This window comes from Mycobacterium sp. MUNTM1 (genome assembly GCF_054660795.1).
On record NZ_BAAGDE010000050.1, the window covers coordinates 1 to 45,145 of the forward strand.

42 protein-coding genes and 1 pseudogene are annotated in these 45,145 nt (G+C 61.4%); 31 read left to right on the forward strand and 12 right to left on the reverse strand.

Annotated elements, in window-relative coordinates; translation table 11 throughout:
- The 6 genes from ACYQ8K_RS23225 to ACYQ8K_RS23250 form a co-directional block, all read left to right on the forward strand.
- On the forward strand, positions 1–791 hold a 791-nt coding region (locus tag ACYQ8K_RS23225; protein ID WP_459972685.1), incomplete at its 5' end, for a DUF6545 domain-containing protein.
- Between the two features lies 1 nt (position 792).
- Positions 793–2,211, forward strand: coding sequence for a cytochrome P450 (locus ACYQ8K_RS23230; RefSeq protein ID WP_459972687.1), 1,419 nt, complete (start codon positions 793–795; stop codon positions 2,209–2,211).
- A 117-nt stretch (positions 2,212–2,328) separates the two neighbouring features.
- Complete coding sequence (locus tag ACYQ8K_RS23235; RefSeq protein WP_459972688.1) at positions 2,329–3,441, forward strand: hypothetical protein; 1,113 nt, start codon at positions 2,329–2,331, stop codon at positions 3,439–3,441.
- A 53-nt stretch (positions 3,442–3,494) separates the two neighbouring features.
- Positions 3,495–3,890, forward strand: coding sequence for a Gfo/Idh/MocA family protein (locus tag ACYQ8K_RS23240; protein ID WP_459972690.1), 396 nt, complete (start codon positions 3,495–3,497; stop codon positions 3,888–3,890).
- A gap of 68 nt (positions 3,891–3,958) precedes the next feature.
- Complete coding sequence (locus tag ACYQ8K_RS23245) at positions 3,959–4,555, forward strand: Gfo/Idh/MocA family protein (protein WP_459972691.1); 597 nt, start codon at positions 3,959–3,961, stop codon at positions 4,553–4,555.
- 198 nt (positions 4,556–4,753) lie between these two features.
- Positions 4,754–5,398: a transposase gene (locus tag ACYQ8K_RS23250; protein WP_459972692.1), complete on the forward strand. Its 645-nt coding sequence runs from the start codon at positions 4,754–4,756 to the stop codon at positions 5,396–5,398.
- 421 nt (positions 5,399–5,819) lie between these two features.
- Here the strand turns inward: ACYQ8K_RS23250 and ACYQ8K_RS23255 are convergent, their stop codons facing one another.
- From ACYQ8K_RS23255 to ACYQ8K_RS23275, 5 genes are all read right to left on the reverse strand, one after another.
- The gene (locus ACYQ8K_RS23255; RefSeq protein ID WP_459972745.1) at positions 5,820–6,968 is read right to left on the reverse strand and encodes a branched-chain amino acid aminotransferase; all 1,149 of its coding nucleotides are present in this window, start codon (positions 6,966–6,968) and stop codon (positions 5,820–5,822) included.
- Between the two features lie 77 nt (positions 6,969–7,045).
- Complete coding sequence (locus tag ACYQ8K_RS23260; protein ID WP_459972694.1) at positions 7,046–8,692, reverse strand: long-chain-fatty-acid--CoA ligase; 1,647 nt, start codon at positions 8,690–8,692, stop codon at positions 7,046–7,048.
- Positions 8,693–8,753: 61 nt separating this feature from the next.
- Positions 8,754–8,996: an acyl carrier protein gene (locus ACYQ8K_RS23265; RefSeq protein ID WP_459972695.1), complete on the reverse strand. Its 243-nt coding sequence runs from the start codon at positions 8,994–8,996 to the stop codon at positions 8,754–8,756.
- A gap of 47 nt (positions 8,997–9,043) precedes the next feature.
- Positions 9,044–10,267 carry a cytochrome P450 gene (locus ACYQ8K_RS23270; RefSeq protein ID WP_459972696.1) on the reverse strand — a complete coding sequence of 408 codons (1,224 nt, stop codon included), beginning with the start codon at positions 10,265–10,267 and terminating at the stop codon, positions 9,044–9,046.
- A gap of 377 nt (positions 10,268–10,644) precedes the next feature.
- Complete coding sequence (locus ACYQ8K_RS23275; RefSeq protein ID WP_459972698.1) at positions 10,645–11,814, reverse strand: LLM class flavin-dependent oxidoreductase; 1,170 nt, start codon at positions 11,812–11,814, stop codon at positions 10,645–10,647.
- A 495-nt stretch (positions 11,815–12,309) separates the two neighbouring features.
- Here ACYQ8K_RS23275 and ACYQ8K_RS23280 point away from each other — a divergent pair, with 495 nt between their 5' ends.
- On the forward strand, positions 12,310–13,413 hold the full coding sequence (locus ACYQ8K_RS23280) for a cytochrome P450 (RefSeq protein ID WP_459972699.1): 1,104 nt from the start codon (positions 12,310–12,312) through the stop codon (positions 13,411–13,413).
- A gap of 37 nt (positions 13,414–13,450) precedes the next feature.
- Here the strand turns inward: ACYQ8K_RS23280 and ACYQ8K_RS23285 are convergent, their stop codons facing one another.
- Positions 13,451–14,113, reverse strand: a complete 663-nt coding sequence (locus ACYQ8K_RS23285) for an LmbU family transcriptional regulator (RefSeq protein ID WP_459972700.1) — start codon at positions 14,111–14,113, stop codon at positions 13,451–13,453.
- An 879-nt stretch (positions 14,114–14,992) separates the two neighbouring features.
- Between ACYQ8K_RS23285 and ACYQ8K_RS23290 the strand changes: the two genes are divergently transcribed.
- From ACYQ8K_RS23290 to ACYQ8K_RS23315, 6 genes are all read left to right on the forward strand, one after another.
- Entirely contained in the window at positions 14,993–16,036 is a 1,044-nt protein-coding gene (locus ACYQ8K_RS23290) for a PAS domain-containing protein (protein ID WP_459972702.1), read from the forward strand.
- Positions 16,037–16,405: 369 nt separating this feature from the next.
- The gene (locus tag ACYQ8K_RS23295; protein WP_459972704.1) at positions 16,406–17,614 is read left to right on the forward strand and encodes a LeuA family protein; all 1,209 of its coding nucleotides are present in this window, start codon (positions 16,406–16,408) and stop codon (positions 17,612–17,614) included.
- Positions 17,614–19,029, forward strand: a complete 1,416-nt coding sequence (leuC, locus tag ACYQ8K_RS23300) for a 3-isopropylmalate dehydratase large subunit (protein WP_459972706.1) — start codon at positions 17,614–17,616, stop codon at positions 19,027–19,029. The genes ACYQ8K_RS23295 and leuC overlap by 1 nt, the downstream gene beginning before the upstream one ends.
- On the forward strand, positions 19,030–19,692 hold the full coding sequence (leuD, locus tag ACYQ8K_RS23305; protein WP_459972707.1) for a 3-isopropylmalate dehydratase small subunit: 663 nt from the start codon (positions 19,030–19,032) through the stop codon (positions 19,690–19,692). It abuts the gene before it with no gap.
- Positions 19,685–20,659: an SAM-dependent methyltransferase gene (locus ACYQ8K_RS23310; protein WP_459972708.1), complete on the forward strand. Its 975-nt coding sequence runs from the start codon at positions 19,685–19,687 to the stop codon at positions 20,657–20,659. Before leuD ends, ACYQ8K_RS23310 begins: the two co-directional genes overlap by 8 nt.
- A gap of 13 nt (positions 20,660–20,672) precedes the next feature.
- Positions 20,673–21,047: a nuclear transport factor 2 family protein gene (locus ACYQ8K_RS23315; RefSeq protein WP_459972710.1), complete on the forward strand. Its 375-nt coding sequence runs from the start codon at positions 20,673–20,675 to the stop codon at positions 21,045–21,047.
- A gap of 127 nt (positions 21,048–21,174) precedes the next feature.
- Here ACYQ8K_RS23315 and ACYQ8K_RS23320 read toward each other — a convergent pair whose 3' ends face one another.
- Positions 21,175–21,441, reverse strand: a complete 267-nt coding sequence (locus ACYQ8K_RS23320; RefSeq protein WP_459972712.1) for an acyl carrier protein — start codon at positions 21,439–21,441, stop codon at positions 21,175–21,177.
- A gap of 74 nt (positions 21,442–21,515) precedes the next feature.
- Positions 21,516–22,790 carry a hypothetical protein gene (locus ACYQ8K_RS23325; protein WP_459972713.1) on the reverse strand — a complete coding sequence of 425 codons (1,275 nt, stop codon included), beginning with the start codon at positions 22,788–22,790 and terminating at the stop codon, positions 21,516–21,518.
- Positions 22,791–23,209: 419 nt separating this feature from the next.
- Here ACYQ8K_RS23325 and ACYQ8K_RS23330 point away from each other — a divergent pair, with 419 nt between their 5' ends.
- The 6 genes from ACYQ8K_RS23330 to ACYQ8K_RS23355 all read left to right on the forward strand — a co-directional run bounded on the left by ACYQ8K_RS23330 (position 23,210) and on the right by ACYQ8K_RS23355 (position 31,748).
- Positions 23,210–24,346 carry a cytochrome P450 gene (locus ACYQ8K_RS23330; RefSeq protein WP_459972714.1) on the forward strand — a complete coding sequence of 379 codons (1,137 nt, stop codon included), beginning with the start codon at positions 23,210–23,212 and terminating at the stop codon, positions 24,344–24,346.
- Positions 24,330–26,369 carry an amino acid adenylation domain-containing protein gene (locus ACYQ8K_RS23335; RefSeq protein WP_459972716.1) on the forward strand — a complete coding sequence of 680 codons (2,040 nt, stop codon included), beginning with the start codon at positions 24,330–24,332 and terminating at the stop codon, positions 26,367–26,369. The genes ACYQ8K_RS23330 and ACYQ8K_RS23335 overlap by 17 nt, the downstream gene beginning before the upstream one ends.
- Before the next feature lie 313 nt (positions 26,370–26,682).
- A complete protein-coding gene (gene rho / locus ACYQ8K_RS23340) occupies positions 26,683–28,473 on the forward strand; it encodes a transcription termination factor Rho (RefSeq protein ID WP_459972717.1) in 1,791 nt (596 codons plus the stop codon).
- A gap of 133 nt (positions 28,474–28,606) precedes the next feature.
- Complete coding sequence (locus tag ACYQ8K_RS23345; RefSeq protein ID WP_459972718.1) at positions 28,607–29,935, forward strand: MFS transporter; 1,329 nt, start codon at positions 28,607–28,609, stop codon at positions 29,933–29,935.
- A 364-nt stretch (positions 29,936–30,299) separates the two neighbouring features.
- Positions 30,300–30,722, forward strand: a complete 423-nt coding sequence (locus ACYQ8K_RS23350) for a hypothetical protein (protein WP_459972720.1) — start codon at positions 30,300–30,302, stop codon at positions 30,720–30,722.
- Between the two features lie 438 nt (positions 30,723–31,160).
- Positions 31,161–31,748: a Gfo/Idh/MocA family protein gene (locus tag ACYQ8K_RS23355; RefSeq protein ID WP_459972747.1), complete on the forward strand. Its 588-nt coding sequence runs from the start codon at positions 31,161–31,163 to the stop codon at positions 31,746–31,748.
- Positions 31,749–31,848: 100 nt separating this feature from the next.
- On the opposite strand, the gene ACYQ8K_RS23360 is transcribed toward ACYQ8K_RS23355, so the two are convergent.
- Positions 31,849–32,559, reverse strand: coding sequence for a class I SAM-dependent methyltransferase (locus ACYQ8K_RS23360; RefSeq protein WP_459972722.1), 711 nt, complete (start codon positions 32,557–32,559; stop codon positions 31,849–31,851).
- 92 nt (positions 32,560–32,651) lie between these two features.
- Here ACYQ8K_RS23360 and ACYQ8K_RS23365 point away from each other — a divergent pair, with 92 nt between their 5' ends.
- On the forward strand, positions 32,652–33,449 hold the full coding sequence (locus ACYQ8K_RS23365) for a hypothetical protein (RefSeq protein WP_459972723.1): 798 nt from the start codon (positions 32,652–32,654) through the stop codon (positions 33,447–33,449).
- Between the two features lie 195 nt (positions 33,450–33,644).
- Here the strand turns inward: ACYQ8K_RS23365 and ACYQ8K_RS23370 are convergent, their stop codons facing one another.
- From ACYQ8K_RS23370 to ACYQ8K_RS23380, 3 genes are all read right to left on the reverse strand, one after another.
- Positions 33,645–34,010, reverse strand: a complete 366-nt coding sequence (locus ACYQ8K_RS23370) for a nuclear transport factor 2 family protein (protein WP_459972725.1) — start codon at positions 34,008–34,010, stop codon at positions 33,645–33,647.
- Positions 34,007–34,786, reverse strand: coding sequence for a hypothetical protein (locus tag ACYQ8K_RS23375; protein WP_459972727.1), 780 nt, complete (start codon positions 34,784–34,786; stop codon positions 34,007–34,009). Before ACYQ8K_RS23375 ends, ACYQ8K_RS23370 begins: the two co-directional genes overlap by 4 nt.
- Positions 34,787–35,319: 533 nt before the next feature.
- Entirely contained in the window at positions 35,320–35,805 is a 486-nt protein-coding gene (locus ACYQ8K_RS23380; protein ID WP_459972729.1) for a helix-turn-helix domain-containing protein, read from the reverse strand.
- Between the two features lie 102 nt (positions 35,806–35,907).
- On the opposite strand from ACYQ8K_RS23380, the gene ACYQ8K_RS23385 reads away from it, so the two are divergent.
- The 11 genes and pseudogenes from ACYQ8K_RS23385 to ACYQ8K_RS23435 all read left to right on the forward strand — a co-directional run.
- A complete protein-coding gene (locus tag ACYQ8K_RS23385; RefSeq protein ID WP_459972730.1) occupies positions 35,908–36,042 on the forward strand; it encodes a hypothetical protein in 135 nt (44 codons plus the stop codon).
- Between the two features lie 616 nt (positions 36,043–36,658).
- Positions 36,659–37,102: a hypothetical protein gene (locus tag ACYQ8K_RS23390; RefSeq protein WP_459972732.1), complete on the forward strand. Its 444-nt coding sequence runs from the start codon at positions 36,659–36,661 to the stop codon at positions 37,100–37,102.
- Positions 37,099–37,422, forward strand: coding sequence for a WhiB family transcriptional regulator (locus ACYQ8K_RS23395; protein ID WP_459972733.1), 324 nt, complete (start codon positions 37,099–37,101; stop codon positions 37,420–37,422). The genes ACYQ8K_RS23390 and ACYQ8K_RS23395 overlap by 4 nt, the downstream gene beginning before the upstream one ends.
- A complete protein-coding gene (locus ACYQ8K_RS23400; protein ID WP_459972735.1) occupies positions 37,419–38,042 on the forward strand; it encodes a hypothetical protein in 624 nt (207 codons plus the stop codon). Before ACYQ8K_RS23395 ends, ACYQ8K_RS23400 begins: the two co-directional genes overlap by 4 nt.
- Before the next feature lie 160 nt (positions 38,043–38,202).
- Positions 38,203–38,646, forward strand: coding sequence for a hypothetical protein (locus ACYQ8K_RS23405; protein WP_459972737.1), 444 nt, complete (start codon positions 38,203–38,205; stop codon positions 38,644–38,646).
- Between the two features lie 448 nt (positions 38,647–39,094).
- Positions 39,095–39,619: a hypothetical protein gene (locus tag ACYQ8K_RS23410; RefSeq protein ID WP_459972738.1), complete on the forward strand. Its 525-nt coding sequence runs from the start codon at positions 39,095–39,097 to the stop codon at positions 39,617–39,619.
- A 75-nt stretch (positions 39,620–39,694) separates the two neighbouring features.
- On the forward strand, positions 39,695–40,501 hold the full coding sequence (locus ACYQ8K_RS23415; protein WP_459972740.1) for a hypothetical protein: 807 nt from the start codon (positions 39,695–39,697) through the stop codon (positions 40,499–40,501).
- Between the two features lie 175 nt (positions 40,502–40,676).
- On the forward strand, positions 40,677–41,744 hold the full coding sequence (locus tag ACYQ8K_RS23420; protein ID WP_459972741.1) for an alpha/beta fold hydrolase: 1,068 nt from the start codon (positions 40,677–40,679) through the stop codon (positions 41,742–41,744).
- Complete coding sequence (locus ACYQ8K_RS23425; RefSeq protein ID WP_459972742.1) at positions 41,722–42,120, forward strand: hypothetical protein; 399 nt, start codon at positions 41,722–41,724, stop codon at positions 42,118–42,120. The genes ACYQ8K_RS23420 and ACYQ8K_RS23425 overlap by 23 nt, the downstream gene beginning before the upstream one ends.
- A gap of 62 nt (positions 42,121–42,182) precedes the next feature.
- Positions 42,183–43,853 carry an SNF2-related protein gene (locus tag ACYQ8K_RS23430; protein ID WP_459972744.1) on the forward strand — a complete coding sequence of 557 codons (1,671 nt, stop codon included), beginning with the start codon at positions 42,183–42,185 and terminating at the stop codon, positions 43,851–43,853.
- Positions 43,854–44,685: 832 nt separating this feature from the next.
- Positions 44,686–45,145 (forward strand): annotated as a pseudogene (locus ACYQ8K_RS23435) (hypothetical protein); the annotation flags it as partial.

Here is a 45,145-nt window from a genome sequence, read left to right on the forward strand (position 1 = left end):
GGTGGGATGGGGTGCTGGCCTGGGTACTGCTGGTGAGTCTGTTGCTGGTGTTGGCTGTCCAGTTCCTGCGGATGGCCTACACGGAGAGCGTGCGCCCCGAGGCCAGGCGTCCGGAACGTCTGCTTGCGGCTGGTGCCGCGGTCCTCGGGGTCGCTATCGCAGCCACCAGCATCAGCGCTGTCGCACTGGCAGTCCTCGAGCAGCTGGGCTGGATGCACAGCATCGACTACCGCCTGCATGTCCATGGCGTGAACTTCTTCTATGAGGCAGTCGCGGCCTGCATGATGGCCTCGGTGCCCTGGCTGCGCACCTTGACCGCCCGGGCCGGCCTGGACCCCACGAGCCGCCGGTGGCGTCGCTTGCAGCCGCTGTGCGCCGACATGACCGCCGCGGTCCCCGAGAGCGCTTTTGAGCTCAAAGTGCACAACACGGCTCGCCGCAAGACAACGCTGGATTTACACCAGACCACTGTGCAGATCCGCGATGCCCTGCTTCGGTTGCGTCCTTACTTCCACGATCTGCAAGCCGCCGAGATCACGGCGTTCCTCGACCGCCACTGCGTATCCCCGCGTCGACGAGACGCCGCCGTACATGCGTTGCAGCTGGCCCATGCCGTGTCGGCGCGCGCTGCCGGCGTCGGCGTGTCTGCACCACAAGCCGATGTGGTCGTGCATTCGCGTTCGACCACGCTCGACCAGGAAGCCGCTGAACTGCTGAGATTGGCACACTGGTGGCCACGCGCCCAAACCTTTGACGACAACTGGACTCAACAACCAGAGATGAGCACCTAAAATGACCCCGACCGTATCGCCTGCCGCCACAATGCCCCACCCGCGATACCGGCTCCCCATCATCGGTGATCTACTCACCATCGATCTGACCAAACCCACTCAGGGCCTCACCAAAGACATCGCCGGCCACGGCGGCATCGTCGAACAACGGATCTTCAACGTGCCTGTCGTCGTGGTCGCCAACACCGACCTGGTCAACGAAATAAACGACGAAGCAACCTGGGAAAAGCACGTCGGACACTCGATCCGCAAGCTACGCCCGGTCGCTGGGGACGGCCTGTTCACCGCCTACAACCATGAACCGAACTGGCGAAAGGCTCACAACATCCTGATGCCGGCGTTCACCAAATCGGCGATGGCCAGCTATCACCCCAGCATGGTCGCGACAGTGCGCGAGTTCATCGAAGCATGGAGTGCACGCGCCGATGGCTGCTTTTGGATCGACGTTCCCGCCGACGCCAACCGGTTGACTACCGAAGTCGTTGCACGTGCCGGTTTCGGCCATTCATTCAACAAGCTGGGCGAGGACACCGAAGACCCGTTTATCACTACCGTGCTCCGTGAGCTCAAGTACGCCAACCGCCGCACCGACGCAATCCCGTTCTACGAGAGATTCTTTGGCGGCGCCCAACGCCAACAACACCAGGCTGACAAGAAGTACCTGCGCAACGAAATCAGCAAGCTCATCGACCGACGCCGCGATGTCGACAAGGACGCAGGCCCTCGCGACATGCTCGACATCATGTTGTCTGCCCAAGATCCAGAAACCGGCGAACAGCTCGACGACGCTAACATCATCAACCAGATCCTGACTCTGCTGGTCGCTGGCAGCGAAACATCCGCCAATACAATCGCATTCGCCCTTCACTACCTAGCGCAAAACCCGCACATAGCCCAAAATGCGCGCGCCGAGATCGATGCCCGTTGGCCAGACCGCGAGTTCCCCAACAGCACCTTCGATGACGTCGCCAAACTGCGTTACCTACGCCGAATCGTCGACGAAACCCTACGACTGTGGCCGGTCGCGCCAGGATATTTCCGACAAGCCAAGCGCGACACCACCATTGGAGAAGGACAATACAGATTCAAAACGGGTGACTGGGTGTTTGTGCTCCTGCTCGCCGCACACCGCGATCCCGCATGGGGGCCCGATGCCGACCAGTTCAACCCCGACCGCTTCGCGCCCGAGAAAATCCGCACCCTGGGGGCCCATATCTATAAGCCGTTTGGAACCGGGATTCGCGCCTGCCTCGGACGCCAGTTCGCGCTCCACGAAATCATCCTGACGCTGGCCACGATCCTGCACCAATTCGACCTCGAACCACAGCCTGACTACCAATTGACAGTTACCGAAACCCTCACCCTCAAGCCCGAAGGCTTACAACTACGCCTGCACCCACGACCGATCGGCCGACCGTAGGCCCGCACCACCCGAAGCGATCAGACACCGCAAACACCCGATGATCCGTGCTGTTCCGACTAAGCGGTGGTTCGAACTAAGCGCCAAGATAGGGCGACATCCGCGCGCAATGCGCGTATGTTGGTGGGTATGGAGCTGTGGAGCGCTGACCAGGCCGCCCAGCATTGGGGTGTGACCCGGGCCCGGGCACGAGGGATTCTCTCGAACCGCCAGATCAGACGCGTTTCGGGATATCCGGCCGACGCAGTTCGCGCTGTCCACCGTCAGCAGGGCGCGCGCACCGACCTTGCCGTACCGCAGAACGCATTGACCCTGGCGCAGGCTGCCGAAGCGATCACCAACAGCCGCGATGAGGCGACCCGGCTGCGTGTGTTCTTCGAATTCGCCCGCGGGGCCGACGAAGCCGGCCGTGCAGCATTGCCACTAATCACTACCGAACCAGCTCTAGTTGGCGACCCCCGCTTCGATGCGCTGCTCGCCGGCGCCGCCGAGCACCTCGCCGCCCGGCATGGTCTGCCCGGACCTTTGTGGACGCTCACCGTGGATCGCTTCTTGTACCGCGCCTGGTGGATCTCAGCGTTGCCCTCCGCGCGGGTGCAGGCCGTGTTGTGGACCCCCACCGCGTTCCGCCGTCGCGGCATCTACCTTGACCGCCACGACCTCACTCACGATGGAGTCACCCCGATGCCCGAACCGCTATTTGATCTCACCGACATCCGCCGTGCATTCGAGGCGCTGGCGGCCAAACTCGAACGCCGCCGAGTCATCGGGCATGTGCATGTCTACGGCGGCGCGGCGATGATCCTGGCCTATGACCCGCACCGCACGGCCACTCGGGACATCGACGCCCAATTCGGCCCCGATGGGCCGATGATCGCAGCGATCCGTGAAATCGCGAAAGAAAATGGTTGGCCCACAACGTGGCTCAACAATCAAGCCGCCAGCTACGTCGCCCGCCGCCCCGGCGAAGGAGACCGAGTATTCGACCATCCACACCTGCAAGTCAGCGTCACGCCAGCAGATCACCTGCTGGCGATGAAAGTCCTCGCAGGTCGCGCAACCCGTGATGCCGAAGATCTGCGAGTTCTGCTGCGCCACCTAGGAATCACCACCAGCGCAGAGGTGTGGGCAATCGTCGAACGATTCTTTCCCGGTACTGCCATCCCGGCCCGATCCCAGGCAATGGTCCAAGACCTACTCAGCGACATGCAGAAAAGGGACCAGCGGTGATCCAGCAAAATCCGCCACGCAGCGCAATCATCGGCGCTGGCATGGTGGGCTCAGTGCACGCCCACGCCGTCCACCGGGCTGGCGGGCAACTCGCCGCAATCTGCGCCAGCACACCACAGAGAAGCGACGACTCCGCGCAGCGGCTCGGGGCCGAACGCGGGGCCACCGCCGAAGAAATCTTCGCCGCCGATGACATCGACGTCGTGCACATCTGCACGCCCAACAACGCCCACTTCGAGCAGAGCATTGCCGCGCTGGCGGTAGGCAAGCACGTGATCTGTGAAAAGCCCTTGGCGACAACGGTTGCCGATGCTGCAGCACTTGTCGCAGCCGCCGAGAAGGCGGGCACGGTCGCAGCCGTATCCTTCATCTACCGCTTCTACCCGATGGTGCGCGAAGCTCGCTGCCGGATCGCCGACGCGGAGGTCTGGCTGATGCACGGCGGATAGCTGCAAGACCATATGGCCGAAGCCGACCCGACCGGCTGGCGATCCGACCCCACCAAAGCGGTACCTCGATGACCTTCGCCGATATCGGCTCGCACTGGTGCGACTTGGCGGAGTTCGTCTCCGGGCACCGGATCAGCAGCGTCTTTGCAGCAGAAGCCGCCGCGCCACGCGACAGTATCCGCCAAGACGACGGCGCGGCGGTCGCATTCCGAACCGACCGCGGCGCCATCGGAAGCCTGGTGGTTAGCCAGTCCTCACCTGGCCGAAAAAACGAGTTGGCCTTCTCTTTCGACGGCCGTGAAACGGCGGTGCAATTCAACCAGGAACGCCCCGATGAACTCATCATCGAGGCACTCGCATCCAAGACGGTGCTGGTACGCGACGGGGGAGCCCTCGACCCGCGCAGCGCGCGCTACTCGCTGCTGCCCCCCGGCCATCCCCAGGGGTACCAGGACTGCTTCAACCTGTTCGTCGCCGACGTCTACGAAGCTATCCGCACCGGAACCACACCCGAAGGGCTGCCCTCATTCTCAGATGGCCTGCGGACGGCGGCGATTCACGCTGCCGTGGCCGCCTCGATTTCCAGCGGCGCCTGGACAGATACAGCTGACTACCCGCCAACAATAGCCGCCGCGTGCCATGCGGCGTCCGCGGTACGCCGATGAACACCGCCCCGGTGCGGCTCGCCCTCATTGGCCTGGGCAACATGGGCAGCGCACATCTGGAAATCTTCACCGGCCTAGCCCGGATTTTTCGTGGATTGTTGTGAGTGTTGGGGTGTAGATACGCGAAAGTGCCTGTCCTGCAAGGGATAATTGGACTTCTCTACGGTTCAAAGATCCTGGCGGGAAGGCACTTCGCAGGTGAAGAATATCGCGGCGGCATCGCGGGTGAAAGTCTCTGCCGACGGCCATGGTGTCGTGTCGCATGCCGGGATGGCCATGGTGCGTGAGCTCGCCGACTGTACCGGGTTATCGGCGCAGGTCACCGCCGCGTTGGCAGACACCTACCGCGGCCCGTGGATGTATGCGCTCGGGGAGGTGTTCGCTGATCTGGCGGCTGCGGTCGCCGACGGGGCGGACTGCATCGACGCCGACGGCATGCGGGTCACCGCGTTCATCACCGACACCGAACCCGCTCTGGTGCCCGGGCAAGTCGCCGGTCTGGAGCTACGGCACCGCCAGCACGCTCGCATCGAGGACCGCATCCGCGAACTCAAAGCCACCGGCCTGCGTAACCTGCCGTGTCACGCGTTTGACGCCAACGCCGCCTGGCTCGAAATCATTCTGACCGCCGCCGATCTGGTCACCTGGGCCCGGCTCATCGGCTTCACCAGCCATCCCGGCCTGGCCCGCGCCGAAACCACTACGTTTCGCTACCGGGTCCTGCACGTCGCCGCCCGCATCACCCGCGGCGCCCGCCAGCTACGGCTGCGTATCGACGCCACCTGGCTGTGGGCATCGGCGATCGCGACCGCCTGGCAACACCTGCGCACCGCCTTCGGATGATCACCCCCATCAACCCGACCCAGTGAGCAGGAAAGAGCTACCGGCCCCAGGAAAGCCCGCCCACCCGGCGACACGGGACAGCTCCACCACGCCGCCACACCAAAATCGCTACCCCACCACACTACTCGGCATCAAACCGAGCCCGCACCAATTCCTATGCAAAATCGAGGCTAGGCTCCGGGTATTTGGTGAACACTTGTGCGTCGATATTGCCAGGTTCAGCATCTAATCATGTTGTAGAACTGCTTATTTCGGACCATAGGTAGATTCCAGTACACATTCGTGTACCGTTGGGTGCACGGCCGACCGCGGCGTGCACCCTCGAGTTCCACGCGGATGCCGGCTGTTCCTTAGGGCAGTGAGGCAACTGTTCAGCCCGTTGCGGTAGCCAATGCGCGGAATCTTGTTGACACGCGGTGGTTCACCCCAGCCTGAGCATCCACTGATTCTTGTCTGCACACTTTCCCTGCTGAATGCCTGTCAGCCGCTTGCGCATCTGTCGGGTAATCTCGCCGGGTCGTCCATCGGCTATCGGAAACTCGCCCCCGTGGTGTTTGACTCGTGAAACAGGTGTGACGACCGCGGCAGTCCCGCATGCGAAGACCTCAGTGATCTCACCCGCAGCCACCTCCTTTCGCCATTCCGCGACGTCGATGCGCCGCTCCTCAATGGCGAGGCCGCAATCAGCGGCTATTTTGAGAAGGGAGTCGCGGGTCACTCCGGGCAAAATTGATCCGGTCAATTCCGGCGTCACTAGCCGCGCGGTGGACCCGCGGCCAAAGACAAAAAAGATGTTCATTCCGCCCATCTCTTCGATGTATCGGCGTTCGACGGCGTCGAGCCACACGACCTGATCGCAGCCATTGTCGACTGCTTGGGCCTGTGCCGCCAGCGACGCCGCATAATTGCCGGCGACCTTGAACGCGCCGGTCCCTCCGGGAAATGCTCGGGCGTAACCCTCGGCCAGCCACACGGTGACGGGTTTGAGCCCGTGTGTAATGCCGGCCTTGGTGGGTGATGCGATCAGCAGGTATCGGTACTGCTTAGCGGGGCGTAACGCCAGCGTGGGTTCAGTGGCGACGACAAACGGTCTCAGATATAGGGAGAATCCCTCGTGCGCCGCCGGAATCCATTGGGCGTCAACGGTGATGAGATGGCGCAGGGATTCAAGAAAAAGATGATCGGGCAATTCAGGCATTGCGAGGCGTCGACACGAGGCCCGCAATCGGGCGGCGTGGGCATCGGGGCGAAACGACATGATCGAGCCGTCGGTCCACCGGTAGGCCTTGAGCCCTTCGATGACTTCTTGGCCGTAGTGCAGACCAAGAGCCGACGGTGCCAATTCGATGGGGCCGTACGCGGTGACTTTTGCGTCGTGCCAACCTTGTCCCTCGGTGTAGTTGATCGACACCATGTGGTCGGTCTGATGCTGACCGAACTCGCGGGCGGACATGATTGTAGAACGCCGCTCGCTGTCGGCGGGTGTGTGGTTTGGTTCGATGGCGAACTCGACGATGGTCACGGAAGCTCCTGTCGTCGCCGTATCCGTCAGCGGAGTCGTGAACGGCATGGTGTTGCGCCCTCGGTGAGGGTCGCCGCGCGCTGCTCGCCGCTCCGGCGTCTTCTGCCCGCGGTGCGTCATTGTTCTCAGTCTGTTACCGCGAGCGCGGCAGCGGCATGGCGCCGCAGTTTTCCCGAAGGTGTCTTCGGCAGCGTTCCAGGGGGTATGACCGCGACGAGCGCGGGTCCATGGCCGACGCGGCCTGTGACCATGTGAACGATGTCGCGGCGGATTCGGGCGACGACGTCTGGCTTGTCGTGGTAAACCGATTCGGCGAGGACGGCGAAGCCTTCCGAGGCGGTCGACGCGGCAAGGGCCACCGCCGCGACGTTGCCGTTGCGCACTCCGTCTACGAGCTGGGCAGCGTGCTCAATGTCCGTCGGGTAGAGATTGCGTCCGCCGACAATGATGACGTCTTTCTTTCGCCCGCACACGAATAACGCCCCATCCTCGTTGAGATAACCCACGTCGCCGGTGTCAAACCAGCCGTCGGCATCGGCCAGAGGGAGTGCGCCGCCCACGGTGACGTACTGTTCGGCCACGCTGTCCCCGCGGATCTCGATGGCGCCGACCTGCCGGGGACCGCATGCTCCGCGGGCAGATCGGATTCGGATATCGATGCCGTGTACCGCGTGGCCGAGTTCCGCGAGCTCAACCACGCTGCCTCCGTCGTTGCGGGCGTCAACGGGCACTGCGCGATGGTGGTGTGTTAAATCGTCTAACAGGATCCGATCGGAGGTGGGAACGTCGTCGGCCGCGGATACCGATACGATCAGGGTCGCTTCGGCCAGGCCGTAACCGGGTGTCATCGCCTCCGGGCGCAGACCGAAACGCCGGCCCGATTCGGCGAGTCTGGCCAGATCGGTGGAGTTGATCGGCTCGCTGCCGTTGATCGCCAACCTCAACGACGACAGGTCGAAGGCGCCGTCTGCGGATCGGTCGAGCACCCTGCTGAGAATGACGTATGAGAAGTGCGGACCAGCGGTGATGGTGCCGCTAAACTCCGTGATCATCTGGGGCCATACGGCGGGGTTGCGGATGAATTGGTCGGCTGTGATCGCGATGAGCTCAGCGCCTGTCTGCATCGGCCATGACATGTACATGATCATCGCGAGGTCATGCGCCAGGGGCAGCCAGTTCACGAGCACGTCCGATGACGTATCGAGCCCGAAAGATGTGTGACAGACGTTGGTGGCCGCCCATAGGTTTCGGTGACTGATTTCGACGGCTTTGGGGGTGCCTGTCGAGCCGGAAGTGAGCTGGCGCAGTGCCGCGGCCCCTTCGGGGATATCCACAGGTGTGAAGTGCGGCTGCGGCTCGAACGCGTCAGCGAAGACGGTCATGAATCCCTGCTGTTGCAAAGCGTCCACGGCCCAGCGAAACGATTCCCCGACGACGATCGTGTGGGCGTTGAGCATGGCGAGAATCTGCGTTGTGCTTCCAATCCACGCGGGACGGCTCATGCGTGCGGTGGGTTGCTGGAGCATTGTGACGGCCGCTCCGCACAGCCACGCTGACTGCGCGGCGGTGGCCACTTCGATCGGCTGGCTGGTCAAGATGGGCACTGTCGCGCCGGGCCTGACGCCGGCGTCGACGAGGATTCGGGCGCCGCACCGGGCCCGCAATCCGATCTCGTGCCAGGTCGCTTTTCGGGGGTCGTGCGGGTAGTCGACCGTTATTCCTTTTTTGCTGCCGGTTCCAGCCTGCAACACATCCGCGAGAAATCGGCTCAATGAGCTGCCTTTCGATAGATTCGAAGCGCGGGCGTATGTCGTTTCTAAACGTATGTGGTTTCTAAAGCGCCGCGGTTTTAGCCCCTACGAGTGCAACGATGTCGTGGACTGTATGCACCTCTGGCGTTTCTGAACTCAAGATCGACCGGCCGAAATAGTCTTCGCAACGGAAAAAGACTTCCATGACGCTCAACGAGTCCAGCCCTAACGTGGAGAGTTTAGCGCTGGGAGCGACGTCGGCGGGATTCATGTTTGCAACTGCGGCGACTATTTCACGCACCACAGAATCATAATCTTCGGGCACTGGAGATCTCCTCTGGGGTCTTTTCAGCGAACGTCCGATGTGAGCGTCTAGCGACTACCGGCGCGTCGCCGGACTGTCACGAGGTATTCTGCCGGTGCGCGCAGAATGAATTGATGATCTGGTACGGGATCAGTCAGGTCGACTGCATCAAAGTGGAAGCGCCGGCCAATCGTTGAAAGTATTACCCGCGCTTCATGCTGCGCCATCAGCGATCCGATGCAGAACCGTGGCCCCGCGCCGAATGGGAGGTAGGCATAGTTGTGTGACACTGCGTTGCTGAGCTTCCTGAATCGGTCCGGTCGGAATTTGTCAGGTTGTTCCCAGTAGTGCGCGTGCCGATGCAATAAGTACGGGCTGATCGCGACTACCGCTTGCGCCGGCACGGTCACATCACCGATCCGATCATCGCGCAGAGCGCGGCGGCCGATCATCCAGGCTGGCGGGTAGAGGCGAAGGGCCTCCTTGAATGCGGCATCGGTGTCTGGCGTGTCGGGGTCGTCATCGAGTGCGCGCTGCCAGCGAAAATACTCGTCTGGGTGCCGGGTCAGCTCAATCCAGGTCCAGGACAGTGAATTTGCGGTTGTTTCGTAGCCGGCCAACAGCAGCGTCGTCACCTGATCGATCGCCGCCTGCCCGCTCGCGCCACCGGATCGCTCGAGCGCATGCCAGACCAGTCCGGGGTAGCCGTCGTGGGGGGGTTCCCTCCGTAACCGACAAATCGTGTCAGCTAATGCTTCACGGTAAGGACGCATCGTGCCGTCCGATTCAGGACTCGCGAAATTCGCGTTGACCAGGCGGGCGGTAATATTTTCGCATTGTTGGAAAAAGGGCCGGTGATCGAAACCGAACAGAAGTCGGGTGGTCACCGCGAGCGTGAGATCCGACATTGCGGCAGAAATGTTGACCTGTTCGCCGGTATTGGCTATGCGGTCAAAACTGTCGATCAGAACTTCTACACAACGGCCAGTAACCGCCCGCACTTGTGCGACGTCTTTGAGAGCTGGGTTGAGCATCCGTCGCTGCATAGCCCAGTGATGACCTTCGGCGGTGAGAATCCCGTCGGCGACTTCAGTTTTGATGAATCGATTAGCCAGCGTGTCCTTAGAATATCCGGATTTCTGGTTCAAGACGTGTTTAGCTCCATCGGGAGTATTCACCAGAAAGTGTGGTTCACCGTTCATTTTGAACGCGACAACATCTCGTCCAGTTTTCGCCAGCCGCACCAGGGCGGACACACCGGTCGGAGCCGAGACCATCGACGAATTCAGCATAGCGGGCGTCGTTTCCTCTGAAGTCTGCGCTCAATAATCATTAGACGATGATGACGTTATGCGAACGGACGGGGACGGTCAATGTGCCGGGATTAATCTGGGCCGGCCGCCGATTGCGTCGCAAGCAAATCCGGCTCGAAGGCGGATATTCTGGCGTGTCATTAAATGACTGCCTCGCGATGGGTGATGCGTTTGCCGATGGCGTCGGTAGCCGAATTGCCACGACATCTGACAATTGCCGTTTTGAGGTGCGGCTGCCGAGGCGGCCTGTATGTCCTGTCGACAGGACACACGGATCGGGCGAATAGGTTCACGCCGACGACGGCGGAGGCCGGTCGACTGGCCAGCCCTCGGCTGCGAGGCCGTGGTCGGTTGCGTCATGTTGCTGCGCGCGCCTGTTCAGTAGGCCGAATGGCTGGGTCTTTCGCAATCAGCGCGTCTCGGCGCCTGATCTGTCGGCCGGCTTCAGACGATACGAGGCGTCGCGACTCCGCGGTCCCGCTGAGGTGTCCGCGCAACGCCGGCACGACTTCGTGAGCTAGCGCGGTGAGTTGGTTGCGTGCCGAGCTGTGATCTAGCCAGCCCGGTACGAAAAACATCAACGATGCAGTGGAACCTAGACGACGCCCCAAGTCGGTTAACTGACGGCTACACGATTCGGGGTCGCCGACGATGAACGCGCCGGCGTTGATCAGACTCTCAAGGGCACGGCGGTTTGTCGTCGCCGATTCCGGAATGGGCATTCCCAGAATCTTCCGGTAGAGATCGAGGCGTTGTGCAGTCCATCCGGGCAGCAGCTCGTCAATTCCGGCGCTCACGGAGTCGGCGACATGGACGAACACATTGCATCTGACCGGCTGTTCTTGTCCTGTTGCCGCGCAGTATTTTTCGATCCGCTCAACGACTGCATCGACCGAGTCGGCATTTGTACCTGGGCGGATCACGCCCCACGGCTGAGTCAAATTGACACTCGGGCTCACCGAGAGTTCGGTCAACATTGCGATGGCGTCATCGGTCAACGACGACGCAACCACGACCTCGATGCGGTCCTTCACCGGTCGTAGCTGTAGTACCGCCTTATGCGCGATGAACCATGGAGTGCTGACGTCCACGGTCTTTCCGTCGAGCAGCAGCTGGATGATGGTCAGCGCGGCCCGGAAGTGGGCGCGGATCGATTCAGGGTCCACCCCGATCATTTCCATGTCGTGGACGTACGAACCCGTCCCGCAACCCAGGATCGTGCGGCCCTCGGTTAAATGATCTAAGAGCAAGATTCTCTCGGCGGTGTGTACGGGGTGGTGATAGGGGAGCGGTATCACGCCCGTAGCGAACCGGATCCGGCGCGTTTCGCGGGCCACGGCAGCGATCAATAGGTCGGGCGCGCTCAGTGTCGTCCAGGCCCCAGAGTGATGCTCACCCAGCCAGATCTCATCAAAACCCAATTCATCTGCTAAACAGCAGATCTCGATGTCTTGCTTTAGCGCTACGTGCGGACTTTTGGTCGGACTGTGGGACGGGGGCAAAAAGCATCCGAACCTTTGCCTCATGCTGATCGTCCTCTCTCCTTCGACATCTGCGCTGGAAGTGACGGTGCCTCAACGCCAGACAGACAGCGCGAGCGCTCGCGCACGCCTCGAGGCGTGTTTGCCGTCGACGCCGGTAATTCCTTGCCTCGCTGCGTCAAATCCTGTCATCGGCAGGGTGATTGGAGGCGGCTCGTAGGTATCGCCCAACTCTGCGGCCGACCGCTCAAGGGTATGCGCGACGGCAAGTGGATGTCACTACGTGAGGCTTCGGAAAACTGTCGACTGTCGAATCTCGGGGCTAGGCCGCGTTTTGCGGGCCGTCCTGTCGACAGGACACCGCACGAAATCTTGCAGAGGCGACGAATCAGGCGAACGCCGAATGTGTTCAAACGTGTTGTCCTGCAGCGCTCTTTACCGGATTGACCGAGCCATCGTGGCGAAATTAATCTCGACGCGAATCCACGTACCGATCACACCGCCGGTGATGATGCGCTCAACCCAGATCAGGAATAAAGCATGCACACACCTCAGATCGATGACCAACTGGACTTCACGTCGGATGCGTTTCTTCGCAATCCCTGGCCGACCTACCGACTTTTGCGTCGGACCGCGCCGGTGTCGTGGTCGGAGCGGTCGAGCGCATTCTTTGTGTCGAAGCACGAGGATGTCACAGCAGCCTTGGCTGGCAAGCAATTCGTCTCCGGATTTCCGTTGCGCGCCAGTCGACGTCTGTTCGGGCGGACCGGTGTCGACTCTGATGGTCCCGATCATCGGGAATTTCGGAAATTGTTCGCACCGATCTTCGGCCCCGGCGCGGTGCGCCGCTTGCAGTCGGAAATCCTTGTTCCCGCCGTCGATGACGCGCTACACGAGGCCTCATCATTCCTCGGAGCAAGAACGTGGCCGTCAGCGGATGTCATTGACTGCTTGGCAGTCAGAGTGCCCTACGGCGTCATTACCCGTCTGATGGGTTGCCCGGTTGATGACGCTGCCTGGCTACGGTCGCACATCGTTCCCTTGTCCGGGGCAATCGAATTTCCTTCGGCTTCACTGGAAGCCGCACTCATCGCGAAATCGGAGCTGACAGCATATCTCGGGCGCCTGATTTCCGATCGCGGACGGGCTGATGGGCCGTTGTCCATTCTCGACGTGGCAGTTCCCCGCGATTCGCCGGCGGATCTGGCGCAGGTTGGCAGGGCAATCCTATTCTTCGCGGCCGGCACTGAGACCAGCGTTACCGCGATCCGCCACATCTTTCGAGCCCTACATGAGCACGATGTCGACCTAGGATCACTCGTCGACGACGCGTTACGGCGTCGAGTGATTCGCGAGACGTTGCGTTGGGATCCGCCGAGCCACACTGTAGTGCGATACGCGGCCACGGACTTGAGCCTTCGAGGCGTGCAGATCCCGCGGCGGTCAGCAGTTCTGCTATCGCTCGCAAGCGCCAATCGCGATGACGAAGTATATGCCGACCCTGACGTATGGTGGCCGAATCGCACCGAAAGTAGGACCCTGTCATTTTCGGCGGGATCTCACAGTTGCATCGGAATGGCCTTAGCTCTAGCAGAATTCGATCTGCTCTTCCAGCGTCTTGCGAGGCTCTTCCTCAGGGCCTGATTTATGCCGATCCGGCAATCTGCGCGCAAAGGTCGACTTACGTGCCGACGACTCGGTACTCAACGACCTGAGTGCCGAGCTGCGCGACCTGTTGTGCGGCGACGTCGAGGGTCCTGACAATCCAGTGCTCGAGCTCGATCCCGACGTGCTGGGCTGCCTTGTGCCACCCCGCCAGCCGTGAATCCTCGACTGCAATAAGCGGTATCGCAGTTCGCGGAGAGTCGTTGGCGTCATCGCGGATCTGCCCAAGCAGGTCTCGGACCCGCCGTCGCAGCTGCTTGGTCGTCCACTTGCCCAGCTCTGCTTCGTTGAGTAGGCACTCTTGAGCATCGTCGGGAAGAGACGCAACTTCTGCATGGTGCTGAAAAGTCAGCGCGCCTCGTCGCCGATCCTGCGGGAAGCGCCGGGCAATCCATGCATAGTTTCTGAGAGTTTGGTATCTAAGGCCTGCAGTTCCGATGGCGCGCTCGTACCTGTCTGGGAAATAACGTTTTCCGTAGATCAGCCAATCGCCGAGGCACCACGACGAAGAATCGATCACCTCTGCTAGCCGGGTGCCGGCCCGCGTCCACGAATCGAAGGGCAAATTCTCCGGCAGTCGTAGACCCACCCGCGTGACCATCACGCCGGAATCGCCTCGAGGCACACCGGCGCTCACGCGCGTCACGTCCTCGGCTTCATTTGTCGTCAAGTGTCCCATTGCTCTCCTTCGGGATGCGCCACGGTTTGCAACGATGCGGCCACATGCTCTGAGCCACGTGCATATTCGACGATCCACCGCGCGTGCCTGACCACGAGGTATCTCGCCGCGTACATCGAGCGAGAAGGCGAAGCTGCGGTCCCTGCACGAATCGCCTCGTCAGAGACGACACGCACCCGGCTAGCAGAACCGTTGTTACACAGCCGGATACAGACATCCACAAGTTGCCAGAATGGACACCGGCCGGCGTCGCGGGCTCCCCGGCCGGACGAGTCGTCACACGCCGACCGAGGGCTAGATATCATTGGGGCTCTTGCGGCCAGCAACTGTGCTTACCGGCCTCAAGCGTCATGGGCCGCGGCGATTGACGACGTAAGCGGATCGCACGTTACGTGTCTCATAACGCCGCTGGATCGGGCTCCGCGCAGTTCATGAAGCCGTTCCGGCGGTCGTGTTGGTGAGCTAACCATATGACCAGAGCGGGACGCAACATCGCGAGAGTGTGACCGAGATCACTACAGGCGGCGGACATTTGCGCATTAGGATAATCGCCGAGACGAGGTAATTCTTACAGCGCTTTTGAGCCCAGACGGTTCCACACTCACGGAACTTCACCCCGTCGCACGGTGAGTGCGGCGCTCGCGCTGCGTCCCGGCTGAACTCTGCCGATCGGCACGCGATAACGCCACCGCCCATCTCATACACGTCGCCCCTCTGTCCGGGCCTCCTGGAACGCGACTTCCCGCTGTTGAGCGTGGGATTCACAAGCGACGCCTGGGCATCAAATTAGCTGCACCTTCATTTACTCGACGCTTCGTCGTCAAGCATCCGTTGCCACAGAAATATTTCAGCGGCGACTAAGAGGGAGGTTTGCCCAAATTGGCTGAGCATCAGTGGTTACTTGTCGACACCATCGAATCTGGGCCCACCGTCGTAGCCCACGGTGAACAACCGCGAAACTTTGTGCCGCTGCAGAAAATCCTGCGCCGCAATCCCCACCGTGAGCAACTCACGCAGGCAGTCTTAGAGGCATCCTCGTCGGCGGTGGGGTCTGCACTCGTGTCGAGGGACGGTGACCGCCTCATCATCACCGAGCCGGTGGTGATGACAGACAACACGGTTCATGGGGTACAGGTCTGGACGGGTCCTCGCCATGCGCGGCGACCGCAAAGGCCGGCGATCGGCGCCGTGGTATGGGACCTCACTGAAGGCACGGCCGCCGACACGCCTCAAGCACTACTGAATCGCGGCATGGACCCTCGTGTGGAACGCACCCACGGCCGGAGTATCGCCGAAGATCTCACGGTCAGTGATCCGACGCCCGATGAGAACACCGTGTTGGCACTCGCGATCAACGCTCGCGAGGGGCAGACGTATTGCAGCACATGGGACGTCAGAACACGAGACGGGACCATGATCACGGTGAGCTTCGCAGCACGCACCATCGAGGAGCAGTGGCCTGATGGCACGGTCCACCTCATTGCCCGGGCAATGAACTGGCGGTCCAGGAGAAGGGTCGAGTCCGGGACGTCTGCGGATCTCGCATCTCGAATACTGCGCGGTACAGCTGAACGCGGAGTCCATCGAGCCCTTGTTGATCTCTCGAACTGGCGTCTGCTGAAATGGATCGACCCCCCTAGCCCCGTGTTCGATTGGCGTGGGCAACAGAAGGGTCGGCCGCTGGTTCATCCTGATGATGAGCCGCTATTGCATTCCATGACAGCCGAATTCGCGGACGGTCCCGCGTCGGCGGTCTTGCGCATGAGAGCACGCGATCCGCAATGGGTGCACGTTCATGTCACCGTGTACCGAATCGAGCTCGACGACAACGTGCACGCGGGACTGATCTCGACACGTCTACCGACCCCGAGCGAAATCGCGCTCCACATCCATCGCAGTGGCGCGACGCGGTGCCGACGTTGATGTCCGCGCGACGCGCGTCACGCTAGTACGCCCAAGTTGGGGGTGTGGTCGTCGAAATATGTTGGCTTGGATCGCGTATCCGATAGGCCCGATGCGCCATCCGACGGCCGCGTGCGTCGCAGGGTCGCGGTGGTTGCCGCAATCGATCCCGCGGACAGGACCGGGGATGTGTCCTGTCGACGGGACACAGTAATCCGGGATCTTGGCGGGTGAACGGGCAGCGAGCTGTGGGGCCGCTTATTGACACCGCTCTGCCTCGCGTTGAAGCTAAAAACAGTTGGTGGTGAGCCTATTCGGCCACCGTGCTCGGCTTGAAGGCAAGTCTCTCGTTCGGATCCGTAATGTCCTTTGGCGATTGGAAAATCCACAATGGCAAATGCAATTGAGTCAGAGTCGCCGGCCAGTGAGACCGGCGCAACCCGCCGAATCCTGCTTTTCGACACCACCTTGCGCGACGGTGAGCAGGCACCCGGCAACGGGATGGATCCTCACCAGAAGGTCGACTTTGCGCTGGCGCTCGAGGACGTCGGTGTCGACGTGATCGAAGCAGGATTCCCTGCATCATCACCCAGTGACCGGGAGTCAGTGAAAAAGGTTGTTGAGGCTCTTAGATCGGCGCACGTCGCAACGCTGAATCGACCGGTCCACGACGACATCAAGATCTCGATCGACGTGGCGGGCACCGAGAACCACCACCTCCAGATCATGGCTACGGGCAGCGACATCCACCTCGACCACAAACGTGGGATATCGCGCGCCGCGGCGCAAACCGAAGTCGTCGATGCGATCGCGCTGTCGAAGTCGCTAGGTGTGCGACACGTGATAGCCGCGATCGAAGACGCATCACGCGGTCCAGATGACCTGCTCCGTCCACTAATCCAGGAATGTACTGCGGCTGGAGCCGACGGGATCACCGTGGCCGACACAACCGGCTGCATGCTACCCGCTGAGTACGGCGCGCTAGTGTCCCGGATCCGGGGATGGGTACCCGCTCACATCACAGTTGCGACCCACTGCCACGAAGACATGGGACTCGCGCTGGCCAATGCGTTAGCGGGAATTGCAGCGGGCGCCAACGAGGTTCAGGCCACCTTGGCCGGTATCGGAGAGCGCGCCGGCAACACTGCGATCGAAGAACTCATTGCAGTGCTGATCTACCGCGGAGCGTACATGGGGTGCGCAACCAGCGCCAAATCGGAGAATCTGGCGGCTGCATTCGAGATCCTGCGACGCCACATCAACCTGCCGGTTCCTCGCAATAAAGCGATATTCGGCAGTAACGCGTTCTCGACGCAAGCAGGAATTCACCAGGCGGGCGTTCTGCGGGCACCGGTGACATACGAATTCGTCGAACCGCAACGCTTCGGCAGGGAACGCGGCATCCTCGTCGGCAGACATTCGGGTCGGGCCGTCGTTCGGCACGTGTTGCGTGACCTGACCGACGATCTGGACGACGAACTTGTCGAGCGCGTGTATTCGGAGCATGTCGTCACCCGCCGCGGATACGACTTCCTGGAGCTGGGGGAGTTGAGCCAGGCGATCCGCGAAAGCGGCCTACTCGAACGCACTTTGATCTGATGACCGCCCCTCGTACCGTGGCCGAAAAGATCTGGGAGGCGCACGCGTTGACCAGGGCGATGGATCGCGATTCGTTGATCTACGTCGACATGCACCTGGTGCACGAGGCAAGCTCGGCGCAGGCGTTCGACGGCCTGGTGCGGGCTGGCCGACAGGTCCGCCGACCACACCTCACTTTGGCCGTCGAGGACCACAACGTGCCCACCGACACGATCCAGATCACCGATCCGGTCAGTGAACTGCAGCTCGAGACGCTACGAGCGAACTGCCGCGCGCACAACATCGAACTGTACGGTCTCGGCAATCCCCGGCAGGGAATCGTCCATGTCACTGCACCCGAGCAAGGGTGCGTCCTCCCGGGAATGACGGTCGTCTGCGGTGACAGCCACACCTCGACGTTGGGCGCGCTGGGAGCATTGGCGTTTGGCATCGGCACCACTGACGTCGAGCAAGTACTCGCCACCCAAACAGCGTCCTTCGACCGGCCCCGGACGATGGCGATCGAATTTCTGGGCACGCCGTCGACATGGGTCACGGCCAAAGATTTGGCGCTGGCGGCGCTCGCCAACATCGGCGCCAACGGAGCACGCGGATACGCCGTCGAATTCCGCGGCCCGGCTGTCACGGAAATGTCCGTTGAGGCTCGAATGACTCTGTGCAACATGAGTATCGAGATGGGTGCGCGCGCCGGTATCGTCGCCCCCGACGAGGTGACCTACCAATATCTCGAAGGCAGAGCGCATGCGCCCGCTGGGCAGCAATGGAAGCACGCTATGCGCTACTGGCAGACACTCACGTCCGACCCCGGTGCCACGTTCGAGCGCGTCGTCACGATCGACACAACCACCCTACAACCGCACGTCACGTGGGGCACGAATCCAGGACAAGCGCTGCCGATCGGCGCGACGGTACCGAACCCATCGCAGTTGGAGACCCTCGAGCAGCGATCCGCGGCAGAGCGAGCACTGAAATATATGGGGCTTGAACCCGATACGGCCCTCAACTCGATTCCAATCGACACGGTCTTCATCGGGTCGTGCACCAATGGCCGACTCACAGATCTTCAGACCGCGGCTGCCGTGCTGCGCGGGCGCGTCGTCGCACCCGGTGTGCGAATGCTGGTCGTGCCAGGGTCGATGGAGGTACGCGCACAAGCAGAAGCCCTCGGTCTTGACCAGGTGTTTATCCAAGCAGGAGCGCAATGGCGTCTGCCGGGGTGTTCGATGTGCCCCGGCATGAACCCGGACCGCATTGCCGCACCACACCGGTGCGTGTCGACCTCCAACCGCAACTACGAAAACCGCCAGGGCCCAGGAGCCCGCACACACCTCGCCTCGCCGGCCACTGCGGCCGCATCCGCGGTCTTGGGTCGCATCGGCGCCGCTAGTGAGCTCTTAGCAGCGAAAGTCTGCTAGATGGTTGACGAGTACAGAGGAACCGCGTTGGTGTTGCGCCGCGACGAGATCGACACCGACCAGATTGTCTCCGCCGAGCATTGCAAACGCATTACCCGTGATGGGTATGCCGACGTGTTGTTCTCCCAGTGGCGCCAAGATCCTGATTTCGCGCTGAACCAGCAGGATGCAGCTGCGGCGGCCGTGTTGATTGCCGGGCACAATTTCGGCACCGGTAGCTCGCGCGAGCATGCCGTGTGGGCTTTGCGAGACTGGGGTTTTAGCGTCGTGATCGCTTCGAGTTTCGGAGACATTTTTCGGCGCAATGCGATTCGGAACGGGCTAGTGCCGGTGCAATTGTTGCCGCGCCCGCTCAGTCAGCTTGCCGACCTCGTCGACGCTAAACCAGGAATGTCCTTGCGGGTCAGTGTGATCGAACGCAAAGTACGGGCTGGCGACCTGGAATGGCCGTTCGGGCTTGACGATCGATCTCGACGCCTGCTTCTGGACGAACGCGATGAGATCACCGCCGCCGAGGCATCTGAGCCGGCTATCGCCGCCTTCGAAAAAGCCAGATCCTGCTGGCTTCCTGATCTGGCAAAGCCGACCAAGCCTTGCCGAACCCCGACCCATGCAGCGGCCCGCTGGGGGCAAACACATAAAAGGATGGATATCAATGAGTGACACGCGAACCCGAACGTCGGTATTCGACTACATGCAGGGTTACACCCTATGCACCGTTATCTCGGAGCTCGAATCACTGGGTGTGCTCGACCAGCTCGCCAGCCGAGGCCTACGGCCCGACGAGTGCGGTGCCAACAGCTTCCTGTCAGAGGCGACACTGAGATACCTCGCTGAGCGCGATGTCGTCGAACGGGACGGCGGGCTATACCGGCTCACCGATTTTGGCCGATCTGTGTATGACGACCGTGGATATCTCGTCTGGCTGTCAGGAGGCTACGGCGAAGCCATGAACATCTTCGGCGACTTGCTCACCGGCACGCGGCAATTCGGGGAAGACGTTGATCGTGATCTGCGCTGGGTGGCGGTAGGTTCAGCCATCGTCGGTCAAAAGGATCTCTGGCCACACGTCGTCGAACTAGCCCGCGAATTCCAGTTCAAACGCATCGCCGACCTCGGTTGCGGTAATGCGCACTACCTGATCTCACTGTGCCAGGCCGTCGGCGCTGACGGGATCGGCGTCGACATCAGCGCGGCATCCTGCAAAGAGGCCAGAGGTGAAGTCGCCAAAGCTGGTCTCGCGGACCGTATCACCATCATTGAGGCCGATGCGGGTGACCTGCAATCGGTGCCCGGTATCACCGACGTCGACTTGGTTTTCACATTCTTCTTTCTCCACGAGATCCTCGAACACGGCTACGACGTCCTCGTTTCCTATCTCGCCCAGATTCACAGGAACCTGCCCAGTGGCGCGCACATCCTCACAGCCGAGGTCGCCCCACCAGGCAGCGAGGATAATGGTACTGAGCTGTTCACGCCTGAATACGCCCTCACGCAGGCACTGATGAATCAACGCCTACTCGACGAGAACGGCTGGTCTCAGGCATTCAGTGATGCCGGCTTCGACGTCATTCGTGTTGTCAAGCCTGATCTGCCCGAGGGACGCATCATCTTGGCCCGCAAACGATAGGAATGTCATCGTCATGTCAACACCAGTGTCCACCCAAGTACACGCCGTGCAAACGTTCTACACCAAGATCGACGCTCAGGACATAACGGGCGCCTTGGCGTGCTTTGCCGAGACTGCAGTCTATCGTCGGCCCGGCTTCGGTGAATTCGCAGGACTCACCGCCATCGAGGAGTTCTACCGGAAGGCACGCGATGTCGGCGAGGGGCAGCACCTCGTCGACGCCGTAATCGACGATGGCAACGAGATCGCGATACGCGGCCGGTTTGAAGGCTTCTACCGAGACAGGACGCCGCTGCAGATCCAGTTCGCTGATTTCTGGAAGTTTCTCGACGGTCACGTTGTCGAAAGGAACAGCTACCTCTTTCAGAACAACGGACGGCTCATCTAAACGTCTAGCCTAGCCGGACACCGCCCGCCTCCCTTCGGAAGGCAGGCGGTGTCCTTTAAGTGACCCGGCGGGTATGTGCCGCTTCGCGAGTGGGCGGCGACCCGCACCGGTCGGGGCGTGGCTGGGCCTATCTGGTGGCCTGGCTTCGATCGCTGAGCAGCTCGACGAATTTGTCGATGCTGGTCAGCGACCAATCCGACTCAAGGTCGATTACGACGTCGAATTTGTTCTCGACCCTGTCGATGAACTCGAGGTATTCAACCGAGTTCATACCGGTTTCGGCGAAATCTGTATCGCCACTGATTATTTCGCCAGTGAGGTTGCCGTCGGTGATCTCGGAGATCAGATTCGTCAGCTCATGCTGCAAGGTCTCACGCTCGGACACGTCACTCATGTTGCAGTTCCTTTCATTCTGACACGGCGATTAGTATGCGGGCAAACATCGGTCGTTGTGGAGGCCGCAAAAGCTCAGGGGTAATCGCCTGGATTGCGCGCGGCAGTCAACAAATCGTTCCGTACATCAGCATAATTCGGAAATACCTGCACGAGCTCTTCGAACGAGTCGAAGACCGACATGCTCAAATGGTCTGTGCGCAGCGCAACCGTAAACGATAGTTTGTGCGCATCTGCGCTGGTGTAGACGCAGTATGCGCCCAAATAGATTGCGGCTTCGGCTTCTTCGGCCTCAACGTAGTGGCCGGCCACGGTCAATGGGCGCTCCGGCTCGCTGTGATCGATGGCCATGTAGGGCAGCATCTGGTCCGCCGGCTTGAACTTCGACGATATACGGTGTGGGGCAAGCGCGGCCACCACGCGGCTCATTGGCGGTGTTGCCGCGCTCGGCTTGCCGGCGGCAAGGATGCGGTGGTAGATCACGGCAGCCGTGTCGAGAAGATCGGGGCCCACGCTCGGCAGGCCGATCATCGTGTAACCAAGAAATCGGCCAAAGGCGTCATAAGTCGAGGGGCGCCGATTGGGGAGCGTCACCAACGTTGGAATTTCGTCGACCGGTTCGGCCGCGGCACGCGCGACTGCTGCCGCGCCGATCGCGGGTCCGATCCCCGCCAAAACTGTACGCCGCCTCTCCGGGATGCGATCCAGCGGCATGGTGAATTTACGAATTGCGGTGGCGCACAGTGTCGTGTTTGCCGGGACACGGCTGCGAGGAATCGGCTCGTATGGGGTGATGGTGTTCCCCATCTTCAGCGGTCCGCTGGTTTGGCTTGTCGCGCCATGTATCTTGCAGAATTCGAAGAAACGGCCGTCACGACCGCCGGATGATTCAGCACCCGACAGGTACTTTCCGAAATCGTGAATGACTCGACGAAATGAGTAACCGTCAATCGGCACGTGGTCTACGACAAAAGTCACAGTGGTGGATGCCTCGCGCGAGTCAACGACCAGCGTGTGGATGCGGTCCTGGAATGGGCCCGTCTGGCTCATGATCAGACCGAGAGTTGCGGCATCGCAATAGGGAACCTCGACGACGAATTCACTTAAATCCGCGGTCGGCCGAGGCGACTGATACCAAAATCCGTCTTTGGCCAAGCTGTACTCGACGGTCAGTGCAGGGTTGTCGATCAAAAGATTGACCCAGGCCCGCCGGATCACATCGGGGTCGATCGCCGGCGTGATGTGCCAGGTGCGGGCGACTGGCCCATGACCGCGATTCCCGTTGAATTCCCAACTGAGGGCGGCATTTTGGTCCCAGGTGCACGGAAAGTGCTGGCGCTCGATCCCCATAGATTTGGAAACTAAGGGCCAACGCTGCACCTGGTCAAGGCCTGATAAAGCGCCGGAACGATCGGTGCCGATGTCGCCTGTCCTGTCGACAGGACAGCTTGCGTTCACTGTCGAGGTTCCCACCGCCGCCACCCATTTGACTCACGGGATCGGTCACCCTAACTTGTCAAAGTATCAGCGCCTATCATCTTCCTCCACCGCGCTATTGCCAATCCAGGTTAGGAAAGTCGCGTATGAATAGCGTCGCTACTCCAGGGTCTGAAGATCTCCTCGATTTCAGTTCTGACACATTCCTTAGCGATCCCTGGCCTGTCTACAACCATCTACGTGCGACCGACCCTGTGTTTTGGTCGCCGAGAGCTCAGGCATTCTTCATCTCGAAATACAATGATGTTCTCTCAACGCTGTCGGATCGCCGAGTGACGTCAGCATTCGCTCTGCGCATCAGTCGGCGATTGTTCGGTCGGACTCTTCTCGATTCAGAAGGTCGCGCGCATCGCGAACTTCGAAATGTGATTGCGCCGCTGTTCAGCAGCACCGGGGTGCAACGGCTCCGCGAGGAGATACTCGTCCCGGCCGTCGAGGAGGTCCTCGACGCGATCGCTGCACGCGAAGATCACTGCGGCACGGCTGAGATCGACTTTATGGAAGTAGCGGTGGCGGTGCCTTACGCGATGATCACGCGCCTGATGGGCCTGCCGTCCGGCGATGCGGCCTGGCTACGCAGTCGGGTATCGGCACTATCAGGTGCCGTCGAATTCCCCTCGACACCACTCGTGCTCGCCTTCGAAGCCAAGGACGAACTAGGGGAGTACCTCACCCGAGTTGTCGGCGAACGCAGCGAGCACCAACCGCTCAATCTGCTCGACCTGCTGTGTCCACGGGGCCGCCCTGTTGACCCTTCGTCGCTGAGTACCGCCATCTTGTTCCTGGCGGCTGGCACCGAAACCAGCGTGGCAGCCATTGGCAAGATCATGCACGCTGTCCTTTCCCACGGAGTCGAACTCGCCGAGCTGGCCGACGCTGACTATCGCAACAGTGTGATCCGCGAGACTCTGCGCTGGGAGCCTCCTAGCCACACCCTGGTCCGCTACGCAGCCAAAGATCTGACTGTCGCCGGCGTCCAGATACCGCGCCGGTCGGCGATCTTGCTTTCGCTAGCCAGCGCTAACCGCGACGCGGACGCGTTCATCGATCCCGACGATTGGCGACCCGAACGATCCGAACGCCGGATCCTGTCTTTTTCTGCCGGCCCGCACAGCTGCGTTGGTATGCAGTTGGCGTTAGCGGAGTTCGACGTGTTCTTCGAGCGGCTCTGTGCGCGTTACCCGAGTGCCCGACCCCGAGAACAGCTGAGCGGGATTCGGGCCGGGTTGTGGCGAATCAGAGAACGCGGCCACATATTCCGGCGCCCCGACACCTTGCGCATTTGCCTCGATAGGCACGATGCACCGCGGCAACACCTGGGGCTTCGCAATCCCGGAATTGACCACGACGCTCGATCATTCCGTACCCCCTACGACTCATTGGACGAACCCTGTGACGATCGAGCCTGACACACGTATCGAATTCGACTTTTCCACCGACACCGACACTCTGCGCGTAGCACCGTTCACTCGCTCGACGATCAACCTGGCAGCCCTGTCGCTGACGGTGAGTCGCTGGAATGCTGCCGAGGACATCACGGTCGCGCTGCACACGCCGTGCTCAGATCTTGATGCGAGACTGCTGCTACACATTGACGACAAGCAGCCTGTCGGTCAGTTCCTCGCGCATATTGACGCTCTGCTTGCCGAGGCCCGTCTTGCAGGCCGCACACCGACGGAGCCGGATTCCGCCGATATCATCATTACGTCGAATGACAACGATATATGCCGTGGCAGTATTGATTTCGCCGGCCAGCAACCCAACATGCCCGCCGGCTTCGTTGACGATGCACGCGCCGCAGTCGTTGATCTCACGACACTCGACGGCCCACTCGAACAGGTGCGCTGCATCGCAGAACACCGGCGTGCAGCAGTGGAAAACCTTACTGGCGCCACCGTGCCGGCGCGCAGCATCGACGAGATGTTCGGAGAACAAGTTGTTCGGCGACCACACCAGGTAGCTGTACGCGATGCGACAATTTCGTTGACCTACCAAGAGCTGGCAGCCGAGGCCGATCGCTACGCCCAGCTTCTCGGCCGGGCAGGAGTCAGGCACGGCAGCACCGTCGTGATCGCGATCAACAGGTCCGTCGCCGAGATCGTCGCCTTGCTCGCCGTCATCCGCCTCGGCGCCGCCTACGTCGGTTTCGATACCGACGCGCCACCGGCGCGAGCATGCAGAATCATCGGGACTCTCAAGCCGGCAGCCGCCGTGGTGGACTTGGCGTCATCCGAACATCCCGCATTCCAGGGCCTGCCACAGGTACGAGCCTGGCATCCCGGGCAAGGCCCCGAAAAGGTGCTGCCGCCGCAGACATCTAACGATCCAACAGATGTGGCCTATATCGCGTTCACCTCCGGCTCCACCGGAGACCCCAAGGGCGTGATCGTCACACACCAAGCTGTCTGCCGGTTGGCCCTTACGAGGGAATTACAGATGAGACCCGACGACCGCGTAATGCGCATGGCGCCACTGGCTTTCGATGCATCAACTTTCGAGATCTGGATCACGCTCCTTTGTGGAGCCGTGTTGGAAGTGCTTCCCGTCCAAACTCTTTCACCGCGCAACCTCGACAAGTTCTTCTCACACCAAAAGATCTCAATCGCGGGCCTACCTGCCAGCCTCTTCCGGCTGATCGCCACCTCTCGACCCGCCGCGTTCGAGGGCCTGCGCTGGATCGTGACCGGCGGCGAGGTCGTTCCGCACGAATCCGTGGCGCAGGTGCTTGCACAACATCCTCACCTGACCATCACCAACGGCTACGGACCCACGGAAAACGCGTTGTTCACCACGAGCTACAGCGTGGGCGACGTCTCGGAAGTCGATGGACCTCTTCCGATCGGCCGCCCGATAGCGGGCACTCAAGTGTTTGTTCTGGATCGCAATGCCCGGCTCCTACCACCCGGAGCGATCGGCGAGCTCTACGCGGCCGGCATGGGCCTTGCCAACGGCTACCTCAACAACACCATGGAGACCGCGGAGAGGTTCGGTTGCTTCTCCGCTGACACGCCTCAACGCCTCTATCGCACAGGTGATTTGGTTCGCCTCGATCCGCTCGGTCGCCTTCAATACCTGGGTCGCACGGACAAGCAGGTCAAACTCAACGGACACCGCATCGAAACCGACGAAGTAGCCGCCGCCCTGCTGCGCCATCCCAGTGTGCTAGACGCGGTTGTGATCGCCGCTCCCCGCCCCGCTCGCACCGTTCAGCTCGTGGCGGCGATATTGCCGCACTCATCTCACGAAGCCGATCCAAAAGCGTTGCGCCGTTATATATTACAAGTGCTTCCCAACTACATGGTGCCCAGCCTCTGGGTCTTCGTTGATCAATTCCCGCTGACACGTAACGGAAAGCTCGACGAGACGTACCTGTTCAACGCGGCCCGACCGGTGACACACGCACCCCAGCGTCTATTCCTCGAAAATGCCTAACGCCGAAGCTTGACTTCCCGAACCGGATCTCCTAACGTTAAATTGATCGTTTGGATCCTAGGGCTGATGCGCCGCCCGATTTTCCACACCATTTTTGATACCGGCAGTGAGTTCAGACGATCAGGCCTCCGGGCCATTGCATTGAGGTCGCATTCATCGGTAGATCTCGTTCGCTAGGTCAGCCCTACGGCTGACGACTCGGGTACCACCTGCATCCGTGGACCTACATCACCCGCCGCAACTGAGCGTGCCTTTCACGCACAGCGCTGTCGAGGGCATCGGTTGTGCTGCAAAAAAGAAGGGATACATAACCATGACGTATGAGGATTTCATGATCGTGTCGTCGAGCGCTGATTCGGTCGTGAAGTGGCCTCCCCAGCCGCTGAGCGCCATGAAACTCAGCGAATTACGCGCTGTGGCAGCAGATATGAAACTCACCGGCGTCAGATCACTCAAAAAGAACGACCTGGTCGCCGCAATCTCCGCGCGCGTTGCGCAAGCCGCCCGGAACAGCGAGGACCACCGAGCTGACATCCGCTCGAGCGAAACACATCCCGACAGGGACGTCGCAATGGCCGCCGCCAGCGCCGCGGAGCCGCCCTGTGCATCGGCGGCGCCACAAGGCGCTCACGGCGCTGCAAACGGTCACGAGGCGGCCACCGACGTTGGCGACGACCAGTCCGGCCGAGAACATAACGGCGCCACAAACGCCACGACCGTCGCGGCACAGCGCCAGCGACTCAGTGCCAGCACTCACGGCGCAGAACCCGAGGTGCCTGACGACCAGGGCGAAACCACCAACGTCGGCGCGCATGCCGATCAACAAGCCCCGACCGAATCGAACCCAGACACAAACAACGCCGATGATCGGCGCGAGCGGCGAGGGCGACGACGCGCCCGCGATCGTAACCGTGGCCGCGAACAGCAAGCCAGCCCCGTCGACAACGACGAGCTGCAACCCATCGCCGGCATCGTCGACATCCTCGACAACTACGCATTCGTACGAACCTCCGGTTACCTGCCGGGCCCCGACGACATCTATATCTCGATGAAACAGGTCCGGGACCACGGACTGCGGCGCGGCGACGCGATCACCGGCAAAGCACGAGTGCCTCGAGACGGTGACGGTGACACGAACAGCAACCACCGACGACAAAAATTCTCTCCCCTAGCCGGCGTCGACACGATAAACGGCTACAACGTCAAAGAGGCGAAGCGCAGAAAAGAATTCAGCAAGCTCACCCCGCTGTACCCCAATGAGCGTTTGCGCCTCGAGACGACGGCGGACCGACTCGTCACCCGCGTCATCGACCTCATCATGCCGATCGGAAAAGGTCAGCGCGCCCTAATCCAATCGCCACCTAAAGCCGGTAAAACGACAATCCTCCAACAGATCGCCAACGCGATTACCACCAACAACCCGGAATGCCATCTCATGGTTGTTCTCGCCGATGAGCGCCCCGAGGAAGTCACCGACATGCAGCGATCGGTGAAAGGCGAGGTCATCGCCTCTACCTTTGATCGGCCGCCCTCCGATCACACGCAAGCCGCCGAACTTGCCATCGAACGAGCCAAAAGGCTGGTCGAAGACGACAAAGATGTTGTTGTACTTCTTGATTCGATCACCAGACTCGGCCGCGCATACAACAACTCGTCGCCCGCTTCAGGCCGCATCCTGTCCGGCGGCGTTGACTCAACCGCGTTGTATCCGCCCAAGCGGTTCCTTGGAGCCGCGCGAAACATCGAAAACGGCGGGTCGTTGACCATCATCGCGACCGCGCTGGTCGAAACCGGATCCCAAGGTGACACTGTGATCTTCGAGGAATTCAAAGGAACAGGAAACGCCGAGCTCAAACTTGATCGCAGAATCGCTGAGCGGCGGGTCTTTCCAGCCGTCGACGTCCACCCGTCCAGCACCCGCAAAGATCACCTGCTGATGTCGGCCGATGAAGCCTCCATCGTCCAGAAACTGCGGAGGGTACTTTCAGGTCTCGATTCGAACCAAGCCATCGACCTGCTGATGAGCCAGCTCAAAAAGACCCGCAGCAACGCAGAGTTCCTCATGCAGGTCCAAAAAACGGCGCCCGGACCCGATCGTGACTGACGCCCAGCGAGGACAGCTCGCCGACGCACGGGCCGGTCGGCGCGAAAGTCCACCACCCGAAACTGGATTGACTCCGGGCAGCTCGTTACACGGCGCTGGAGCGGGCCGTGCTATCGCGTCGACCTGCATCCTCATGCTGCTGACATCGCTCGACGTCACCATCGTCAACGTGGCACTGCCCACCATCCGTAACAACCTCGCGGTGGAAGCGCACTCGCTGGGCTGGATGGTGGTCGGCTACACCATTCCCTTCGCCACACTGATGCTGTCGGGGGGCGCCATCACTGACCGGGTCGGTCCCGAGCGCGCATTTCTGCTGGGAATTATGATCTTCGGGCTCGGCTCGTTAGGCTGCGCCGCCGCCGGCAATTTGACCACTCTCGTAGCTGCCCGGGTATCGCAAGGAATCGGTGCGGCAATCTGTACGCCTTCTGCGCTCGCCGTTTTGCGCTCCAACGTGCCCGCCAGCCAATTGGGGCGGGCGGTCGCCTACTGGGCATTCTCCGGCGCGATCGCGATATCGGCTGGACCGCTTCTCGGCGGGGTGCTGATCGAGGCATTCGGATGGCGGTCCATCTTCCTGCTCAACTTGCCGATCGTAATTACGGCCGCGATGTTGACATTGCCTCAAGCGCGGAGGCCTTCGGCGATGAAAAATACTGGCAGGACCGACACCCTAGGGCAGCTGATCTACGCAGGTTCGTCGATTGTCGTCGTCGCCGGCACTAATCTGCTCCAACACGACCGCGGCTCAACGGTTTCGATCGTGGCCCCCGCGGTAGCGGTCGCCGCCGTTTGCGGGTTCGCGCTGTTCTACGTCGTTGAAGCACGAGCCTCGAATCCTGTCTTGCCGCCCGCTCTGTTTCGCAGCAGAGTGTTCCAGTCAGCGGTCATCGTTGGAGCTTCCGTCAACGCCGTGAATTTCGGCTTGCTGTACTGCCTTGGGCTGTTCTACGGCGGAAACCACGGCCTCTCAGCCCTGCATTCGGGTTTGCTATTTCTGCCCATGATGTTGGCCACCGGGGTCTCCACCACGGTCGTCGAGCCGATCCGCAGCATGGTCGGCGATCACATCACAGTTGTCGCAGGACTGCTGCTCGAACTGATGGGTGCCGTCCTAATAGCGGCAGGAACAGACACAGTCGTTTGGGTGTCGATCTGGACCGTGCCCATGGGATTCGGTGTTGGACTGGTGATCCCGCCGATCACTACCCGGTTACTGAACAGCGTCGACCCGGCGGAGTCAGGAACGGCAAGCGGCGCATTCAGCTCGCTGCGCCAATTGGGCAGCGCTGTCGGTGTCGCGGCCTTCGGATTGGGTGTCCGCGAGAGCGGCACTTCGCTGCACGTCGACATCCGTTCTATCAGCGCCACGTGCACCGGCCTTATAGCGATCTCCGTTCTGACGTACCTCATCACGGCCCGCTCAGCGACCAACGACCGCTCCACGTCGCGTTCGTGACAAGCACGCCACGCGAGGGGTCGATAAGCGGGTGTCGGCGGCGACCGAGAGGCGAGGAGGCCGCATATTCGCTTGGCCGCAGGGTTATATTCGAAAGGAATGTGGCAGAGCGCGCATCGGAGACGAAGCGGTCGGGACACGACGCCATCGTTTAGTTTTGCTGGCGCCGCAGTTGTGCCGCTTATGAGCTCCTGCGCTTGCAGAAGCTCATAAGCGTTGTCTTCGTGCGAAGACACGTGGATGCACGGTCGCCCAGTCCGACGCGGACGAGGAACCGCACTGCCGCTCCGACATAGCGACGAGCTATCAGTGCCGAGCAGGAGAGCACAAGCACGGGGTTGTTGCGTCCCGGTGAGCCGTAGATGTGGAAGTTGATCTCGCACGCGGGCAGGACGTGGACCCGGCGGTCGGTACTGGCTACGCTGCCCTGCAGCGCCAGCTTCGTGAGGCAAATGCCAAGGTTGCTGCTTTGGTTACCGCCGTGGAGTCTGGCGTGGCCGTGGAGGACTTGACCGCCGCGTTGCGTCGCCGCACCGCCGAGCGCGACGAGCTGAAGGCCCGTCTTGAGCAGGCGGAGCGGCCCCGTGTCATGTCTGCCGCGCAGATCAGCGAATTGATCGAGGAACTTGGTGGGTTGTCAGCCGTGCTCGGTGCAGCGACCGGGGCGGAAAGAGCCGAGGTGTACGCGACTCTGGGACTCCGCCTTGACTACGATCTGCATTTGCGACAAATCAAGGCGACGGCCGACCTGAGTCGTGTCGCCGGATGTGTCCGAGGGGCGAGTTGAACTGTTACCCAGGCGATCTGGGTTTCTTCATCGATCAGATAGGTGCTCGCAGCTTGAGACTAGACCACTAATTTCGGTCATCGACCGAAGTGTCTTGAGCAACTGCCCAAAGGATCGAGGCTGGTGCAGATCGTCATTTGTACCTTGAATCCGGTGTTGATCCACGGCCGGATTGTCCTTAGGTAGAGAAGAATTCGCGTCTTAGCCCGGATTTTTCGTGGATTGTTGTGAGTGTTGGGGTGTAGATACGCGAAAGTGCCTGTCCTGCAAGGGATAATTGGACTTCTCTACGGTTCAAAGATCCTGGCGGGAAGGCACTTCGCAGGTGAAGAATATCGCGGCGGCATCGCGGGTGAAAGTCTCTGCCGACGGCCATGGTGTCGTGTCGCATGCCTGCAAGTCGGCTACATGCGCCGCTTCGACGCCGGCTACCAGCGTATGCACCGAACCCTGAAGTCGGGCCTCATCGGTGAACCTGTCCTGATCACTCAACTCCACCGAAATCCCTTGACGGTCATTGTATTCGATGAAACAGAACTCATCACCAGTTCGGCCTCCCACGATATCGACGTCTTCCGCTGGCTGACCGGCGACGACATCCGCGAAGTGTCTGCCGTATCCACGACCAGCCACGACGGCTCCACAGTGATCGTCGTTCTCACCCTGATCTCGCGCTCGGGTGTCATTGGCGTCATCGAACTCACTCGCGGCCCCGGATTGAACTGTGAGATCGGCTGCGACATCGTTGGTGCGAACGCGACGCTCAGCCTTCCCCGAGTCACTGATGGGGCCACCGCCGACAGCATTGACGCACAAGGGAAACCCGACGCCTGGATGGAGCGCTTTTACGAAGCCTATCGAGCCCAGGACGCCGCGTGGCTGGCCGCAGTGAGCGCCCAAACGTTCACTGGACCATCGGCCTACGACGGATACGCCACCAATGTCGTGATCGACGCAGCCCTTGCCGCGCGAGCCAGCGGCCGCACGCAGTCGGTACTGCAGGAACCGGAGGGTATTTGGTCCTAATCCCTGCCCGGTGCAACGACGCGCCTCGCCGCTGGGGGATGACTCGCGGCGGCCCCGGCCCTATCAGCAGGCTGCCGCCGGTTATGCGAAAGTTCCAGAATCAGGAAGTCTGAGGAAGATTGACCGCTCGCACGTACAGAAAGAAGGGTTGAGTACGCAAGGTGTGAAGTAGCTCGGGATCGATTGCAGCGTCTGCTTGAATCACAGGTTCTTCAACCACGTCGATCGCAAACCCGGCTCGCCGTAGGTCTCCGATAATTGCCGAGAAGGGACGACGATACGACTCCGCGGTTACCGATACCCCATCCCAGTCCCAAACCTCACTGACCAGCTCGGTGCGATGGTAGTCGGTTCGGTCAGATAACAGCCAGCCCGTGATTGGGTGGTGCAGCGAAAACACCAAGACGCCGCCTGGGACAAGGCACCGATGCAGCTCCTCGAGTAGTGGTGACCAGTCCTTGACGTAGTGCAGCACCAGGGATGCAATGACGACATCGATACTGTGTCGAGGCGCTATGGTTCCCGGGTGTTCAATATCGACTGTCTCGAAACGTGCCCTGGTGCCCAGGCGTTGGCGAGCGAGCTCGATCATGTGCGGTTCAATATCGACGGCCAACACGTCGGCGCCTTGTTGGAGTAGTTGATCCGTGAGCACCCCGGCCGCGCAGCCGAGTTCTAGCACGGACTTACCGGCGAGCTCGCCCGCCAACCGCAGAATCGTGGGCCGGTCATATCGGCAATTGACCGGATTTCTCGCCGACCAGTCAGCGTAGATGTCGGCGTGATCTTTAAACAGCGATGTGGCGGGCATCCACTCATCGTATGGCCCGATTTCGAACTCACGGCGATCCCGCCTAGTCGCGTCTAGTCGCATACAGTCGCGCGGCGCTATACGGTTGACTGGTGGGCAACGCGTTGAAAGCCCTCCTCGCGGAGCGTCACATCTATGGATATTCCGACTTCCTCGCCGAATATAAGCGGCGAGCAAACGAGTTGGATCTGCCGCGCGGAGCCCTCCCGCCGACCAGGTCACAGTATTACCGCTGGATCAGCGGCCAGGTCCGAACCCTTCCCCGTGGTGATCATTGCGCGGTACTGGAGCGCATGTTCCCCGGCTGGACGGCAGAAGGCTTGTTCAGCAATCAGAACCATCAAGACAATTCCCTATACAACGCCAAGGCAGACGGCGGCGTGCTGTCATCGATCACTCCTGCGATCGAACCTGCAATCTTGGAGGGATTGTGGGTCACTGGTTACCTGCTGGGGGGGACCCGGCAGCGCCATGTCGATTTGTCAACCATCACGGCCACCGGAACGGGGATAAAGTCTCGCAACTATCCACCTCGACCCCGCGTGGAAGGCGATGGCTTCGGACATGAGACCGAAACGAGCGCAAAACTTTTCGGCCGGAACATTATGGGCCATTTCCGCAACACGAATGACCGCTATTTCTACGGTTCACTGCATCTCTCGGTGCTTCCGGGCGAAAACATCCTCGATGGCTATTACACGGGTTTTACTAACGACACCCACGTGGTGGCTGAGCCCTGGCGGTGGATCCGCATTGAACGAGGGTCTGTCGCAGATGTAGACCTTAGCCTGGTGGTGCTGGGCGAACCACGCGCCGTCTACGACGCGATCGTGAAACATCCACAGCTGGGCGGACCTATAGCGCTCAGAGAGATCATTGAAACTTCCTGACAGCTTTCTTTCTCGTTTCCGAAACCATCCGTCAATAACGGGTAGGCCGCCCGGCGCTTCCCGCACAAATAAGCGGGCTATAGTGGCGCGGTCCAATGGACGCCTGCTCACAGCGGCGAAAAAGCCCCTCGGCGCGCGGCCTTGGTGGGTTCTCCAACCCTCACCTCAGCCTAACGCGCGGCGCTGTCTGGTCAGCTAAATTTGTTCTGACGCCCAGTATTCGCGCAGGCTCGCGATCTTGTCGCCCTCGAATTCAAGGATTGCGACCTCGCGCATTCGCTTTCGGCAACCTTGTACGAGGTCGTCGAACACCGCTTCCCACTCTGCGATGACGGTGTGTTGATCTTGATAGAGCGCTAGCAGCTTAGCGGTAATATTTGCTTGCGATGCAACAACTTTGGTTTCCCAGTAGTCCCGTATGCCCGCAAGCGTTCGGATCGGCGCCGCCAGGACACGTTCGTGATACGTGGCGTCGTCGGTGAAGATGGTCACGATCAGGTCTGGGTCTTGCTCTGTCCAGGCACGCAAATAGGTGTCCACCGCAGCGACGCGCACGTTCATGCACCCTCCTCTATAAGTTCTCCGAGCCGAATCGGCCCGCTGTACGGACCGTGGCTGAACAATAAATCATGAACTGCTGCAGGGTCATCGAGGCGAATGCGGTTTAGATCCGCGGCCCCGACCGACTGCGAATCGACCTTGACCCATCGCCACCGGCCGGCTGCTACGGCGGTATCGGTGACGATCGAGGTGTAATGCCCATCCAGGATCGACATGCCGGGGTGCGCCGCCAAATGCACGGCGCCGCAGTAGTAGCGATCGCTAAAATTGCGCCATACACCGACGAGATGGCGCCCCACTATAGAGCCGGAAATCTCGTTGCGATGCCCGAGTAGGCCGTCTTCAATCCGCGGCGGCGGCGGCCAATTACGGGCGGTGAAATGATCGTCCGATGCTGTAAGCACAGATAAGTCGACGTGGCGGCGCCCCTCAAACTTGTATGCCGTCGCCCACAGACCACCAAGCTCTTGAACAGACACCGTGGCCGCCGCTTCAATTACGCCCGCCCCGGTCGGTTGTTTATTTCGCCGATCGCTTCGACCGAACAAGTCGCGCGCCTTCCATCCCGGAAACATGTGCTCAAGGACTTCACAATGATATTCCGGTGGCAACTTCGCAAGGCCCCCGTTGCACCATCGGTGAAACGTCGACCGCACAGGCACCATGGGTTCCTTGGAGGGGTTCAGTTCCATTGCTGCGCGCCGATATTCAGCACGAAACGCCGCGTAATCGTACACGCGTCGCTCCGCCAATAGCTCCTTAAACACTGCGACCACCCCCCGATTTTAAGTGGCAGGTCGGACACATCTCGGACTACGTCGGACATATCTCGGACACAAGTCGGACGACATCGGACAAGACGGGACTCGATTGGGCTCGACTACCAGCGCAACAATGCTGCACGCTTCAGTGTGAACTGTCGCAAATGCGTGCCCGACCAGCCAACTCCTGAGAAAGGACTGCCCCCAGTGCAAGCTACCGGCATCTACGGGCTCAGATCCCATGGCGCGCGCCCGATGCCGCATCCGGCCACGCAACTCCACGAGACCCCGGAGCTTTTACGTGGGTGTGTATTGCGATGATGAGTAGATACCGTTATAAATACGTCGTGCCGTCCGAGACCTTCCGTGTCACCCTCGTTGGATTCGGTCGGTCCGCGCCTGAGGAGATCCAGAAGGGCCCATTCACGCTCACCGCTCAAGAAAACGAACCTGTCGTTCCTCCGGGGCTGCCGCTCGCCCGCACACCGGTTCCGAGCAGGTCCGAAGAGCGCGGACTCCAGCTCGCCGCCGGCAGGTCAGCGCTCCAATCAGGCCGTGGTCCCGGGCGGCCTTTGTCGCGCGCGAGTGTAGGCGGCGCGGTATTCCTCGACGGTGATATCGAGGAGCGCGGCCAGCGTGGCGGCATTGGCGTCGGTGAGAGCGATGTCTCCACGTTCGATTCCGCGCAAGCTGCCGGTGGAAATCTTTGCGGCCGCAGCAAGCTCCGGCTGTGTAATGCCTCTGATTACGCGCCAGTCGCCGGGGTAGCGCTCGGCAGGGTCTATTTTCACGACCTGGCTGATCGGCGCTTCGATGATCCTCATGACCCGAGCCAACAGGTCGACCTGCGGAGTATTGGTTCCGGCCTCCCAGGCATGGATTGTGGACGTGCCGGTATTGGCGAGGCGCGACAGGTCCGACACGCTCAGGCCGCGGGCGCGGCGAGCGTCAGCGAATTCACTCGCGCTGAATCCGCGCAGGACCCGCCGAGTCATACGCGCCTTGTTGCTGCGGTCATAGGAAGACAGATTCACCGACATCTCCGTCTGGCTGTTAATTACGCTTCTATAGACTGTTGCTTTAGTCTAGAGTATCGTGCATCGGAGACAGCCGTTTCGTATGAGAAGGAGTCCGCGATGAGGGTCTACCGGCAGCCGGGCCACGCCAATTCGCGGCCTCAGCGTGCGGTTGCGGCCTCTCGCGTTCCGGCCAACCAGCCTGAAGCCGATGTCGGCGTGGCCAGCTCGATCCACGGCCCGGTGACCATCTGACAATGTCGAGCGCCTAACGCATCCCGAGGACGGTGATACCGCTGCAGCTCTAGCCGCACCCGCGGCACATCTCAATAGCGATGGACCCTTGGCCCAAGAACAGAGAACCCCCCGAAGGGGGTCCCTGTTCAACGGGTGGAGAACAAGTTAGGAGCTTGCCCTCCGGGTCTCCCCGACAACGAGGAGAGATGACTTTGCTAGGTCGATCTCAGGGTAGAGGCTACCCGACAACGGAATCAAGTATTCCCGCCCCAAACACCAGACTTTCACCGCTGGCATGCACTAATGCAGTTCAGCGACGTCACGATCCGGCCACCATCACCCACCGGGTCACCACGCCACAACCGATCTACGACACCTGCCCAATGTGTGACAAGCCGCCCCAGGACCCTGTCCGCATCGAGGGCCGCTTGGCGTGCCGCTCCTGCACTAGCGGTTGCACGAATTGCGGTTGGACATGCGTTGCGGGGGACGATTTTTGCCAAGAATGCATCCGGCTGCTCAACCCGCCCCTGGTGCCTGCATGAGAACGCCTCACCTACTCACCACGCATGCTGCCGCCGGGGATCCTGAGGGGCCTTATCGGCACGCGGAGTTGGCGCTTTGGGACGAGTTGATGTCCAGCTTTGAGGGATATCCGCGGAGCTGGCTGTCGTTGGAAGAAGGCGCCTGGGTCCTCGGCGAGGAAGTGGATGAGTTGTGGGATGAGGTGCGCCACAATCGGATTGGTTGTGCACGTGCGGAGGCGGTCCAGGTAGCGGCGATGGCCGTGCGGTTCATCGCTGATTTGTATGAGCCGGCTGGATCTGTTCGTGAGCGGTGTCGCGTTGCGCTGGCCGAACAGCGTAGGTTGCGCGCGGCGGTAGGTCCTGCAGGTCGGGTGTTGTCGTCGACGCATGAGGCGTTCGGCTTCGTTAAGCGGGAGTTCGATTCGCTGTGGTCGGCGATCTGTTTCCGCGACGTCGCGCGGCCGGCGGCCGGTCGCGTTGCGGCGGCTTCTGTGCGATTCGTCGCCGAAATCGCTCCAGTCTCTGCAGCAGTTGGGGGGTTGTCGCTATGAGAACGCGTGTTGGGTTGCGGTGGCAGAAGCGGTCAGTGTGTGGCCTTGAAACGCCCGACGTTCCTGATTTATGGACGCCGGATCATGCACCGGCGCAGGCGGTCCGGGTGCATCTGGAACAGATGTGTCGCCGCTGCCCGGTCTTGCGCAAGTGTGCGGAGGACGCGGTTCTCACCCAGGCGCAATCGGGCTTTTACGCCGGCGTGTTTGTGCCGGAACATCAGGCCACCGGGTGGGCAGGGGCGATGGATCAGTTATGTGCCATTGCTGGTCTGGACAGTACCGCAGCCGATGCTGTGGCGATGGGGGCATCAGCGTGACTCATGCCAAATGCAACTCGAACGGATCTGCTTCGAGCAACGGTGGGTTTGCGGATGTGGTCCTCGCGGCGCGTCAGCATTTGTGCGAGCTCGACGAAGATCCGTCGGTGGCTGTACGCCATGTCGCGGCGTTCCTGGCGTTCGTGCCGACGGTGCGCTGGTCGGACGGTCGGGGCCGGATTCGCGTCGACCACGCACCCACTGCGTTGTGGTTAGTCGAACAGCTTGCCCGCCGAGGATCGACCGTGGTGCGCCTTAGTGGGGATGGCCGTAGCGTCGTGCTCGCTGATCCTCTCGTTACCTTGGAGCGTTTCGGTTTTCGCGACGGACGTTGGGTATTTGGCCAAGGCAGCGCTGCCACGTTGGGCATCAGTCGTGGCGCTATTCATGCCGCGGCGCGGTTTGGTCGACGTGGCATGACGGTCGTGTGCCCGGATACGCCCCTGATGCTGACGCTGTCCGCGGTGCTTTCACGGTTGGACGTCAAAGCCAAACTGTCGGCCGCTGATGCAGATCCTCGTCTTGCAGTCGGCGTGCGCGATGTTCCTGTGGTCCTAGATCGGGTAGGGATCGCCGACATCGTAGCGCAATTCCGTAGTGCGATGGAGAAGAGGCCGTGAATCACACTGGGGTGCAACGGATATTTGGCATGTACTGGTCAGCGGATGTCGCTGATCACCGCGTCGCCATCATCGCTCACGGCGTGGCGGTGTTTACGTCGTGCATCAACGTCGGGTGGCTCGCAAGACGAGTTGCCCTCTTGGAAAGGAGGGCCCTTTGATGCTGATGCAACCGGCCCTGTTCGAGGATCTCGAACCCATGCCAGCCGGCCCGCCGCGCACTGCGCCAGCTTCGCTGCTCAGTGATTCAGTGGAACGCGCCCCGAGCATCGTCCAACCGCCACTGTTCGCGGCCCCTCAGCCGGTGTCTCGGCCAGTGGCATCCCGTGTGCGCCCGTGCGTATTTGACCCTGAGGCCTGGCATGACGAGAGCCGCTGGGCGTGGGCTGAGGCCGCCTGCAAATCATGCCCGTTTCTGCAGAGTTGCGCCCAGGCGGCTACCGATTTCTATCGCCAGACGCCCTACCACCTTAGTGGCGTGTGGGCCGGTGTCGCCGTCTCCGAGACCGACCGGGGTGGCAAATATCAACGCAAGATCAAAAAGCTCAGCTACATCGCCACCTACGGCAAATTCCCACCGAAGCGGCAACGGCGGGCCGCATGACTTACCGCAACAACGGTGCTCGTCCGGTGCGACAACCCGGGGGACGCATCCATCACAGTCGTTATCACGAGTTCGGAAGTAGGTGAAATGCCGTGCCAACCAATGGAACTCCGATCGCTCGCTGGCGTTGGGCGATTCAGAACTGGATTCAATTGCGACGGGAACGACGGCTTGCCCATGCGTTGCGCGCGCACCTAGCAGCTAGTGCGGGGGAGTCCATTTCGCAGGTCTGCTGGCGGCGAATGTGCACACCGACGGAGATCTTCACCTGGTATGTGATTAGCCCTGAGCCTCCCGATGTGCGTGGTGTCAGGCGGATCATGCGTGAGACCGCCTCGATTCTGTATGCCGAACCTTTCAGAGGGGACAACGATTTGAGGATCCGCGTCGAATGGCGCGTCAACACTCGGCGATGGGATCTCACCAGATTCGCTGGGCAGGGGATCTCATGAACATCGTCCGAAGCGACCTCGAGGTCGCCAGCTATGAGCATCCGCGCACACGTAGACCGATCACCACGGTGAGCTTCGGCGGGTGGCTCGTCCAGATCGACGGTGCTGCAGTGACTGTGCCTTGTCAGGAGATCACCGGCAAGTCGACCGATGCCCTGAAGGAATGCTTGGATGCCGCGTACGTGCTCGCTGAGATTCGGCTGGGCTCAATGCCGCCGGTTTACCCGCCGGAGCTGCGCGCCGTCGCGGCGGCCACGTTGCGGGTGGCCAGGCGAATCGCCGAAAAGAAATGGCGCAGGCGTGGCCACGATATCTACTGCTGCACCAGTGTCGCGTGGGAGCAAACCGAGATGGCCGTGCCGTATGCATTGCTCATCAGGGCGCTTCGGCGCAGCTTGCCCGCCGGTACCACCCTGACCGAATACAACGATCACGCGGCCGACGTCGAACAGATCTGCCGGCTCTATGACCGGGGGATCGCACAACTGACCTCGAATTCCCGGCGGCGAGGTGTCGCCTAGTGCGCATCCGTAGCTGAAGCTCTCATCGAGTAGTCAGCACGTCAAGAACCTACGAGCCCGGTGAAAAGGATTGTCATGACAGAATTTAACCTTTTTCAGCATCCAATGGTATTGACCGGAGGTGCCTATCGGCCGAGGTCTGGGAAATGCTGTCCGTTGACACTGATCTCGCACCTCAACGGTGACGACAAGATCAGCGACTACCCCGAATGCTCGGCACCCGCGCTTGCGCGTCTGGTGCAAGTCCTCACCGACAGCCTCGCCGGCCCTGCGCCCGATCGGGTGTTGTCACCAGAAGACAGCGCACGTGTGTTCGATTTGGCTCTGCAGACCATCGGAACGAATGTGGAATTGCCCGATCGGCTGCTGTGCCTCTGGATCGCTGACATGCTTAACGATTCCGCGTGGGGCCTTGTGCGATTCATTCGAGCCACCAGGGAAGGCGATTCGGTCCGGGCGATCCGCGAGGTAGCCGAAATATGCATACGTGTCGCTCGTGGCGAACACGTGGATGCAGGCGAATGCCGGGATGCCCGCGAAGCCGTGACTATCGCAAGTTGGCGCGAATCTGACGGCGACGCCCAGCCCGACGCAGCGTATGACGCGGCGCTTCAAGCGGCGCGTGCAGCAGAAGCCGCGCGTCACGATAGTGGCGGTCAATCCGATTGCGCTGCATACGCTATCGATGCGGCGGTCTATGTCGAGAACGCCATCATCGTCCACTTCCGAGCAGCTGCTTGTGATTTCGTCGCTTGGGCGATCGCGCGCTGGCGTGAGCTAGCCGGACTTGATATCCGCACTGAGATGGCTGACCTCGCAGCCGATTTAGTGCTCATGGACAGCGTGCCACGGGTGACTCTAATTCAGGGGGTGTTGTCATGACAGTGCGGCCGCGCAAGGAGCGACCAGGTAGCAACGACCATTTGGTCGACTTGGTATTACGGTCATCCACCGTAGGCATTGATGATCGGCCGCAGCTGCTGCGCACCGCGGATCAGCTTCTTGCCGGTGGCACCACTGGCCGCCTTAGCGTCGTCGACTCGAGCGCGGTTCTGACATGACCACGAATCCCGCCTTCGCCGCCGCAGCGTTTCCCGCGGCCGTCAGGCAGCAGCATCGCGAATGGCATGGGTGTATCACCACAGCCGACGATGTGCAGCTGGCCTGCAGCGACTACGGCGACCTAGCCGCTGAACGGACGGTGGTTTTCCTGCACGGTCTTTGCCTGTCCCAACTGTCATGGCAACACCACATTGACTATCTGCAGCGTCGCTACGACGGCGCCGTGCGCGTGATCGGTTATGACCACCGCGGGCACGGCAAGTCTCAATCCGCGCCGATCAGTACTTACCGACCCGGCCAGCTCGCCGGCGACCTGGCCGACACCATCGAACAACTCGAAGTCAGCGGGTCGGTGATCCTTGTCGGTCACTCACTGGGTGCCATGGTCGCGCTGTCCTACCTCGCACGGCAAACCCATCAGCGTCCCATCGATCCGGACGGCTTGGTATTGGTGGCAACAGCCGCCGGCCGAATTGCTGAACGCGGGCTGGGCCGGCTGTTGGCCACCCCCGGGATCGTCGGTTTATCTCGGCTGCTTGCGCATACCCCTCAGCACGCGCTCCGTACCCTCTCGACGCCCGTGTGCGCGGCGCTGAGCCGGCACGCAGGTTACGGGCAGACTCAGCGCGCCGCCCTGGCGGCGGTGGCTGCCGCGGCTGTGACGACCACCCCGGCGGCGACCGCTGTGGGATTCCTACCCGCGCTTCGTGACTTCAACACCCATGCATCCCTGCGGGCGGTCCGCGCTCAAACTGTGGTGATCAGCGGCAGCGCCGATCCGATCACGCCACCGGTGCACTCCCGCGAGCTCGCCGCGCAGATACCTGGTGCCACGCACGTCTGCGTACGAGGCGCTGGACACATGCTCGCGCAGCAGGCGCCTCAGGTGGTCGCCAGCGCGATCGATCGCCTTCTCACCGAGCTGATCGCTGTCCCCGATCAAGCCGACCGGACCAAAATAACTCTCCGCCCGTTGACGTACACGAGCTCCAGACCAGTCGCATCGTCAACGTCTTCGACAGTGTTGAGGGGGGCGCGGCATGACGATGCCCCAGAGCACTAGCACACCCGGGGCGGACGCGGCCGCTGCGGTCGCAGAACACCTCAGCCGATTCACCTACCGGTGGACGAGCGAAATCGAACTGCAAGAGGCGATTTGGGGAGTGCTGCACAGCCGCTTTTCAGCCGAGCGGGAACGGGCATTGTCTCGGCGCGATCGCCCCGACTTCATGGTGGACGTGGACGGCGTCTCGGTAGCTCTCGAGGTGAAGGTCGCCGGGGCCCGTAGCGCTGTTCTGCGCCAGCTCGGCCGCTACGCCGAGCATGACGCGGTCGACGCCATCGTCTTGGCGTCCAGCCGTCGCGTGTTGGCCGCGGGAATCCCCGCGATCATCCATCGCAAGCCTGTTCTGGCTATCAATCTGGGGGGCCTCTTGTGAGCACGGTAGGAACTATTCGTCGCCAGAAGCATTGGTGGGTCATCACCGCTGAACCTCATGTGATGATGCGGCTCAAGCGCCTACTGCCCGGTATCCGCATCGCCAAGGCGGAGGCCTTGGCCGTCAACGCCACCGAAGAGATGGCCCAGGAGATCGAATGGGTGTTGCAGCGCTGGTCATTTGAGATGACCGACGCCGACCGCGCAGAGTTGGCCGCACACGCTCACGCCGCGAACGAACGTGAGCTCCTGGTGGATCGGCTTCGGGCCGGAACCGGGTTCCTGACCCCTGGACCAGGTTGGCTGACTCCAGCGTTGCCGCCGCGCGAGTATCAGCGCCTGGCCACCGACCTGGTGCGGACTACCGGATCGACCCTGATTGTGGACGAACTCGGGCTTGGCAAGACCTTCATGTCCCTAGCCTTGTTGGAGGATCCTGCCGCGCGGCCCGCGGTCGCAATTACTCGCACCGGGCTTCCTGGACAGTGGCTTCGCGAACTGCACAAGTTTTACCCGCAGTTGAGCGGGGTCGAGCTCAAATCCACGGACCCTAAAAAGGAGCTTCGCCGCATCTTCAAGGGCGGTGAGCACGTTGCCTATGACCTGCTCGTCATGAACTACGCCAAGCTGGCCAACCTGGGCCCGGTGCTGGCCGATTACGTGCACACTGTGATCTTCGATGAGATTCAGGAGCTGCGCCGCACCACGTCCTACAAGTACCAGGGGGCCGAGCAGTTGGTATCCAAAGGCGCTACGGTATGCGGACTTTCGGCCACCCCGGTCTACAACTTCGGTGGCGAGATGTACTCGGTGATGAACATCGTGCGCCCCGGATGCCTCGGTGGGCGTGATGAGTTCCTGCGTGAATGGTCGGGGTCGGGCTCCTACCGAGACAGCGATTCCAAGGTGCGCATCAAAAACCCCGCGGCGCTGCGTTCGCATCTGACGCGTCGCGGGCTGTTCTTGCGCCGTACCCGCGCCGACGTCGGTATCCAGTTGCCGGCCATCGAGAGCATCGAGCAGCTCGTCCCGTCCGACAGCAACATTCTTAATGAGCTGTCGGGCAACGCCATAGAGATGGCGCGTCTGATCTTGTCAGCGGACGCGTCGAACAGTGCCAAGTGGCAGGCGTCGGGCGATCTGGATTGGAAGCTGCGGCAGGCCACCGGGGTGTCGAAGGCGCCGTTCGTCGCTGATTTTGTGCGGATGCTGCTGTCCAGTGAAGAGAAGGTGCTGCTGCTGGGCTGGCATCGCAGTGTCTACGACATCTGGATGGAACGGCTGAAGGAATTCAAGCCTGTCATGTACACAGGCACCGAGTCATCGAACGCGAAAGATCAATCAGTCGAAGCCTTTACGAAGGGCGGCGCGCGGGTTCTGATCATGTCCCTGCGGTCCGGCGCCGGCCTCGACGGTCTGCAGGATGTGTGCTCCACCCTCGTCTTTGGTGAGCTCGATTGGTCACCCGGTGTGCACCGGCAGGCGATCGGCCGACTGGGTCGACCTGGCCAGACACGTGGTGTCCTGGCCTACTTCTGCGTGACGAACGACGGCTCGGACCCGGTCATTCTCGACACGCTGAACATCAAGTCGATGGAGTCCGACAAGTTGATCGAGCCGGATGCCCACAACGGCACTGCCCAGCCAGCGGCGCAGCCCAATCACATCAAGCGTCTGGCCGAATCGATTGTGGCAGCGGCTGCAGATCAAGCCCCTATCCGGAGGTCCGCGTGAGCACCCCGTCGACCCCGGCTAGCCCATTCGTCTCTGCATACCAGTTCGTCGCGGTTCGGCGTTCGCGGCGCGATCAGGCCTACGTCGATGACGAATCTGACGCGCCGCGGTGCTTCGAGACCGTTGTTGAAGCGCTGCGGGCCGTGACCCGAGGCGGGCTGGGACTTCAGCGAAGAGCAACTCGTGTGCGCTTGGCTGCTGAACAGCGGCTGGCGGCCATCGCTGCGCTTCATCAACCCGTTGCGGGTGGCGGGCGACCTCGGTGTCCTCGTTGGGCCCGCCTGCCCACAATGCAGGTCCTTGCGCCGGCGCCACAGCGCTGCTGCTTGGGGCATGGCCTGTCGATGAGGAAACCGCCTGTGCCTCACCGTCAACCGTGCCTGCATCCCGCGGTGCTTTGCAGCGCGGTCAGTGCCGATATCTGGCTAGCCGCCGCTGCGGGACATCAGTTCAGTCGCAATGAAGGGAGGACCACAGCTGTGTGAGTGATGGACGCGCGCACCAGTTTGCGTGTCCTACATCGATAACTACATCGGGCAGCGCAGAAATCTCAAGCCGCCTCGGTTTTCCGGTGGTGATCCGCTCTTAAGAAAGCGGTCCCCCGGAGGAGTGAACTCCGGGGGTCTCGTTTTACCGCTGCCCTTCGACAACCTTCGAAGGGACTTTTACCGTGCAAGGTAAGTTCCAGGGTACCGTTTACCCAGAACACGATTCAAGATATCCGGGTCGGGTCGCGCGGAAACATCGCGTGAACTGCGCAGAAGCAGATCATTTTTGTGGGTGTCGCGGCCGCCGGAACGAGGCCGGGCACGTTTGCCGGTACCGGCCGCGAGTGGCCTTTTCCGATGCCGAGCTGGTGCGTGGACGCCTGGAAGCACACGTGGCAAAGCTGCGTCTGCGTGGGGCGCGGCGCCACGTCATGGCGGCCGTGCTCAAGCTGTTGTGCGGCTGGAGCAGGGTCGCCGACGACCGGGTTGCACTCGGTCAGGTCGTTGAGCTGATCGTGGCTGCTGGTGGGCGCCGCTATGACCGCAAGACGATCGGACGGGCCCTGGCGGGCCTGGCGGCCGACGATCTGATTGTCTATCGGCCCGCACGCGGTCGCAGCAGGCGGGCATTCGTGGCGATCCACGAGCAGTTCCTTGGTGAGGTCGCCGTGCTCGCGAGGGATCGCGAGGGCCGCGTCATGACCAATAGCAGCCGCCGGTCTGAGGTCGATTCGGTCACCTTTTCGCGGCGCCTTCCTTATAAGAACCAATCTCTCTACCCCCCTACCCCCCGCAACGACGAGC

Coding starts and splice junctions, on each gene's coding strand:
- ACYQ8K_RS23410 (WP_459972738.1), top strand. CDS start 39,095: ATGAACATCGTCCGAAGCGACCTCGAGGTCGCCAGCTATGAGCATCCG.
- ACYQ8K_RS23370 (WP_459972725.1), bottom strand. CDS start 34,010: ATGAACGTGCGCGTCGCTGCGGTGGACACCTATTTGCGTGCCTGGACA.
- ACYQ8K_RS23270 (WP_459972696.1), bottom strand. CDS start 10,267: ATGCTGAATTCGTCGATGGTCTCGGCTCCGACCGGTGTGTCCGCCCTG.
- ACYQ8K_RS23425 (WP_459972742.1), top strand. CDS start 41,722: ATGACGATGCCCCAGAGCACTAGCACACCCGGGGCGGACGCGGCCGCT.
- ACYQ8K_RS23395 (WP_459972733.1), top strand. CDS start 37,099: ATGAGAACGCGTGTTGGGTTGCGGTGGCAGAAGCGGTCAGTGTGTGGC.
- ACYQ8K_RS23320 (WP_459972712.1), bottom strand. CDS start 21,441: ATGAGTGACGTGTCCGAGCGTGAGACCTTGCAGCATGAGCTGACGAAT.
- ACYQ8K_RS23325 (WP_459972713.1), bottom strand. CDS start 22,790: ATGGGGATCGAGCGCCAGCACTTTCCGTGCACCTGGGACCAAAATGCC.
- ACYQ8K_RS23345 (WP_459972718.1), top strand. CDS start 28,607: ATGCTGCTGACATCGCTCGACGTCACCATCGTCAACGTGGCACTGCCC.
- ACYQ8K_RS23415 (WP_459972740.1), top strand. CDS start 39,695: ATGACAGAATTTAACCTTTTTCAGCATCCAATGGTATTGACCGGAGGT.
- ACYQ8K_RS23255 (WP_459972745.1), bottom strand. CDS start 6,968: ATGCCGTTCACGACTCCGCTGACGGATACGGCGACGACAGGAGCTTCC.
- ACYQ8K_RS23360 (WP_459972722.1), bottom strand. CDS start 32,559: ATGCCCGCCACATCGCTGTTTAAAGATCACGCCGACATCTACGCTGAC.
- ACYQ8K_RS23405 (WP_459972737.1), top strand. CDS start 38,203: ATGCTGATGCAACCGGCCCTGTTCGAGGATCTCGAACCCATGCCAGCC.
- ACYQ8K_RS23315 (WP_459972710.1), top strand. CDS start 20,673: ATGTCAACACCAGTGTCCACCCAAGTACACGCCGTGCAAACGTTCTAC.
- ACYQ8K_RS23310 (WP_459972708.1), top strand. CDS start 19,685: ATGAGTGACACGCGAACCCGAACGTCGGTATTCGACTACATGCAGGGT.
- ACYQ8K_RS23355 (WP_459972747.1), top strand. CDS start 31,161: ATGCACCGAACCCTGAAGTCGGGCCTCATCGGTGAACCTGTCCTGATC.
- ACYQ8K_RS23280 (WP_459972699.1), top strand. CDS start 12,310: ATGCACACACCTCAGATCGATGACCAACTGGACTTCACGTCGGATGCG.
- ACYQ8K_RS23420 (WP_459972741.1), top strand. CDS start 40,677: ATGACCACGAATCCCGCCTTCGCCGCCGCAGCGTTTCCCGCGGCCGTC.
- ACYQ8K_RS23275 (WP_459972698.1), bottom strand. CDS start 11,814: ATGAGGCAAAGGTTCGGATGCTTTTTGCCCCCGTCCCACAGTCCGACC.
- ACYQ8K_RS23430 (WP_459972744.1), top strand. CDS start 42,183: ATGATGCGGCTCAAGCGCCTACTGCCCGGTATCCGCATCGCCAAGGCG.
- ACYQ8K_RS23245 (WP_459972691.1), top strand. CDS start 3,959: ATGACCTTCGCCGATATCGGCTCGCACTGGTGCGACTTGGCGGAGTTC.
- ACYQ8K_RS23285 (WP_459972700.1), bottom strand. CDS start 14,113: ATGGGACACTTGACGACAAATGAAGCCGAGGACGTGACGCGCGTGAGC.
- rho (WP_459972717.1), top strand. CDS start 26,683: ATGACGTATGAGGATTTCATGATCGTGTCGTCGAGCGCTGATTCGGTC.
- ACYQ8K_RS23235 (WP_459972688.1), top strand. CDS start 2,329: ATGTTGGTGGGTATGGAGCTGTGGAGCGCTGACCAGGCCGCCCAGCAT.
- leuD (WP_459972707.1), top strand. CDS start 19,030: ATGGTTGACGAGTACAGAGGAACCGCGTTGGTGTTGCGCCGCGACGAG.
- ACYQ8K_RS23295 (WP_459972704.1), top strand. CDS start 16,406: ATGGCAAATGCAATTGAGTCAGAGTCGCCGGCCAGTGAGACCGGCGCA.
- ACYQ8K_RS23390 (WP_459972732.1), top strand. CDS start 36,659: ATGTCCAGCTTTGAGGGATATCCGCGGAGCTGGCTGTCGTTGGAAGAA.
- ACYQ8K_RS23230 (WP_459972687.1), top strand. CDS start 793: ATGACCCCGACCGTATCGCCTGCCGCCACAATGCCCCACCCGCGATAC.
- leuC (WP_459972706.1), top strand. CDS start 17,614: ATGACCGCCCCTCGTACCGTGGCCGAAAAGATCTGGGAGGCGCACGCG.
- ACYQ8K_RS23385 (WP_459972730.1), top strand. CDS start 35,908: ATGAGGGTCTACCGGCAGCCGGGCCACGCCAATTCGCGGCCTCAGCGT.